The 57,671-nt window shown below is 38.2% G+C and carries 49 protein-coding genes and 1 pseudogene (1 of these 50 only partly in view); 21 read left to right on the forward strand and 29 right to left on the reverse strand.

The window, feature by feature from the left end; genetic code table 11:
• Window positions 1-608: 608 nt before the first annotated feature.
• Window positions 609-1,841 carry a tyrosine--tRNA ligase gene (tyrS, locus tag HMPREF0013_RS23550; RefSeq protein ID WP_002115433.1) on the reverse strand — a complete coding sequence of 411 codons (1,233 nt, stop codon included), beginning with the start codon at window positions 1,839-1,841 and terminating at the stop codon, window positions 609-611.
• Between the two features lie 61 nt (window positions 1,842-1,902).
• Between tyrS and HMPREF0013_RS23555 the strand changes: the two genes are divergently transcribed.
• Window positions 1,903-3,030 carry an anhydro-N-acetylmuramic acid kinase gene (locus HMPREF0013_RS23555; protein ID WP_005804870.1) on the forward strand — a complete coding sequence of 376 codons (1,128 nt, stop codon included), beginning with the start codon at window positions 1,903-1,905 and terminating at the stop codon, window positions 3,028-3,030.
• Between the two features lie 126 nt (window positions 3,031-3,156).
• Window positions 3,157-3,999, forward strand: coding sequence for an alpha/beta fold hydrolase (locus HMPREF0013_RS23560; RefSeq protein ID WP_005804871.1), 843 nt, complete (start codon window positions 3,157-3,159; stop codon window positions 3,997-3,999).
• 60 nt (window positions 4,000-4,059) lie between these two features.
• Here the strand turns inward: HMPREF0013_RS23560 and erpA are convergent, their stop codons facing one another.
• From erpA to HMPREF0013_RS23580, 4 genes are all read right to left on the reverse strand, one after another.
• Window positions 4,060-4,395, reverse strand: a complete 336-nt coding sequence (erpA, locus tag HMPREF0013_RS23565; protein ID WP_002115421.1) for an iron-sulfur cluster insertion protein ErpA — start codon at window positions 4,393-4,395, stop codon at window positions 4,060-4,062.
• A gap of 124 nt (window positions 4,396-4,519) precedes the next feature.
• Window positions 4,520-5,524 (reverse strand): putative solute-binding protein, encoded by a 1,005-nt coding sequence (locus HMPREF0013_RS23570; RefSeq protein WP_005804873.1) that lies wholly within the window; start codon window positions 5,522-5,524, stop codon window positions 4,520-4,522.
• A 351-nt stretch (window positions 5,525-5,875) separates the two neighbouring features.
• Window positions 5,876-6,883, reverse strand: coding sequence for a putative solute-binding protein (locus HMPREF0013_RS25065; RefSeq protein WP_002115480.1), 1,008 nt, complete (start codon window positions 6,881-6,883; stop codon window positions 5,876-5,878).
• 255 nt (window positions 6,884-7,138) lie between these two features.
• Window positions 7,139-8,143, reverse strand: a complete 1,005-nt coding sequence (locus HMPREF0013_RS23580) for a putative solute-binding protein (protein ID WP_005804874.1) — start codon at window positions 8,141-8,143, stop codon at window positions 7,139-7,141.
• A gap of 253 nt (window positions 8,144-8,396) precedes the next feature.
• On the opposite strand from HMPREF0013_RS23580, the gene HMPREF0013_RS23585 reads away from it, so the two are divergent.
• Window positions 8,397-10,325: an ATP-binding cassette domain-containing protein gene (locus HMPREF0013_RS23585; protein ID WP_005804875.1), complete on the forward strand. Its 1,929-nt coding sequence runs from the start codon at window positions 8,397-8,399 to the stop codon at window positions 10,323-10,325.
• 50 nt (window positions 10,326-10,375) lie between these two features.
• Here HMPREF0013_RS23585 and HMPREF0013_RS23590 read toward each other — a convergent pair whose 3' ends face one another.
• The 6 genes from HMPREF0013_RS23590 to dnaA all read right to left on the reverse strand — a co-directional run bounded on the left by HMPREF0013_RS23590 (window position 10,376) and on the right by dnaA (window position 18,140).
• Window positions 10,376-11,302: a hypothetical protein gene (locus tag HMPREF0013_RS23590; RefSeq protein ID WP_025464212.1), complete on the reverse strand. Its 927-nt coding sequence runs from the start codon at window positions 11,300-11,302 to the stop codon at window positions 10,376-10,378.
• 136 nt (window positions 11,303-11,438) lie between these two features.
• Window positions 11,439-11,831, reverse strand: a complete 393-nt coding sequence (cybC, locus tag HMPREF0013_RS23595; protein ID WP_005804877.1) for a cytochrome b562 — start codon at window positions 11,829-11,831, stop codon at window positions 11,439-11,441.
• 35 nt (window positions 11,832-11,866) lie between these two features.
• Window positions 11,867-14,335: a DNA topoisomerase (ATP-hydrolyzing) subunit B gene (gyrB, locus tag HMPREF0013_RS23600; protein ID WP_005804878.1), complete on the reverse strand. Its 2,469-nt coding sequence runs from the start codon at window positions 14,333-14,335 to the stop codon at window positions 11,867-11,869.
• 52 nt (window positions 14,336-14,387) lie between these two features.
• Window positions 14,388-15,470, reverse strand: coding sequence for a DNA replication/repair protein RecF (gene recF, locus HMPREF0013_RS23605; protein WP_002115479.1), 1,083 nt, complete (start codon window positions 15,468-15,470; stop codon window positions 14,388-14,390).
• 14 nt (window positions 15,471-15,484) lie between these two features.
• On the reverse strand, window positions 15,485-16,633 hold the full coding sequence (gene dnaN / locus HMPREF0013_RS25375; RefSeq protein WP_002115478.1) for a DNA polymerase III subunit beta: 1,149 nt from the start codon (window positions 16,631-16,633) through the stop codon (window positions 15,485-15,487).
• Window positions 16,634-16,730: 97 nt separating this feature from the next.
• A complete protein-coding gene (gene dnaA, locus HMPREF0013_RS23615; protein WP_002115442.1) occupies window positions 16,731-18,140 on the reverse strand; it encodes a chromosomal replication initiator protein DnaA in 1,410 nt (469 codons plus the stop codon).
• Window positions 18,141-18,821: 681 nt separating this feature from the next.
• Between dnaA and rpmH the strand changes: the two genes are divergently transcribed.
• From rpmH to HMPREF0013_RS23660, 9 genes are all read left to right on the forward strand, one after another.
• Window positions 18,822-18,956, forward strand: a complete 135-nt coding sequence (gene rpmH / locus HMPREF0013_RS23620) for a 50S ribosomal protein L34 (RefSeq protein WP_000831329.1) — start codon at window positions 18,822-18,824, stop codon at window positions 18,954-18,956.
• A gap of 29 nt (window positions 18,957-18,985) precedes the next feature.
• Window positions 18,986-19,378 (forward strand): ribonuclease P protein component, encoded by a 393-nt coding sequence (gene rnpA, locus HMPREF0013_RS23625; protein WP_005063921.1) that lies wholly within the window; start codon window positions 18,986-18,988, stop codon window positions 19,376-19,378.
• 10 nt (window positions 19,379-19,388) lie between these two features.
• Window positions 19,389-19,709: a membrane protein insertion efficiency factor YidD gene (yidD, locus tag HMPREF0013_RS23630; protein ID WP_003656027.1), complete on the forward strand. Its 321-nt coding sequence runs from the start codon at window positions 19,389-19,391 to the stop codon at window positions 19,707-19,709.
• 5 nt (window positions 19,710-19,714) lie between these two features.
• Entirely contained in the window at window positions 19,715-21,475 is a 1,761-nt protein-coding gene (gene yidC / locus HMPREF0013_RS23635) for a membrane protein insertase YidC (RefSeq protein WP_002115440.1), read from the forward strand.
• A gap of 90 nt (window positions 21,476-21,565) precedes the next feature.
• Complete coding sequence (gene mnmE, locus HMPREF0013_RS23640) at window positions 21,566-22,921, forward strand: tRNA uridine-5-carboxymethylaminomethyl(34) synthesis GTPase MnmE (protein ID WP_025464213.1); 1,356 nt, start codon at window positions 21,566-21,568, stop codon at window positions 22,919-22,921.
• Between the two features lie 205 nt (window positions 22,922-23,126).
• Window positions 23,127-24,365: a tyrosine-type recombinase/integrase gene (locus tag HMPREF0013_RS23645; protein WP_025464214.1), complete on the forward strand. Its 1,239-nt coding sequence runs from the start codon at window positions 23,127-23,129 to the stop codon at window positions 24,363-24,365.
• A 565-nt stretch (window positions 24,366-24,930) separates the two neighbouring features.
• Window positions 24,931-25,164 carry a helix-turn-helix transcriptional regulator gene (locus HMPREF0013_RS23650; protein WP_005804883.1) on the forward strand — a complete coding sequence of 78 codons (234 nt, stop codon included), beginning with the start codon at window positions 24,931-24,933 and terminating at the stop codon, window positions 25,162-25,164.
• A 3-nt stretch (window positions 25,165-25,167) separates the two neighbouring features.
• Window positions 25,168-25,383: a helix-turn-helix domain-containing protein gene (locus tag HMPREF0013_RS23655; RefSeq protein WP_005804884.1), complete on the forward strand. Its 216-nt coding sequence runs from the start codon at window positions 25,168-25,170 to the stop codon at window positions 25,381-25,383.
• 62 nt (window positions 25,384-25,445) lie between these two features.
• Complete coding sequence (locus HMPREF0013_RS23660) at window positions 25,446-27,878, forward strand: DUF927 domain-containing protein (RefSeq protein WP_025464215.1); 2,433 nt, start codon at window positions 25,446-25,448, stop codon at window positions 27,876-27,878.
• 296 nt (window positions 27,879-28,174) lie between these two features.
• Here HMPREF0013_RS23660 and HMPREF0013_RS23665 read toward each other — a convergent pair whose 3' ends face one another.
• The 3 genes from HMPREF0013_RS23665 to HMPREF0013_RS23675 form a co-directional block, all read right to left on the reverse strand.
• Window positions 28,175-30,862, reverse strand: coding sequence for a DEAD/DEAH box helicase (locus HMPREF0013_RS23665; protein WP_005804885.1), 2,688 nt, complete (start codon window positions 30,860-30,862; stop codon window positions 28,175-28,177).
• A 9-nt stretch (window positions 30,863-30,871) separates the two neighbouring features.
• On the reverse strand, window positions 30,872-32,407 hold the full coding sequence (locus HMPREF0013_RS23670) for a site-specific DNA-methyltransferase (RefSeq protein WP_005804886.1): 1,536 nt from the start codon (window positions 32,405-32,407) through the stop codon (window positions 30,872-30,874).
• A 668-nt stretch (window positions 32,408-33,075) separates the two neighbouring features.
• Complete coding sequence (locus HMPREF0013_RS23675) at window positions 33,076-33,339, reverse strand: metal/formaldehyde-sensitive transcriptional repressor (RefSeq protein WP_002115414.1); 264 nt, start codon at window positions 33,337-33,339, stop codon at window positions 33,076-33,078.
• A 57-nt stretch (window positions 33,340-33,396) separates the two neighbouring features.
• Here HMPREF0013_RS23675 and dmeF point away from each other — a divergent pair, with 57 nt between their 5' ends.
• Entirely contained in the window at window positions 33,397-34,395 is a 999-nt protein-coding gene (gene dmeF, locus HMPREF0013_RS23680; RefSeq protein ID WP_005804887.1) for a CDF family Co(II)/Ni(II) efflux transporter DmeF, read from the forward strand.
• 95 nt (window positions 34,396-34,490) lie between these two features.
• Window positions 34,491-35,189 (forward strand): DsbC family protein, encoded by a 699-nt coding sequence (locus tag HMPREF0013_RS23685; RefSeq protein ID WP_005804888.1) that lies wholly within the window; start codon window positions 34,491-34,493, stop codon window positions 35,187-35,189.
• A 52-nt stretch (window positions 35,190-35,241) separates the two neighbouring features.
• On the opposite strand, the gene HMPREF0013_RS23690 is transcribed toward HMPREF0013_RS23685, so the two are convergent.
• The 6 genes from HMPREF0013_RS23690 to HMPREF0013_RS23720 form a co-directional block, all read right to left on the reverse strand.
• A complete protein-coding gene (locus tag HMPREF0013_RS23690; RefSeq protein ID WP_002115476.1) occupies window positions 35,242-35,493 on the reverse strand; it encodes a GlsB/YeaQ/YmgE family stress response membrane protein in 252 nt (83 codons plus the stop codon).
• A 172-nt stretch (window positions 35,494-35,665) separates the two neighbouring features.
• A complete protein-coding gene (gene hpt / locus HMPREF0013_RS23695; RefSeq protein WP_002115408.1) occupies window positions 35,666-36,193 on the reverse strand; it encodes a hypoxanthine phosphoribosyltransferase in 528 nt (175 codons plus the stop codon).
• 214 nt (window positions 36,194-36,407) lie between these two features.
• Window positions 36,408-37,733 carry a guanine deaminase gene (gene guaD, locus HMPREF0013_RS23705; RefSeq protein WP_005804890.1) on the reverse strand — a complete coding sequence of 442 codons (1,326 nt, stop codon included), beginning with the start codon at window positions 37,731-37,733 and terminating at the stop codon, window positions 36,408-36,410.
• Window positions 37,734-37,789: 56 nt separating this feature from the next.
• Window positions 37,790-38,845, reverse strand: a complete 1,056-nt coding sequence (locus tag HMPREF0013_RS23710; RefSeq protein WP_005804891.1) for an aromatic ring-hydroxylating oxygenase subunit alpha — start codon at window positions 38,843-38,845, stop codon at window positions 37,790-37,792.
• A gap of 290 nt (window positions 38,846-39,135) precedes the next feature.
• Complete coding sequence (locus HMPREF0013_RS23715) at window positions 39,136-40,296, reverse strand: glutathionylspermidine synthase family protein (RefSeq protein ID WP_005804892.1); 1,161 nt, start codon at window positions 40,294-40,296, stop codon at window positions 39,136-39,138.
• 21 nt (window positions 40,297-40,317) lie between these two features.
• Window positions 40,318-40,683: a hypothetical protein gene (locus tag HMPREF0013_RS23720; protein ID WP_025464216.1), complete on the reverse strand. Its 366-nt coding sequence runs from the start codon at window positions 40,681-40,683 to the stop codon at window positions 40,318-40,320.
• Window positions 40,684-40,861: 178 nt separating this feature from the next.
• Between HMPREF0013_RS23720 and HMPREF0013_RS23725 the strand changes: the two genes are divergently transcribed.
• Window positions 40,862-41,443: a nucleotidyltransferase family protein gene (locus HMPREF0013_RS23725; RefSeq protein ID WP_002124528.1), complete on the forward strand. Its 582-nt coding sequence runs from the start codon at window positions 40,862-40,864 to the stop codon at window positions 41,441-41,443.
• 51 nt (window positions 41,444-41,494) lie between these two features.
• Here the strand turns inward: HMPREF0013_RS23725 and HMPREF0013_RS23730 are convergent, their stop codons facing one another.
• Both HMPREF0013_RS23730 and HMPREF0013_RS23735 read right to left on the reverse strand, forming a co-directional pair.
• Window positions 41,495-42,448, reverse strand: a complete 954-nt coding sequence (locus HMPREF0013_RS23730; protein WP_025464217.1) for a TerC family protein — start codon at window positions 42,446-42,448, stop codon at window positions 41,495-41,497.
• Between the two features lie 319 nt (window positions 42,449-42,767).
• A complete protein-coding gene (locus HMPREF0013_RS23735; RefSeq protein ID WP_005804895.1) occupies window positions 42,768-43,364 on the reverse strand; it encodes an undecaprenyl-diphosphatase in 597 nt (198 codons plus the stop codon).
• Window positions 43,365-43,500: 136 nt separating this feature from the next.
• Between HMPREF0013_RS23735 and HMPREF0013_RS23740 the strand changes: the two genes are divergently transcribed.
• A complete protein-coding gene (locus HMPREF0013_RS23740; RefSeq protein WP_005804896.1) occupies window positions 43,501-44,751 on the forward strand; it encodes a low temperature requirement protein A in 1,251 nt (416 codons plus the stop codon).
• 67 nt (window positions 44,752-44,818) lie between these two features.
• On the opposite strand, the gene mpl is transcribed toward HMPREF0013_RS23740, so the two are convergent.
• Window positions 44,819-46,192, reverse strand: a complete 1,374-nt coding sequence (gene mpl, locus HMPREF0013_RS23745; protein WP_005804897.1) for a UDP-N-acetylmuramate:L-alanyl-gamma-D-glutamyl-meso-diaminopimelate ligase — start codon at window positions 46,190-46,192, stop codon at window positions 44,819-44,821.
• 240 nt (window positions 46,193-46,432) lie between these two features.
• Here mpl and HMPREF0013_RS23750 point away from each other — a divergent pair, with 240 nt between their 5' ends.
• The 4 genes from HMPREF0013_RS23750 (at window position 46,433) to HMPREF0013_RS23765 (ending at window position 50,698) form a co-directional block, all read left to right on the forward strand.
• Window positions 46,433-46,795, forward strand: coding sequence for a DMT family protein (locus HMPREF0013_RS23750; protein ID WP_075384089.1), 363 nt, complete (start codon window positions 46,433-46,435; stop codon window positions 46,793-46,795).
• A gap of 283 nt (window positions 46,796-47,078) precedes the next feature.
• Window positions 47,079-47,594, forward strand: coding sequence for a 5-(carboxyamino)imidazole ribonucleotide mutase (gene purE / locus HMPREF0013_RS23755; RefSeq protein ID WP_002115451.1), 516 nt, complete (start codon window positions 47,079-47,081; stop codon window positions 47,592-47,594).
• A 9-nt stretch (window positions 47,595-47,603) separates the two neighbouring features.
• Complete coding sequence (locus HMPREF0013_RS23760) at window positions 47,604-48,725, forward strand: 5-(carboxyamino)imidazole ribonucleotide synthase (protein WP_004795549.1); 1,122 nt, start codon at window positions 47,604-47,606, stop codon at window positions 48,723-48,725.
• A gap of 680 nt (window positions 48,726-49,405) precedes the next feature.
• Entirely contained in the window at window positions 49,406-50,698 is a 1,293-nt protein-coding gene (locus tag HMPREF0013_RS23765; RefSeq protein WP_005804898.1) for a lytic murein transglycosylase, read from the forward strand.
• Window positions 50,699-50,763: 65 nt separating this feature from the next.
• On the opposite strand, the gene HMPREF0013_RS23770 is transcribed toward HMPREF0013_RS23765, so the two are convergent.
• The 6 genes and pseudogenes from HMPREF0013_RS23770 to HMPREF0013_RS23795 all read right to left on the reverse strand — a co-directional run bounded on the left by HMPREF0013_RS23770 (window position 50,764) and on the right by HMPREF0013_RS23795 (window position 57,251).
• Window positions 50,764-51,138 carry a hypothetical protein gene (locus HMPREF0013_RS23770; RefSeq protein WP_014207668.1) on the reverse strand — a complete coding sequence of 125 codons (375 nt, stop codon included), beginning with the start codon at window positions 51,136-51,138 and terminating at the stop codon, window positions 50,764-50,766.
• Between the two features lie 101 nt (window positions 51,139-51,239).
• Window positions 51,240-52,208, reverse strand: a pseudogene (locus HMPREF0013_RS23775) (M57 family metalloprotease).
• A 137-nt stretch (window positions 52,209-52,345) separates the two neighbouring features.
• Window positions 52,346-53,251 carry a matrixin family metalloprotease gene (locus tag HMPREF0013_RS23780; RefSeq protein WP_005804901.1) on the reverse strand — a complete coding sequence of 302 codons (906 nt, stop codon included), beginning with the start codon at window positions 53,249-53,251 and terminating at the stop codon, window positions 52,346-52,348.
• Between the two features lie 330 nt (window positions 53,252-53,581).
• Window positions 53,582-55,522 carry a molecular chaperone DnaK gene (gene dnaK, locus HMPREF0013_RS23785; RefSeq protein WP_002115449.1) on the reverse strand — a complete coding sequence of 647 codons (1,941 nt, stop codon included), beginning with the start codon at window positions 55,520-55,522 and terminating at the stop codon, window positions 53,582-53,584.
• A 118-nt stretch (window positions 55,523-55,640) separates the two neighbouring features.
• Window positions 55,641-56,195: a nucleotide exchange factor GrpE gene (grpE, locus tag HMPREF0013_RS23790; protein ID WP_002115470.1), complete on the reverse strand. Its 555-nt coding sequence runs from the start codon at window positions 56,193-56,195 to the stop codon at window positions 55,641-55,643.
• Between the two features lie 162 nt (window positions 56,196-56,357).
• On the reverse strand, window positions 56,358-57,251 hold the full coding sequence (locus tag HMPREF0013_RS23795; protein WP_005804902.1) for a LysR family transcriptional regulator: 894 nt from the start codon (window positions 57,249-57,251) through the stop codon (window positions 56,358-56,360).
• 106 nt (window positions 57,252-57,357) lie between these two features.
• Here HMPREF0013_RS23795 and HMPREF0013_RS23800 point away from each other — a divergent pair, with 106 nt between their 5' ends.
• A protein-coding gene (locus HMPREF0013_RS23800) for an MBL fold metallo-hydrolase (protein WP_005804904.1) crosses the window boundary here: on the forward strand, window positions 57,358-57,671 show its 5' portion. Its footprint extends 553 nt past the window's final position; only the first 314 of its 867 coding nucleotides appear in the window; its start codon is at window positions 57,358-57,360; its stop codon lies beyond the right edge, outside the window.

Below are 57,671 nucleotides of genomic sequence, written 5' to 3' on the forward strand. Positions count from 1 at the left end.
TCTTCAATTCTCTTAATGATCTTCTTCCTGGTTCGTCACCAGCAAGCTAGGTCGGCTATATTACTCTTAATCTCTTAAAAGTCAACAGGTAATTTCGATATTTTTAAAACTTATCTCTCAAACCAACTTACCATCAAATTCATCACTTAAAGCAATCAACTTAATCACAAGTAACTGTTTTTCAACAAGTTTCTATCTGCATCACCGCCGATGGATGTGCATTATAGACCATCTCATTCCCTTTGCAAGGGGTATTTCAGCCTTTTTCACTTGAGTGCCGTTTTTTTCTACTATTTTGCGAAAAAAGTGATATATATGGCTTTTTTTTAGGCATTTTCACTGCCTTTTATTAATTTTATATTTAAGAATTTGGGACATTTTTAATTTCCTATGTCTTTAATAGAGTTTATAGACATATATAGTCCCTTAAGTCCAAAGAAATAATAGAGTAAACACTCTATTCCCAGCAATATTTCTTCTTGCTTTTAACTTACTTCATTTATTATTAATTATGTTTAGATGGTTCCACGTGGAACGTTGAATTGTTTTTGTGATCCAGAAATAAAAAAAGCAGGATTACTCCTGCTTTTTTAATCTATAACTTTTTATTAGTCAGTGAAAATTACACGTGCAATTGCTTTTTTACCTGATTGAATAATAAAGCTTCCGTTTTCTTTTACAGAGAAGCTTGCATCAACAGCATTCCAGTCAACTTTTACCGCACCACGAGCTACCGCATCTTTTGCCGCAGCTGCATTCGGATTTAGGCCTGCTACACGTAAAATCGTAGCAATAAAGATTTCTCCTCCAAACTCACCAAGTGAAATAGTCACTTCTGGTGTGTCTTCAGGTACTTCACCTTCTGTAATACGGTTACCAGCACTCTTATGGGCATTAGCAGCAGCTTCTGCATCATGGAAGCGTTCAACTAACTCAAGTGCAAGGATGCGTTTTACTTCTTGTGGATTACGACCAGCAGCAATTTCATCTAATAGAGCTTTGATCTCATCAAGAGATTTGAAGCTTAATAAATCGAAATAGCGTTCAATTAAAGAGTCTGGCATTGATAAAACTTTTTGGTACATTGCCCCTGGTGTATCAAATACACCAATATAGTTACCTAAAGATTTAGACATTTTATTTACGCCATCTAGACCTTCTAGAATCGGCACGGTGATACACACTTGAGATTCTTGGCCATAACGGCTTTGTAAAGTACGACCCATAAGTAAGTTAAAGGTCTGATCTGTACCGCCTAACTCAACGTCAGCTTCAAGCGCAATTGAGTCATAACCTTGAACTAAAGGATATAAAAACTCATGAATTGCAATCGGCTGATGATTGCTATAACGCTTAGTAAAGTCATCACGCTCTAACATACGTGATACGGTTTGCTGACTTGCTAATTGAATAAGGTCAGCAGCAGACTTTTGATTAAACCATTCTGAGTTAAAACGTACTTTTGTTTTATTCGGATCTAATATCTTGAAAACTTGTTCTTGATAAGTTTTAGCATTGGCTTCTACTTGTTCACGTGACAACGGCGGACGAGTTGCGCTTTTACCAGTTGGGTCACCAATCATCGCTGTATAGTCACCAATTAAGAAGGTAACCTCATGGCCCAAGTCTTGGAAAGTTTTTAGTTTATTAATAAGAACCGTATGTCCTAAATGTAAATCTGGTGCTGTAGGGTCAAAACCAGCTTTAATTTTAAGAGGACGATTCTCTTTAAGCTTTTTCAGTAAATCTTCTTCTGAAATAATTTCGTGCGTGCCTCGTTGGATGAGGGCAAGCTGTTCTTCGGCGGGCAAGAAATTTGACATCACAAAACCTAAACACATCAGTTATTCAATTTGTGCGATATACTAACATTTTTTCAGCGTCTTGCAGGGGAAGTTGCATATGAGCGCAATCTATATCGGCGTAATGACTGGCACTAGTATGGATGGTGTAGATATTGTTGCGGCTTCATTTGAGCCACTACAGCTTCATGCCACTCTTACAGTTCCATTCGAACCCGAGTTACGTGATGAGCTTATGGCATTAACTTTACCTGATGACAATGAAATTGACCGCATGGGTAAAGCTGATGTTGCTCTGGCCCAAATGATTGGTCATGGGATTAATACTCTCATTGAAAAGCATCAATTAGACCGTAGCCAAATTAAAGCAATTGGGTCACACGGGCAAACCATTCGTCATCGTCCAGAACATGGCTTTACGCTACAAATTGGCGATCCCAACATTATTACTGAAATTACTCAGATTCCGGTTGTTTCAGATTTTCGTCGTAGAGATATGGCAGCAGGTGGTCAAGGAGCGCCATTGGTTCCGGCTTTCCATCAAGCATTATTTCAACATCCAAGTATTCATCGTGTAATTTTGAATTTGGGTGGTATTGCTAATGTGAGTATGCTGCCTGCCAATAACAGTGACGGCGTATTTGGTTTTGATACAGGTCCTGCAAATATTTTGATGGATGCGTGGTGCCATCGCCATACAGGTCATCCATATGATGAAAATGGTGATTGGGCTGCTTATGGTCATCCTATCCGCTCTTTACTCGACCGTCTCCATGCCCACGAGTATTTTTCTAAAGAACCGCCTAAGAGCACAGGACGTGAAGACTTTAATATTGACTGGTTAGATGATCAGTTAATCGATTGGCGAAATGATTTAACTTATGATGAGTTAGAAGATACCCCTGAAAACATTCAAGCAACCCTATTAAAACTTACTGTGCGTGCCATTCAAAAAGCAATTTATCGTTCTGAGATGGAAACAGGTGAAGTATATGTTTGTGGTGGTGGAGCTTATAACTCTTATTTATTAGAACAATTACGTTGGCGTTTACGTAAACATAATTGGTCTGTTCAACCTACCGATGTGTTAGGACTTTCCCCTACTTGGGTTGAGGCCACAGCATTTGCATGGTTAGCAATGCGTTTTGTAAATGGTTTAAGTGGTAATTTACCAGCAGTCACAGGCGCTTCGGATTTCAGAATCCTAGGCACGATCACGGCGGTATAAAACTATTTGTTGACTGATTGGCCAGATTCGACCTCATAGCACATTTACTGACCCGAAATGCTGTTATTTAAATGAGCATAAAAACTCATGATAAATGCCGATAAAAATAATTTAAGGCATGTTTGTATGGATCTAACTAAACGTATTCATCAATACACACGTGGGGCTTGGACATTCGATGTGATTGATTCAGGCCCTATAGATGGTCCTCTCGTTGTTTTATTGCATGGTTTTCCAGAAACTGCTCATAGTTGGGAGCAGACTTCGGAATTATTGCATGAGTATCAATTTAGAACACTTGCGATTCATCAACGTGGTTATAGTTTAAATGCTAGACCTCAAAGCCGATTTCAATATTCCTTGAGTGAACTTGTAGAAGACGTAGCAAGTTTAATTAAACAGCTTGACCAGCCAGTTTATTTAATGGGGCACGACTGGGGCTCGGCAATTGCGTCAGGCGTTGCTATGAAGTATCCACAATATATTCAACATCTCACTTTAGTTTCTGTACCTCATCAAGCTGCATTTTTAAAAGCTTGTTTAAGCAGTAGACAACTTTTTAAATCTTATTATTTTGCAATTTTTCAGTTACCGATTCTGCCCGAACTTTTATTTAAAAAGATACCTAAATTGGGTCGTAAGTTTCTAAAGTCATCAGGCATGACTGAACAGCAAATTGCGATATTTGAGGCTGAGTTTATAAAGGAAAATAGATTAACCACGGCGTTGAATTGGTATCGTGGCTTTTTTTGGGACAAACCTCAAAATCCGTTTAAAGCCATAGATGTCCCCACTCTTTTTATTTGGGGTAAACATGATATTGCCGTTACAGAAAAAAGCGCCGAGCTAAACTCACATTATTTTAAAAATAGTTATGAAGCAGTTTTTATGAATGCGTCGCACTGGATTCCATATCAGAATGCACCTGAACTGGTACAATACTTTTTAGAATCTGTCCGTAAAAAATAATGATTTGATCAATAAAAAAACCTCTCAAAATAGAGAGGTTTTTTAAATTTTAAAATTCTTTTAAATCGAGAATGAAGAACCACAACCACATGTTGTTGTTGCATTCGGGTTTTGTACGATAAAACGCGAACCTTCAAGACCTTCTACATAGTCAACTACTGAACCAATAAGGTATTGGTAACTAAGTGAGTCAACCAGCATTTTTACATCGCCATTTACGAATTCTGCATCATCTTCATTTACGCTTTCAGCAAAATTAAAGCCATACGAAAACCCTGAACACCCGCCTCCTGTTACATACACACGTAACATGAGATCGTCATTCCCTTCACTATCACGGAGTTGGCGTACCTTATTGGCAGCATTATCTGTCAAAACTAGAGCTTGGGCATTCATGATGATTGTTCCTCGGATTTTGCTGTGCCTTTCAAAATAAAAAAGACCCTATATTGAGTATAGCATAATCAATATAGGGTCTGTCTTCGAAGTTTAAAGCGAATCTTGAGTATTTTTATCAAGATTATTTGTAATTCTCATCCTGTAAGCCACATTCGAAGTTTTTAGCATCTTGCTTACAACGGAATTGCCATAGTAATTTCATCATGCGTTTATCGTAGACACCGCGTTGTGTAAGGTTAATTCGAGACTCACGCATAAGCTTTTGGTAACCCGGTTTATCTGCTGCTGGGACATCCATCCAGTATTTTTGTGGAATATCAGCTTTCATCTTACCCAAGATGGTAAAAGCACGTGGTAGCTGACCTGAAACCCATTCCCTAGATTTCTGGCCAAAACCAGCTGGGAACTTATCAGGTCGGATAATAATATTTCCTGTGACCTGTAAGATTGGATAATTCACGATCGCACCTTTTGTTCCTAAACCTTTTTGTAGTTCTAAAGGCTTAAATGCTGCTGCTGGCGCACCAATAATATCAACTTGATGGTTATTAAATTTCGCACCAAAATTTGTTACGTCAGCACTCACAGCCTGTGCCCCGACCTGCTGAACCATAATTTTTTGTGCTTCATCATAGTCAAGCACAGCAATTTTCTTACCTGCAGCTTTCGCTACCGTATTGATGCTACGGTCATTTACCAAAAGGTAAGCATCACCAACCGGAATAACACCGACAACCTCATAGCGACCATTAACCATATATTTACTAAAAGTCGGACTCGCTAAACCTTGCATCACTTTTACAGCAAGCTTGAGATCAGGAATGGCCCCAATTGCATCTAATGATCCAGTAAATGAGTTAAATTGGCGACCACGCATCCCTGACACGCTAATACCATCACATTTACCCGCTTTAAAATCTTCAGCAATCACGGCTTCATTCTGGTTTACTTTAAGCTCGATATCAGCTCCCCAGTTTTTTGCGGCAAGTTGATAATCCTTCATCAGCGCATAAACGTCGCCATTTTTTCCAACGAAGTCAAAAACACATACTGTTTGTTTAGCCTCGGCTGCAAAAGAAACTGTGGTAAGTCCCATCGCAAGTAATAGCGTTTTGGAAAATTGCATATTCTTTTTCCTTTCCTTGTGGAGTTTTTGTTTTTCGATACCAAGAAATTTCACACCATCAGGTATGAATCGGATAGGCTTCATATAAAAATCATGATGGAATATTTGTATAGACCGTATTTGCTTTTATGATTTTATTTCCCTGAAAAATAGATAGCGAATGACCTATCTATTAGCAATTATTTTAATCACTCAAGTCCTTGATCTATTTTTATACCTTCATGTTTCCTTATGAAGTTTTTATCTAAATTTAGCTTAACGTCTTTCTAACTAACCACAATGGCAGAACTGACAGCGTATATAAAACAAAAAGCCTAGAACTCAGTCTAGGCTTTTTGAAAGAAATTAGGATTATTCACCAGGCATTGAACATTCAAAGTTAGCTTTGTCTACAGAACAACGCGCTTTTTTGAGTACAGACATCATTCCAGCATCGTAAACACCGCGTTTAGTTAAGTCCATACGGCCATCACGCAACATTTTTTGATACTTAAGTTTGTCTTCTGCACTTAAGTTCATTTTGTATTTGCCAGGAATTTGCGCTTCTAAACGGTTGATCATTGCAAAGCTCTTAGGTAACTGTTTAACAAACCAGTCACGAGATTTTTGACCAAAACCAGCTGGGAATTTATCAGAACGTAATACTAGATCTGCTGTAACGTGTAATACAGGGAAGTTCCACATTACACCGTTTGCGCCTAAACCTTTATTTAACTCTAATGGTTTGTAAGCATAAGCAGGTGCACCTACCATATCTACCTGACCATTGTTAAATTTAGCAGCAAAGTTTGAGATATCAGAAAGAACTGCTTGAGCTCCTACACGTTGCACCATAATTTTTTGTGCATCGTCATAGCCAAGTACAGCGAATTTTTTACCCGCAGCTTTTTCAACAGAGTTGATGTTTTTGTCGCGTACGAAAATGAATGCTGAACCTAGCGGAGAAATACCAGCAACTTCGTATTTTTTACCACCCATATTCGTGGTCATTTTTGCTGCATTACGCGCATCTAATACATAAGTAATTGCACGTTGAGCGATTTGGTTGTTTGGAACACCACCGAGTGAGTCGATAGATCCTGCGAATTTGTTATATTGGCGTGCACGCATTGCTGTCATTGCCACAGCATCACATTTACCCGCTTTAAAATCATTATCAGCAACAGCCTCGTCCTGACGAGGAACTAAGTTAATTTCAGTACCCCAGCCTTTTGCAGCAAGAGCCCATTCTTCCATCATTTTATATGAGTCGCCTGCTTTTCCTAAGAGGTCGAATACACATACGGTACTCGCTGCTTGCGCTGAAGCAGAAAAACCAACAACAGAAGCGGCAGCCATAGCAAGTACGATTTTTTTCATTTTCTTCATCCTTCCACGGAACAGATTTTTTGTTTGAAGTTTCCTTTCAAACACAGATATTAATCATGTTTTTTAGAAAAAAATAGAGCTTTTACTCAAATATTTTTATCTCATTGAACCATTGTTTGTTGGTTTTAAATTATTTATTAAAAGGAAAAATCGCTAATTTTCCGTAAGTTATTTTTTATATTCATAATTTTCATACCCATATTCAGCTTTGAAATATATGTAGCGTTTTTGTGTTTAAAAAATAAACTACTCCCCATTAAGCGTACATTCAAAATTTGTCCGTTCAACTGTACAGCGGGCACGCTTTAGCACACTCATCATTGTTGCATCGTATACACCTTGTTTTGTTAAGCTGAGGCGACCTTCACGTAAAATTTTTTGATATTTAGTTTTGTCTTCTGCTGAAAAATTAATTTTAATTTTTGAGGGTACACCCATTTCTAGCCGCTTTATCATGGCAAAATTCTGAGGTAATTTTTGTATAAACCAAGCACGTGACTTTATACCGAAATCTGTGGGGAACTTATCACTTCGGGCAATTAAATCACCCGTAACGTTAACTACGGGGAAAGTAAACATTGCCCCTTTCACGCCGACCCCTTTACCAATCTCTAAAGGTTTATAAGCATAGGCTGGTGCCGCAATTGCATCGACTTGGCCACTATTAAACTTTTTCACAAAATCGGTAATTTCTGAAGGAATGGGCTGAGCGCCAACGCTTTCCACCATAATTTTTTGTGCTGCGTCATATTGCAAAATAGCAAACTTAGTCCCACGTACTTTTTCAATTGAGTTGAGGTTTTTATCTCTTACAAATAAATAAGCCAATCCAATCTGAACAATACCAACGACCTCGTAATTGGTTCCAGTTTGTGTAGTCACCATGCGATGTTTATTACGCTTATCTAAAACATAACTAATAGCTTTTTGGGCGATTGCATTACTGGTTACCCCTCCAATCGCATCAATTGAACCTGCAAATTTATTATAATTTCGCGCCCGCATGGAGGTCATATAAGCGGCGTCACATTTTCCTTCACGCAGTCTACGGTCAACTAAGCCTTCATCTTGAAATGGAATTAAAGTGATATCTGCTTGCCATTCTTTCGCTGCAAGCGCCCACTCTTCCATCATTTTATAGGATTCACCTGACTTTCCTAATAAATCAAACACACAGACACTTTGCCCAGCATGTACTGTCCCCACAGCACAGCAAAATACTGCACCAATTATCCCCAATCTTTTTTTCATTTGACTTTCCTTAGTCTAGTTTTATTAGTAGCTCATTAATCAACCAAATTTCAAACTGTTTTTATTTTAGCCATATTTTTTTAAAAGTATTCTATCTTGTTCAATATTTTGAAAATTTCGGATGAATAGCGAAATTTAGAATGTCTGGATATATCTAATTATTAATACCTGCTCACTAAAATCCGGAAAGTTTTGTTTTCATCGGCAGTTCTCTTTAAAATACAGCATCCCTAACTCACCTCGATACAATAAGATGATTCAATTTGACCAAGTTTCTTTACGCCGCGGTGGACGTGTTCTATTTCAAAAAGCGTCTATGCAATTACACCCAGGTTGGAAGATTGGTCTAACTGGTGTAAATGGCGCAGGTAAATCGACCTTATTTGCTGCATTACTTGGAAGTTTAGGTGCAGATGAAGGTTCACTTACTCGTCCGACAGGCTGGACCGTGGCGCATATGGCGCAAGAAGTAAAAGCCCTAGATATGCCTGCAATTGATTTTGTTCTTTCAGGTGATGAAGAGTTTTGGGATATACAAAATAAGCTTGCTCAACCAGATCAACTGACTGATTTTGAATTGGCTAAATTGCATGGCCGTTTTGATGAAATCCATGGTTATTCAGCGCCCTCTAAAGCTGCGCAGCTCATGGCAGGCCTTGGTTTTCTAGAAAATCAATTACGTTTGAACGTTGAAAGCTTCTCGGGTGGATGGCGTATGCGCTTAAATTTGGCGCGTACCCTCATGAGTCGTTCTGATCTACTCTTACTGGATGAGCCAACAAACCACTTAGATTTGGATGCAATTCTGTGGTTAGAAGATTGGCTTAAAGCCTATGAAGGTACACTCATTCTAATTTCGCATGACCGCGACTTTTTAGATGCGATTACAGATCATATTCTTCACATTGAAAATCAAGAACTCACGCTTTACACCGGAAACTACTCTACATTTGAAACCACACGTAGTGAACGTCTTGCCCAGCAACAACAAGCTTTTGAAAAGCAGCAAGAAACACGTGCTCACTTACAAAAGTTTATTGACCGTTTTAAGGCAAAAGCAACTAAAGCTCGTCAAGCACAAAGTCGTATTAAACAACTTGAGCGCATGCAGCAACTTGCACCAGCCCATGTAGATACGCCGTTTACTTTTAGTTTCCGTGAACCAACTAAAATGAGTTCACCTTTGCTGACTTTAGACAACGCCAGCATTGGTTATGGTGATAAGCAAATAGCCGAAAAAATCAGATTACAAATTACGCCAAACTCACGTATTGGTTTACTGGGTATGAACGGCGCAGGCAAGTCAACATTGATTAAGAGCTTGGTAGGTGATTTACCACTCTTGGCAGGTGAACGTAAAGCTTCCGAGCTGCTTAATATTGGTTACTTTGCGCAGCACCAGATGGATGCTTTAGATGGTCACGCTAGCCCAATGCTACAGCTTGCCCGTATAGCAGATAAACAAATCAGTGAAGCCACTCTACGTTCGTTCTTAGGGAGTTTTGGCTTTAGTGGTGAACGCATGGATACACCATGTGAAAGCTTTTCTGGTGGAGAACGCGCTCGTTTAGCCCTAGCACTCATTGTATGGCAGCGTCCAAATGTTTTAATTCTCGATGAACCAACAAACCATTTAGATCTTGATATGCGTCATGCACTGAGCATGGCATTACAAGATTTTGAAGGTGCCGTTGTTCTGGTTTCCCACGAACGTCAACTTATTGCAAGTGTATGTGATGAGCTTCTTTTAGTACACGGCGGTAAATGTACTGAGTTCGAGGGTGATTTACAGGACTATGCTAAATGGCTACGTGAAGCACGTCAGCAACAAATCAATGCTCAGACTGCTGTGGCACAGAATAATTCGTCCTCTGCCGCTCCAGCGCCTGCTAAAGTTGATAAAGAAGCACAGCGTAAAGAAGCCGCTCGCCGTCGTGAACAGACTCGACCTATTCGTAAAAATATTGAAAAGGTTGAATCACAAATTGAAAAGCTACAACCACAGCTCGCCAAAATTGAAGAATCCTTAGCAGACACATCTTTATATGAGGCTGCACGTAAGGATGATCTACTCAAACTTATGAATGAGCAGACAGAGCTGAAAGCTAAACTTGAGCAACACGAAGAGCAGCTTTTGGAACTCATGATGGAATTAGAAGAAATGGAAGCTTCTTTTGATTAATCCATTTTCTAAAATAAAAAAGCCGATTTCTTAATCGGCTTTTTTATTGATTAGTAAGGCGTATAAAAAGCCCCCAATTCATTTAAATTGGTATTGATCGGTAAAGGCCAAACACTGCTTGATAAGCTGTCAGCAATATATAAATCGTATCCGCCTCGACTCCCTGTTTGTCCTGCAAGAGATACCACCATGTAACGCTGATCTAAAGGAGCTGGATCGGAAGTATCATAATTGGTGTTGTTAAATGGCAAACGTGTAGTTTGTTTATTAGCCATATCATAAATATAGATCTGGTCATGAGGATTTGTTGGGCTATACCAGCGCACATATAAGAACCGACTTCCTTGCCACCATACTGGATAATATGAAGCGATATTGGTCAGTTGTGTATCATAAGCACCCGACTGATCAATACTAAAAATTCTAGAATTATTTCCAGCACCTTTTGCATACAAAATTTGAGTGGTATTCACCATCGGATAAGGCATCGATTCTTCTATATCCCAACCATTTTGAGTCACAGAAGTCATCGTACGATCCGTCATTCTAATGATTTTTAGATCGCCATTTTGTTTAAAAATAATACGCTGGTTATCTATAAATTTAGGGTCTTCATCGCGCTTATTATTGCCTTGAGTTAAGTTAATAGGTAACTCAGTGCTTCCGACCTTCCATACATATATATCCCATGCATCGCCATAATGCTGCCCAGAATTCACTCCCATGAACGTTAACCATTTTCCATCTGGAGAGAAATGGCCATTCATCATATGGTCAATTTTCCAATTTGCGCCGAGTAATGTGGTCTGCTGTGTTGTGAAATTATAAAGATAAAGCTTACTGTCCCATGCCTCATAATCACTATAACGATGAAATACTAATTTTCCATAAAAGGTTGGGGCTATCGCAGCATGCAGTTGAAATAAACAATTAAAAAATATGATTCCAATGCATAAGAGTTTTTGTGTGTTTTTCATAATTATATTTCCTATTGTTATTAGTAAGTACCGCATAAAGAATATAACTTCGAATAGTTTACGTGTTAAACAAAATGCTTTTTTCGGATACAAAAAAAGGGCTAATGATGATTAGCCCTTTACCATAAAAAATCAATTATCTAAATTTTTTATGATTTTCATTTCGTATTTTGACTAAATTAATTGCTTCAGTTTTGGCTTGATCTAATTGTCCTTGCTCAACTAAAACAGTTACTTTATCAATTTCGGCAACAAGCTGATCTAAACCAGTTTGGTACTCTTTTACCTTTACATTTTCTGATGGCAAACCTTCGAGTTTATGCGGCAAATATTGCTTAGAAGAAACTGCTGCTTCACGCATTACAACAAGCTGTTTTTTCGCGTTATCAGCATCTTTCGCTTCAGCAAATGCTTTAGTACTCTTCGCTAAAGTTTTCATATTCGTTTCTAGGTCTGCCGCCCAAACAGCAGAACTTCCTAAAAACACACATGAAATTAATAGGCTAGCTAATAATTTCTGACTCATCATTCTCTCCCTAGACTGATTTAGAATCATGTTATGAATTAAGCATCAATATCCGCATTTAAAGCATTCTCTTCGATGAATGCACGACGTGGTTCAACATCATCACCCATTAAGCAAGAGAACATACGATCTGCTTCAATCGCATCATCAATTGTCACCTGCAACATATTACGGTTTTCAGGGTCCATTGTTGTTTCCCACAGCTGTTCAGCATTCATCTCTCCAAGACCTTTATAGCGTTGGATCATCATACCGCGGCGTGAATCTTGCAAAATATGTTGCCAAACTTGATGAAAGTTAGCCACTTGAATACGGCGATCACCTTTTTGTAAAAAAGCACCGTCTTCAAGTAAAGTGAACCAACTCTTCGAGTTTTTGAGTAAACGTGCATATTCAGCTGAATTCAATAAAGCTGCATCAAGCAAATACGCATGCGGCAGATTATGAACATAGACAGTAATACGCGGCCAATAATGCGCAGATTTTTCACCTTGAGCATTTTCACGCTCAAATGCCTCTAAAGAGATTTCTGGACGTAAACTTGGCTGTAATCTGGTAATGATATCGCGTACCTGATCTGCCCATTGTTGTACATAAGCTTCATCATGGTTTTGATCACTCTTGAATACTTCTACTTCAAGTAAAGCATCCAATAAGCTAGCTGGATAACGTAAAGTTAAGCGCTGTAAGCTCTTTTGTGAAACTTGATAGTCTTGAATCACTTTCGCCAGTGCTTCACCAGTAATTGCAGGTGCTTCAGCATTGGTATGTAGAGATAGCTCATCAATTGCATTTGAGATGAGATAAGTTTCCAATGCATCATTATCTTTGATGTATTGTTCTTGCTTACCTTTCTTCAATTTATACAAAGGTGGCTGAGCAATATAAATATGCCCACGCTCAACCAATTCTGGCATTTGACGGAAGAAGAACGTTAACAACAAGGTACGGATGTGCGAACCATCGACGTCGGCATCGGTCATGATAATGATTTTATGATAGCGGAGCTTATCAGGGTTATATTCTTCACGACCAATACCACAGCCAAGTGCAGTGATTAAAGTACCGACTTCCTGACTAGAAATCATTTTGTCAAAGCGTGCACGTTCAACGTTCAGGATTTTACCTTTCAACGGTAAAATAGCCTGCATTTTACGATTACGACCTTGCTTAGCACTACCACCAGCAGAGTCACCCTCGACTAGATATAATTCAGAAAGTGCTGGGTCTTTTTCCTGACAATCTGCCAATTTACCTGGTAAACCTGCAATATCAAGTGCACTCTTACGACGTGTCATTTCACGCGCCTTACGTGCAGCATCACGTGCACGCGCAGCATCAATAATTTTACCAGCAATTGATTTTGCAGCTTGCGGGTTTTCAAGTAAGTAAGCAGAGAACTCTTTGTTCATTGCTTGCTCAACCGCTGGTTTTACTTCACTCGATACTAGTTTTTCTTTAGTTTGAGAAGAGAATTTCGGATCAGGTACTTTTACCGAAATAATCGCGGTTAAACCTTCTCGTGCATCATCGCCTGTCACATTGACTTTTTCTTTCTTGAGAATATTTTCATTTTCAAGATATTGGTTAAGACCACGGGTTAAAGCTGCACGGAAACCTGCTAAATGAGTACCGCCATCCTTTTGAGGAATATTGTTGGTAAAACAACGCACGTTTTCTTGATAACTTTCATTCCACTGTAATGCAACTTCTACACCAATACCGTTTTCTGTATCAGCAGTGAAATGGAAAATCTCGTTTAGATGAGTTTTACCTTCGTTAATGTATTTTACAAACTCAGATAAACCACCTTCGTAGTCATATACGTGCTCAAGGTTAATACGTTCATCACGTAAAACAATACGCACGCCCGCGTTTAAAAATGAAAGCTCTCTTAAACGACGCGCTAAAATTTCAACGTTAAAAATAGTTTGACTAAAAGTTAGTTCACTTGGCCAAAAACGTACAGTTGTACCACTGCTATCCGTTTCACCAATCACACGTAATGGATATTGCGGATCACCGTGGTGATACTCTTGTTCGTGCACTTGGCCAGCGCGATTAATAATTAAATGCAATTTACTTGAAAGCGCATTTACAACTGAAACGCCTACGCCGTGCAAACCACCTGAAACTTTATAGCTGTTGTCGTCAAACTTACCGCCTGCGTGCAGGATCGTAAGAATTACTTCCGCTGCAGACACCCCTTCTTCAGGGTGGATATCTGTTGGAATACCACGGCCATTATCAGAAACACTTACCGATTCATCTTCGTGAATCGTGACAATAATTTCGTCACAATGCCCAGCTAAAGCTTCATCGATTGCGTTATCGACAACCTCGAATACCATATGGTGTAAACCGGTACCGTCGTCTGTATCCCCAATATACATACCCGGACGTTTACGAACTGCATCTAATCCACGTAATACTTTAATACTAGAGGAATCATAAGCCTTTTCATTGGTTTGTTCTGTTTGAGAGGCTGATTGAGACTCTGAACTCATGGTTTCTCCCTAGCAAATATAGGTTTATTCAAAGATGGGTAACATCAAAAAATTATGGTGAAGCAAGACTAACTTGACCGGATTCAACATTGAATAATTGATATGAAATAGACAGATCATGTAAGTGTTTTTTTACCGATGCATGATCTAAAGTTGTCATAAAAACCTGGCTACCAAGTTGGCTTAATCGTTCAATTAAACGTTGTTGTGCGGTTAAGTCTAATTCTGCTGTCAGATCATCTAATAATACCACAGTTTCCTTATTACTCGCATGTAACATTGCAATTTGTGACAGTTTTAAGGCAATAATCAAGAGTTTTTTCTGACCTCTTGATAAAACTACATCAGCATGTCCAAACGGGGTTTTTAAGCGCAAATCTGCACGATGTGGGCCATACTCGGTATAGCGTCGTTCGATGTCTTTCTGGTGTTGATTCAGCAAGTCTTGCATGAGTCCCTGCTCTGTATGAAAACCGGGACTATATTCCAGTTCAATCTCTAGATCAGGTAGCAATTGACTTAAATCATTTTGAAAAAAGACATTCCATTGTTCCACAATACTTAAACGCTGAGAGTGTAAAATTTCACCATAATCACTCAACATTTTATTCCACGGCTCTAAATCCGCTAGAGAAATATTCCGTCTGGTTTTAAGTAAAGTATTACGCTGCTTTAATGCACGAGAATAATATTGCCAAGCAAAATAAAACTCAGGTTCCACGTGGAACATCAGCCAATCTAAAAGCTGGCGCCGAGGTTTCGCCCCATGGTCAATAATATCTGTACTTTGTGGATCAATATGCTGCAAAGGAAGCAGTTTAGCGAGTTGTCCTTGTGTAGCCACTGTATCGCCATTGACCTTCATCAACTGCTCACCAGAGGCCAACTTTTGCATGCCAATTTTTTCAGTTGCAGATTGCGCGAAAACAATCGCATCTTCAGCAGAGTATTGAATATAATTTTTAGGTATATGGGTACGGAACGACCGCCCTGTTGCAAGCAAATGGATTGCTTCCAGTATTGAAGTTTTTCCTGAACCGTTAGCGCCATAAAATACATTAAACGGTTGCAACCCTTGGAGTGCAACCGTTTTTAAATTACGCACACGTTCAATATTTAAACGCGTAAGATGCATATTAGATAGCCAGATTATACACGCATCGGCATAACGACATAGGTTTGATCAGGATGTGCCGGATCTTGAACCAATACAGATTGATTTGCCTCAGTCATGCTCATATTTACATCATCACCATCAAGCACACCTAAAACATCCAGCAAATATTGTGCATTAAATGACATTTCAAGCGGTATGTTTTGATACTGAATCGCTAAATCTTCAATCGCTTCGTCTTGTTCAGGGTTATTTGCACGTAGCTGTAAAGAATCTTGATTAAAATTCAAGAAAACACCACGTAATTTCTCATTACTCAAAATTGCGACACGTTGTAATGATTGTTTGAACACATCATGGCTAATTAATACATGTTTATCGCCACCACGTGGAATTACACGACGATAATCAGGGAATTTTCCATCAATCAACTTTGTAGTAAAGCGAACAGTGATATCGCCCTGCTCTTTGTCACGGCTTGGCGTATTAATTGTGACATTTAACAATTCACGACCAATCAGCAACGTTAATTGTTCATCTTCAATGCTAAGTAAACGCTGTAATTCACCAACAGCTTTACGAGGCACAATTGCTTGGACCAATTGAGATGATGTAGAAGAAGCAGTAATTTCACAAAGTGCTAAACGGTGACCATCTGTTGTTACTGCACGTAATTGATTTTCATCAATTTCTAATAAAGTGCCCGTTAAATAGAAACGTACATCTTGTACAGCCATAGCAAAAGCCGTTTTTTCAAATAAACGCTTTAACTCACGTTGAGTGACTTGTACTTGTGTACCTTGACTATTTTCAGTGGTCAATAATGGATAATCTTCTGCCGGTAAAGTACCTAATACAAAACGGCTATTACCAGATTTTAAAATACATCTTTGATCTTCTGTAATTTGTAAGTCAATCAATGCAGCTGTAGGCAATGATTTACAAATTTCCATCAACTTACGAGCAGGAACGGTTGTTTCACCTGCTTCAATGCATGCCCCTTCTGTTAAAACAGTACTGGCAACCAGCTCGACTTCTAAATCAGAACCGGTAATGGTGAGTGCCTGAGCATTAGTCTGAATTTTGACGTTTGAAAGAATATTCAATGTATGACGACGTTCTACCGCACCGACAACATGCGATAAAACATTGAGTAAGCTTTCTTTAGCGATTTTCAAACGCACGATTCATTCCTCTAGCAACTTGGAGCAAATATTTCATTTTTTAGCTGTGTACTATGCTGCACTTACGTAGACTTTGCAACAACGTCTTATCATTTCATTAACTCTGGAGTAGACGTAATAGATTTTTATAATCTTCGTCAAAAATCGGATCTTCTTCACGTAGACTTACTACTTTTTCGCAAGCATGCATGACTGTACTGTGGTCACGTCCACCAAAAGCCATTCCAATTTCGGGAAAACTATCACCAGTCAACTCACGAGCAAGTCCCATTGCTAACTGACGTGGTCGCGCATAGATTCGAGTCCGCTTTGGTCCTACCAATTCTTTTAAAGGAATACGGAAATATTCACTAACCACACGTTGGATATTTTCTACACTAATTGTACGTGCACGGATTGCCAACACATCTTTTAAAGACTCGCGGACAACATCAAGATCAATTGGTGCACCTTTAAAACGAGAAATTGCGACGACTTTATTGAGTGCACCTTCAAGTTCACGTACGTTGGCAACTACTTGTTGTGCAATGAATAATGCACAATTTCGAGGTAAATCAACGCCGCTATTTTCAGCTTTTTTCAATAGAATTTCGATACGAGTTTCAATATCTGGCGGTTCAACGCCTACAGAAAGTCCCCAAGAAAAGCGAGAAACCAAACGCGGATCTAACTCGGTCAATTCTTTTGGATAACGATCTGAAGTTAAAATAATCTGTTTAGATTCATCAAGTAATGCATTGAATGTATAGAAGAATTCAACCAAACTTGCTTCTTTACCTGCCAAAAGATGAATATCATCGACCAACAATAAATCTAAAGAACGGCAATTTTTCTTAAATTCTTCAACTTTGCCTTTTTGCAAAGAACTTACAAAATCCTGAACGAAGCTCTCAGAGGTCATATACATCACCCGTGCATTAGGCTTGGCTTGCAATAAAGCATTACCAACTGCCTGCATCAAGTGAGTCTTACCCAATCCTGTCGGACCATATAAGAATAAAGGGTTATGCTGTGAAGCACCTAATTGTGTTAATACCTTTCTACATGTTTCAGCAGCCATCTGGTTCGAACGGCCTTCAACAAATAAAGAAAAAGTAAATTGGGGGTTTAATAGTTTCTTTTTCGGTGTTTTTGGGTTCACTACACTATTAGTAGTAGGTGAACTGGAAATAGAATCTGGTTCTTTTTTTACTTTAATACTTTGTTGGGGCGCAGTTTGCAAAGCAGCAGTTGTAGTTGCTGGCTGCTCACCTGATGACAAAATACTACCAGGACGAGAATCAACTAAAATCTCAACCTGACGTACTCGCCCTTCTGATAACTGTTCGGCCAATATAGAAATTAATTCTAGATGGTTCTCTTGAATGTAACGCGTCCAATAAGGATTAGGTGCATAAAGACGCAGTGTCCCTTCTACTTCTTCAGCAACTAATGGGCGAATCCACATCGCAAAGACGTTATCAGAGAGCTCTTGTCGCAAGCGAGTTAAGCAGTCTGTCCAAAGCATGTGTATCCCCTATTTCTGCGTTTTTAAATTCAAATAATCTAAAGATTAACCCTTCCTGATGAGAAGGGGTCGCCATTCTAACCAAGTTATCCACATCTGTCATGACGATTTCAGTTGATTTTGTCTAAAAAGAAATCTCTTGTGAATAAATTTAAATTCAAAATGGCTTGTGTATAACTTTTTGCACAACCTGTGGATAAATTAACACATAAACTTATCCACAATCCATAAATATAGTAAAAACAGAGTTATCAACAACTCAAATATATGTTTTTTAAATTTAAAAGTGCGAAATCCACAGAAAAAGTTATCCCTAATAAGAATAAATTTAAATTTCTAAATTTGAATTTATTTAATAGGGTGGTGGTCTTTTGTGGATAACTGCAAAATATGAATTTAAATTCAAATACAGCAAATCCAAACCAAGATGGTATCTTGTTTTGTTGATAAATATGTATATAAGGTGTGTATATATTAAAAGTTCTAATAAAAATAGACAATTACTTTGTGTATAACTTTTAAAGCTATATATTGCACTGAATTATGACCGTGATAAAAAGAAGAGAAGAGATTAAAAATTTGGGTTAAATACAAAACTTTCTTGGTTTTTCATTGACAGCGTAAACATTGCACAATAAAATCGCGGACCTTTATAGAAAGATCATTTTTGGGAGTTTCAATATGAAACGTACTTTCCAACCATCTGAATTAAAGCGTAAACGCGTTCATGGTTTCCGTGCTCGTATGGCAACTAAAGCTGGTCGTCAAGTATTAGCTCGTCGTCGTGCAAAAGGTCGTCATAGCTTAACTGTTTAATACTGTTACGCTGACCAGACTTGGGTGTGATGACACTTTACAGTTTTAGCACAGACGTGCGAATACGCTGTGCTGCAGATTATAAAAGTGTATTTGATGGTGCGCTTTTTAAAGTGCATCAACCCCATTTTTTATTTCTTGCAAAATTAACCGAACAGCCTAAAAGCCGTTTGGGTATTGTTGTTGCTAAGAAAAAAGTGCGCCGAGCGCATGAAAGAAATCGAATAAAACGTCTTGCTCGTGAGAGCTTTCGTCTACATCAGCCGAATTTTGGATCAGACATAGATGTTGTGGTGATGCCGAAAGTTGGTATAGAAACGATTACGAATGCTGAGCTATATCAACAATTAGACTTTGCTTGGCAAAAATTACAACGCTTAGCAAAAAAACATTCTAAAGTTGGCACAACCTCGCAGAATTAAGAGATAGCCAATGGTCCGTTTTCTACGTTGGTTGATTCGACTGTATCAAATTGCGATTAGTCCGCTTCTTGGACCCCGTTGTCGTTATATCCCGACTTGTTCCCAATATGCGATAGAAGCATTGCAAACTCATGGTGCGATAAAAGGCGTTTGGTTATCTTCTAAACGGATTTGTCGTTGTCATCCGTGGGGAGGATCTGGATATGATCCGGTACCGCCAAAAGCAATTCGTTTTATTTCGTTTCATCAAATAGATTCTCAAACGCATCATGTTGCTGTACCCTTTCGTGATCGTTTACTGAAGCAAAATCTCTCTAACCATCTGGGGTAATAGATATGCAACAATGGGCCAGGTTTGCAATTCTCGGGGCCATGTTTGTCACCGCATATTTGCTCATTTTGGCTTGGCAAAAAGATTATGGAAATGCTGCAACTGCTCCGCAACAACAAGCGGCAGCTGTAAGTTCGCATGAAGTATCTGCTGATTTGCCAAATGCTAAAAATGCAACAGTGGCTTCCGATGTGCCACAAGCAAATATTGCGCAGTCACAAACCACAGATGCAACTGCACCTGTGAATCAACAGCTTATTTCAGTACAAACTGACCTTTACCATATTTGGATCAATCCAAAAGGTGGTGATATTGTTCGTATTGAATTACTCTCACACGACAAAAGCAAAGACAGCGATCAACCTTTTGTTATGCTTGAAAATGATGCCAAGCGTACATATGTTGCTCAATCTGGCTTAATTGGTTTGAATGGACCAGATAGTAGTCGTGGTGGTCGTCCATTATATGCTGTTGAAAAGACATCATATACTTTGGCTGATGCTAAAGGTGTACAGGACCAAAAGGGTCAATCTGAAAAAGTTTTAAACGTTCCGATGGTATTTAAAACACCTGAAGGCGTTGAAATTATTAAAACTTTTACCTTTACTCAAGGTCAATATCCAATTGTTGTAAAACATCAAGTCATTAACCGTAGCCAACAAAGCTGGCAAGGTCAGATGTTTGGACAATTAAAGCGCGATAATTCTGAAGATCCAGGTAAATCTTCTCAAGGTATTTTCACTCTAGGAACTTTCTTAGGTGGAGCTTGGGGAACGCCTGATGCACATTACAACAAGCTTAAATTTGCTAATTTCTCAGAAGAAAAAGTAAATACTGAAGCGAAAGGTGGATGGGTTGCGATTGTTCAGCATTATTTTGTAAGTGCTTGGATTCCTGGAAACCTTAAGCTGACTCAAGCGAATGGTCAGCCTTATGTAGCTAAGCTTGAATCTCGTCAATCTGCTGATCACATGAATATCATTGGTTTTACCTCACCAGTGATTAATGTTCCGGCAGGCACTTCAATGGAAGTGGATGCAAAACTTTATTCAGGTCCGAAAGTACAATCTGAATTAAAAGATTTAGCTGTTGGTTTAAATCAGACTGTTGATTATGGTTGGTTATGGCCGATTGCTAAACTCTTGTTCTTAGGTCTTCAATTCTTCCATAGCATTGTGGGCAACTGGGGATGGTCAATCATCTTGCTTACCATTATGGTGAAGATGATCTTGTGGCCTTTATCTTCAAAAAGTTATCGTTCTATGGCGAAAATGCGTGTGATTGCACCAGAAATGCAACGCATGAAAGAAGAGTTCGGTGAAGACCGTATGCGCTTCTCGCAAGAAATGATGGCTTTATACAAGCGTGAACAAGTAAATCCACTTTCAGGTTGTTTACCATTGTTGCTACAAATGCCAATTTTCCTTGCTTTGTACTGGGTACTCATGGAAAGTGTGGAATTACGTCACGCACCATGGTTAGGTTGGATTCAGGACTTGTCAGCAATGGATCCTTGGTTCATCTTGCCGTTAATCATGGGTGCTACCATGTTTGCACAGCAAATGTTGAACCCGCAACCCGCTGATCCAATGCAGGCAAAAGTGTTCCGCATTATGCCGATTATGTTCACGGTATTTATGTTGTTCTTCCCTGCCGGTCTTGTACTGTACTGGATTGTGAACAACAGTATTACTATTTTACAGCAGTCGTTTATTAATAAGAGCGTTGAGAAAAGTCGTATCAATAAGACTGAATCAGCTTCTTAATCGTTGAACTTTTGCTGAATAAATCCGCTTAAGATGGTAATCTTAGGCGGATTTTTCTTTGGCTGGATTTTAGGTTTTTAGGTGAATAATATGCAAAGTCAAACCACGATTGCCGCAATTGCAACGCCACCTGGGCGTGGTGGTGTGGGCGTGATTCGCCTATCTGGACCTAAGGCTTATGAAATTGCTCAAAACCTGACACAAAAAAACTTGCCTGAAGCGCGTATGGCGGGTTTCCGTAAATTTTATGATGCTGATGCCAGCATTATGGATGAAGGGATTGTTCTATGCTTTCCCAATCCTCACTCGTTTACAGGTGAAGATGTTGTAGAGCTACAAGGCCACGGCGGTCCAGTCATCCAAAATGCCTTGCTTGGGCGTCTATTTGAGCTAGGCGCAATTGCTGCAAAAGCCGGCGAATTTTCCATGCGTGCTTTTGAAAATGGCAAGATGGACTTGGTACAAGCGGAAGCGATTGCCGACTTGATCGATGCGACTTCGCAAGCTGCGGCACGCTCTGCGGTTCGCTCTTTACAAGGCGCTTTTTCAACAAAAATTAATACTGTTTTAGAAAAACTGATTCATTTACGCCTGCATGTTGAAGCAGCAATTGATTTTCCTGAAGAAGAAATCGATTTCTTGGCAGATGGTAAAATTTTAGCTTTACTTGAAGATGTTCAGCAGTCGGTACATGCTGTTCAAACCTCTGCACGACAAGGTCAATTATTACGTGAAGGTCTACAAGTCGTTATTGCAGGTAAACCAAATGCGGGTAAGTCGAGCTTATTGAATGCACTTGCTGGTGTTGAGCGTGCAATTGTGACCGATATTGCTGGTACAACTCGTGATGTTTTACATGAAAAAATTAGCTTAAATGGTCTACCAATCACCTTAACAGATACTGCGGGTCTTCGTGAAACAGGTGACATAGTTGAAAAAGAAGGGATTCGTCGTGCAATCAAAGAAATTGAACAAGCTGATTTGTTATTGCTGGTTTATGATCTAAACCAAGGTGATGACCCATTAAAACTCGCTCAAGAGTATTTTGCGGAACATATTGAACCGCGTCGTTTAATGTTAATTGGTAATAAATGCGATTTAACTGGACAATTAGCTGAAATAAGTGATTTCCAAGGTTTCCGTCATATAACCGTTTCTGCAAAACAAGAGATGGGCGTACAAGGCCTCGTAGACGCGATTACAGCGCATGCAGGCTTCCACCCTGAGGAAGACACCTTTATTGCAAGAACACGTCATTTAGACGCAATGAAGCGCACACAGCTCTATCTTTCAGAAGCACGTGAGCAACTTGTTGTGTTTAACGCAGGTGAACTAGTTGCTGAGTCATTACGTCTTGCCCAAAATGCTTTAGGTGAAATTACCGGTGACTTTAGTGCCGATGACTTATTAGGCAAGATTTTTGGTTCATTCTGTATTGGAAAGTAATCTAAAATTAAATCAATATTCCAATAAGTTCCAATAAGTTTTAATATAAATTAAATAGCATTAAGTTTTAATTACTTAGTGCTTTTTTTATGCCTTTTTATTATTCCAATATGTTCTATGTATTCATCTAGTGCTATGATTTTTTTAGTCACTTTATAGCTACGTGACAATAAAACCTTATTTTTATACTTGAGTGACTAGAATAATGCCAAAGACAAATGGCTTGTTTTTCTCAACAGATCGAGAGATACAAAACCTTAAACCGCAAGAAAAGCGATATTCAGTTAAAGACAAGCTGAATAACGGCTTATTCATTGAGGTAAAGGAATCAGGCGTAAAGTCTTGGCACTATCGCTATTCACTGGATGGCAAACAAGACCGATTAGTATTAGGTCGCTATCCTGATGTATCACTAAAAGATGCACGGCAGTTACGTGATGAATCTGCCTCATTGGTGGCTAAAGGAATTTCACCAAAACAAAGTAAAAAGAAAGTCACCAGTGTTTTATTTAGTGACTACGGTGAACGCTATTTAAATGAAGTCATTAAGAAAGAGCGTAAAGACCCTTACAACATGATTTTATGTTTGAACAATGATATTTACCCGATGATAGGTCATATCGCTTTAGATCAGATCGGTATTGATGATGTACGCCGTGTGATATGGCGTAAAAAAGATCAAGGCTATGATGCCGCTGCAAATCAAGTCAGAGGCTTATTAAAGCGCATGTTTGATTATGCAATGACACTTGGACTTGTCCCATACAATCCTGTGTTAGCTATTCCGACACGCCACATCTTTAAAGCCGTACCGAGAAATAGATATTTAAGTACCAGTGAAATCCGTACCTACTACACTACCCTTTTGAACTCACGTATTTACCGCCCACGTAAATTAGGTTTATTGCTGTCATTGCTTACGTTAGTGCGTAAATCAGAACTATTGAGGGCTAAGTGGGAGCATATCGACTTTGAACAACGGATATGGTTGATTCCTGAAACTAAGGCGGATAGTGCGACAGGTCATAGCCGTGAAATGGTCGTTTATATGTCTGACCAAGTCATAGAGATATTTAACGAATTAAAGACCATTGCAGGCAATGAGCCTTATGTATTTGTTGGTCGTAAGAGTGGCACACATATTAGCCATAACGCTTTTAACACGGCGCAAAAGTCTGCATTGGCATTAACGGATATACCCGATTTCACAGTACATGATTTACGCCGTACAGCGAGTACACATCTCAATGAACAAGGTTTTAATAGTGATGCAATCGAGGCTTGTTTAAACCACACCATGCGAGGTGTTAGAGGTGTTTATAACAAAGCAAAGTACGAGAAAGAACGTGTAGAAATGATGCGTAAATGGAGTGATTTTATATTTTCTTTAATCTATGAGATGAATGTCATTTTCTTCAATAATGTAAAAAAACGAAGTGTTTAAGATATGAGTTTAGAAATTTATCTGTATTTTTTGTAGGCAGTCGAAATATTTTATTGAATAGAGTTTTTCTGATTTAAATATATGATTTTTAATGTTATTAATATTTTTATTTGTGGGGTTTCATAAATTTTAGAGAATGCTTTCGCATTTGTGACACATCACTCTAATAGTGAATTGATGTATCTTGTCGCGAATTCATTAAGTTCTAAGGGCTTACTGAATAAAATATGAAAAAAAACTGCCAAAGGTATTAGAGTACCTAAAGCAGCTTTTTTAAGGATTGGGTATTTGGAACGGCAATTCCAAAATCCCAAGTTAATTAATCGCCCGTACAAGGGTACAAATCTAAAGAATAGAGATGTAAGCGAATTAAGTAACTGAGTGAATCAAACGATATTGAATATCGTCTCGTTATATTAGCTGAATTATAATTTGGCGTAAAGAATACCGAAGAATTGGTAGGTGATTACCTGTACCTGCTATTTGATGACTATTATTTTTTGATCACTTTGTAAATTTTCTTACTTTTTATCTTTAGATTTTCTCAAATTTGGAGAATTTCTATATGAATTTATCTCAAGAACAACAAATTACAAACTTGCGTTTAATTCGCCGTAAAGAAGTACAAGCTAAAACAGGCTTTGGTGCCTCTTCTATCTATGCCGAAATGGCTAAGGGAAATTTCCCTAAACCAGTATTTATTTCAGAGCGCCGTGTGGCTTGGATTGAATCTGAGATTGATGCATGGATTGCTGAACGTATAGCAAGCCGTACCTCTATTGCAACAATGGAGGGTTAATCCATGAAAGTTAATCAAAAAAATCAAATTCTTAAATTCTTAAAGCAAGGTCATACTTTAACCCAAGCCGAAGCAATCAATTTCTTTGGATGTTATCGTTTAAGTGCGATTATTAATTGCTTACGTAATGCTGGCTATGAAATTGTGACGCATAAGGAGAAAAATAAATTAAGCCAAGGGACTCATGCACGTTATGAGTTAGTACAGGTGCAATCATGAAGAATTGTTTATTTGATTTAATGATTGGTCTTAAATTTTGTTTTGAAACTCTAGGGGGCTAAATGAACTCATTTCATCATTCCCAGAGCCTTGAACAGGTTACGGACATTTTAGCAACTTGCACATCACTTACTCCATCAGATGATGCCTATATCAATCATCCTCTTATTCAGCGTTTTGGCAGTCCGTTACAGCCGATGTATGTTGATCAAAGTCACATAGATATAAACAGCGTGAGCTATGACAATCCTTTGATTTTACCAGTCTATGATGGGCAATTAGAGCTTGTGCAATGCGCTGTTTTGCAAGATGGGCAACGTGCGCAAGTTTTCCCGAATGGATTAGCGCAAGGCTTTGCATTGTATGGTCGTTTTGACCATGCAGAGCCAATCATCATCACCTACAGCCTAGAGGCATTCTTTAAGATTGCCCAAACAGGCTACGCCGTTGCACTGGTGCTATTGCCTACCCTATGCAATACCAAACAAGTTGAGTTAAAAGCCTTTGATTTTGAGCAAATCCAATTTGTGATTAATCAGCTTTTAAAGTCAGGTTTTGACAGGTTGTATATACCAGTACGCCCTGAACAGATACAGCTTGAGGCATTCCAAAACCTTGAGAAAAATAGCCCTGTTCGATTGCTCAACCAATTTCAAAAGGCAGGTGAAAGCGAGTTTTTAACTGAGCTTTTACAGGATGATGATGCAGAAGAAGTAAAAGCATTTCTTGATTATGCCATTGAGCAATTGCCTGAACTTGATCCATTGCCCAAAGGACATTTAGCCAAACCGTTTAAATATGGTGATGGTGTATTTCACCTTTTAGAAAGTGGCTTGTATTACATTGAGCAAACCAAAGAGGATGAACATAAACGCTTTATCTCAAGTCCGATCAAAGTATTGGCTCAAACGAGAGATACCACCAATAACGCATGGGGACGTTTGCTCGAATGGCAAGATTCAGATGGGGTAACACACACCCAAGCCCTGTCTATGGAGCTATTTCAATCGGATGGCGTGGAACTCCGTAAAGCCCTTGCCTATCAAGGTGTCGTTATTGCACCCGATGGCAGAGCAAGAAATTTACTGCAAAGCTATTTAATGAGTTTTCCGACCGCCCAAAGGGCATTATGTGTTGACCGTGTTGGATGGCATGATGATGTCTTTGTCTTGCCTCACCAACAGATCGGACAGCATGAGAATGACGATTTGATTGTTTATCAGACCACACAAGGGATTGATAGCAACTATCAAAGCAAAGGCACATTAGCGCAATGGCAACAAGGTATCTCTATTCCCCTTGCCACTCATTCAAAATTAGTGGTTGCCTTGAGTTCAGCTTTTGCAGGGCAATTGCTTGCACCACTTGAGCAACAGACAGGTGCAGGCGTTCACTTTAAAGGGCAATCCTCTAAGGGCAAAACCACAGCGTTATATGTCGGCTGTAGTGTATGGGGCAAACCAAGTAACTATTGCAAAACATGGAAATCGACAGGCAATGCTTTAGAGCATACGGCATATATTCACAATGATGGATTTTTGGCACTGGATGAAATTGGAGAGGTCGCCAATCCTAAAGAGCTGGGCAACATTGCTTATATGCTTGCCAATGGCAAAGGTAAAGCACGATTAACTAAGCAAATCACCGCTAAACCCTCATACACATGGAAAGTCATATTCTTGTCTACAGGGGAAAAGAGCCTCAAGGAAATCATGCAGGAAAACGGACAAAAGACCAAACTTGGTCAAGAAATCCGTTTGATTGATATTGATATAGACCAGTCCGAATATGGCTTATTTGATCAGATCGACTTTGCCGAAGATGGTGCAAAGCAATCAAGATTACTTGTAGAGCGTTCTAATCAATTCTATGGCGTTGCAGGCATGGCATGGTTGGATTACCTCACCAGTGACAAGAAAACAGCCATAGCCACGGCTAAACAGCTATTGGAGCGATATAACCTAGAGTTAATTGCAGAGCATAAACAAGGTCATATTGTACGTGTGGCAAATGCTTTTGCCTTGATTGCTACGGCAGGCGAACTGGCGACCCAAGCAGGCATTACAGGATGGCAGACAGGCACAGCCTTTAACGCCGTGAAAACTGTTTTTAATGAATGGGTGAAAGACTTTGAGTATGTCGGTGATTATCAGAACCGAGAATATATTTTAGCGGTTAAAGCATTTTTAGAGGCTTATGAATCTAGCCGATTTGAAGCGATTACACCTGATACCGACAATATGGAAAAAATCATCAATCGAGTGGGCTACTGGAAGATAGAAAGCGGTGAAAAGATATTTATTGTGTTACCTGAGCAATTTAAAAATGAAGTGTGTAAAGGTCACGATAGTAAAAAAGTAGCCAATGCTTTACTTATCGAAAAGCTACTTATGCACGACACAGGCAAGACCAGTAAAACTGTTAGGGTTCCTGTTAGAAAAAATGCACTCAAGGCTTATGTCGTAAAAGAAGCCATTTTTAGTTGGGAAGCCTAAAAAAGCGAGGTAACAAAGGTAACACAGGTAACAACCGCATGAATAAAGGCTTTGAGGGTGTTACCTATAGCTAAATCGTACAGGTAACACGAGGTAACAGAGGTAACAAGTTCTATATTTTTCCCGATTTGTTACCCATGTTACCTACCGTTACCTATCAAAAAATAAAGAGGTAACAGGCTGAAACGCTGTCATATCAAGGCTGTTACCCATGTTACCTACGTTACCCATCAAAAATAGACATTCTGAGAGAATTTAAGAGATTTAAACCAATGCCAAACGTCATCAAAGCCGCGCTAGACTGCTAAAATTTGATTAATTTGCCCTTCTAAACTACGTCCAAATTCATCTTGCTTTTTAGCCATTAAGAATAGTCGTTTGCCATTACTCTCATTAGCCCATTGTTTACCAATAGCATTCTTCACACGTGCATCATCAGCAGTATCTAAATGTCCACCTTTGTATTCCAAAACAAAAATAGAACCATCAACCAATTCAGCAACAAAGTCAGGGTAAAAATAGTCTTTTTCAGTCGGTAACCAAAATGAGTATTGAGGTTGTTTGGGAATATTCCGTACCCAATATTTAACTTTAGGATGTAAGTCTAATAATTGAGCACACTGAAACTCTTCAGAAATACTACCTGCATCCGTTTTTTCCCTTAAATCATCAATTTGAGCATAAAAATGCTTTTTAAACTTGAAACTTCCACGATATGGTTTTTTAACAGGGTACATGCCACGTTTAAACTCAAAACTATTTTCGAGTTTAAGTTCATTTGCTACCTGTAACTGGCTAAATAGATCACCCTGAAACGCTTTTTTACGAGCAAGCTCGAATAGTCGATCCAATTCATTTGATACGGCAAGCGACAATTGGAACTGAGCACGATGCAATTGAGTTAGAGTGAAATTTCGTACATTCAACAAATAGCTGATTAGTTTTGTGAGATAAGCCCGTAATTGAAGTTGTGTTAAACCCTGACGTCTTACTTTGCGATCAAGCCAGTTTAGTAAATCATTTTCAGTGATAAGTGTTGGCATGTCAGAAAATTGAATTTGTTGACTACCTAATTGCCCATACTTTAATTCTTGATCTTCAATATTTAGATCAATTTCAAAACTGTGTACAGTTTCTCTGATATTAAAACATTCAAGTTGCACTGGAAAATCCAGTAAATTCCATTCTACAGAGTCTTCAATCGTCTCTTTATCAGCAACTTGCCATTCACCATCTACAAATAAACCTAATTGCGGAATCAAGGCAAATGTCGCATTCCAGTTTTCAGGTGCTTGGTGCGCTTGTCGTTCGGCACGAGCATCATCAAAGGCTTCTTTGACTTGTGTTTTCTGCTTCGGAGTTGCTTGATTAATAACAGCCTGTTCTATTTGGTCAAACTCTTCGTCAGTTGTACCTTTATTGATAACTAAAGATGTACCTTGGCTGTTATCTAATTTCTGAACTGAAGATTGTAAATCTGTCGGAATAGTGTCCGCCTTTACTTCAAATGGTACTGAAATAATGACTTCAGGTGTAGGCTTAGCTCCACCACTACCTGTTTGACCTAGGTCTAATTCAGGTTGAGGATTAACGACAATGGCTGTGTCTGCTTCCCATTTATTAAAACCCATATTCTGCACCATGCGGTCTTTGAGTAGCATGGTTGCTTGAGCTATAGAACTGGAAATAACATGGGCATATGCTTTGTTCAACTCATCGTTTTGACGTAATTTTGCGTAAGGCATACGCAAGACACGCCCTAATAGCTGCTCGACATCAGTCGCTGAGTTAATGTTTTGCAAACTAGCTAATACATAAGCGAAAGAACAATCCCAACCTTCTTTCAATGCTTCTACAGTAATGACAATTTTTACCTTACTTGTAGGACTAAAAAGATTCTCATCTTCAAGTTCTTTGGTTTGCCCTGTAGAGATTGCAATCCAGTCTTCAGTTATATTTTCATATTCGCTTAATAAGTGCTGTTTTACAGCTTCTACGTTAGCTTCACCTTTTTTATCTTGAGCTTGGATCAATAAGATTGGGCGGATATATTCTTTTTCGCCTTGAGCCAGCACCTCTAATTTTTGGCGTTGAATGAGTGCATCTCTAATACAATCCTGCCAACCATGTGGATGTTCAGTAAGTACAACTGGAAGCTTAATCATTTCTGCGACTTTTAATTCAGCAGCGGATACTGAATAAAGAACATTATTATCTTTAGGTGTAGCTGTTAGCTCCACCAAACAGCTTGGATTCAATCTCTTTAATGTAGGAAAGAATGTCTTACCGCCACGGTTTTTATGTGCCTCATCGACAATAATGATCGGTCTATGTAAATTAAAGAAATTCACCAGTGAGTGTTTAACACGACCAATATCTTTTTCAGTCAAGAAAGGCTGATATTGCAATGTATCTGCCGTAACACGATCCATATCTTTGGTCTGAAAATCTGTTAAACCAGTGAAATGTTCACTCAAGGATTCATCAAAAGCGTAGGCATTGCGTTGAAATGTCTTTTCTTTATCAATATTAAAAATTTGAATCGTAGTTACTATCACAATACATGATTGATTAACATCATGTTTATTCAGTGTTTGTAAGCTTTCAATATCACAAATTTTTAATTTATCACCATAGTAGCTTTGCAAAGCTTGTCTATAGGGATGTGTTACATCTGCCAAAGCTGCAAGTGTCTGCTGACGAATCATATCCGTTGGAACTAGCCATAAAACTATAGGCGTATCCGTACTTGTATAATTTCGAGCAGCAATAGGAATACTATGGGATGCAAGTAAAGTTTTACCACCACCTGTAGGAACTCGTAGGCATACACTTGGAATGCCTTCCAAACGGTCGTTATATTGAATATTTTCGCCCACACACTGCTTAAAAGCTATTTCTGCTCCAAATGATGCAGCCAAGGTAAAAAATTGCTCTAAAGCTTGTAAAGACTGATTTTGATAATTTTTTAATTGAAGTGACATGGGTAATCCTTACTTAGCTTTATTGCCATAAAGTGAATATGGAATTTGTTTAAATTCAATATTCATTGCTTCTAATCGAGCAGGACTTAAACGGGAGGCTTCGCCAATCACTATTCGTTTACCATCATGGGCATGACATTCATTCAAATGATTCAATACGGAAGACGTAAGTACATTACCGCCATTTGGTCGTCTATCACCCAAAATGCCGTTATATAGTAAATAGTAGGCTGTCCCGTCGTGAACACCTAAGAATGGGTTTTCAAATGCTTCTGTTTGATTTAATGCGAATTTAGTTTCTAACCACCATACATAACTGGCAAGGTCTTTAAACTTCACATCAGAATTTAAGAAACCATTATCATCGAAAACAGGGCTACCTAAAGTATAGAAGCTAAAACCACCACCACCTTGCCAATCTACTGCTTTAGAAATACCACCTTGTTCACCCTCAATAACTTTTTCAAGCCGTGGAATTACATGGGTCTTTGCATGTTCACCCATTTCAATACCGATATAACGCCTGCTCATTTTGTGAGCAACAGCAGCCGTTGTGCCTGAGCCTAAAAATGAGTCTAAGACCATATCATTTGAATTAGTGGCAATTTTTAAAATTTGAGTAATAAGTCTTTCAGGTTTAGGAGTGCTAAAAGCTTCACTACCAAAAAAGACTTTTTGTTCCTTACGTGATTCATCGTTATGACCGACTTCATCAAAAGTCCACCATGATGTTGGAAGAATACCATCTTGAACTTCGGATAAATAACGCTTTAATTGAGGGGCACCGTCACCTTTTTTCCCCCAGTAAATTCTATTTTCGTTAATTAGCTTGACCATATTATCTGAACTAGTTAACCAACATCTTCCTGCGCTAGGTAAATACTCTTTGCCTGTGTTAGGGTTAGTAATAGGATATAAATAGGCTTGGGAAAGAGTTTTCACAGTTAAATTATCTGTACGCCATCTCCCTCTACCATCATTATCATCATATTTATAAAGTTGATTTTGCTTCTCAGTACGCGGAAGTAAATTTCTCAGAAATTTATCTGATTTTCTATAAACTAAAATATGATCATGTGAATCAGGAATACCCTTTGAATCATTCGCAACAGTATATTTTTTTTGCCAAACAATATTTCGAACAAAGTTTTTACGACTAAAGACCTCATCACATAGTACTTTTAAATAATGTGATTCGTTATCATCCAAAGTTATCCAAATAGAACCATCTTCAGCTAAAAGCTCTTTGAGTAATTGCAGGCGTGGATACATCATTGAAAGCCACTGAGCATGTTCTAACTTATCGTCATAGTGCTCAAAAGCTGATTGTGTATTGTATGGTGGATCAATAAAAATACATTTCACCTGACCACCATAAAGTGGTAGCAATGCCTTCAATGCCTGTAAATTATCACCTTGAATAATCAGGTTTTCTTTTGCTTGCTTCTCATCGCCATAAGTTTTTTCGAATTTTAAAAGATGGTATGGAACTTGGGTCGCTGTTTCTTCAGCTTGGTTTCGATTAACCCAATCAAGTAAAGGCATGACATCACTGAATGTAAGATAAAAGTGGCTTTATTGTATCAATCTTTTTTAATGAAAAAACGCAATAAACCGTTATACCCGTACAGGCATTATTCCCTAATAAAAAGTGTGAGCGTGTGAGACTACTCACCTAAGAACTCTTACGCGCGTAAAGGGTCAAAAGTGTTTTTTGGACATGGTGTAATTAATTGAAATTAATGCTATTTTTTAGTTTGTCGCGTTCCACTTGGCGTTCCATTTCGTTCCGCTTTGAGAAACTGGAACGACAAAATATGCAGATACAGGAGAAGTGCGGTAGGTATAGTGTTTTAACTATTAAAACTCTAATTGATAAGGTTTGATTGAATGATGGTTCTATTCAATCAATCAGGTTGTAATGAATTTCCACATGACCCACATTGGTGGTAGATGAAAAATATTGGGTCATATGTCAAATGCCACCCATGAGCATTTTAAATGTGGTTCGGTACGGTGGAGAAAATAGGGTTTAGGCACACGCTAAAAACTGCCTAGCATTGATTAAATTAGTCGCCATATAGTCACAGTGTGTTTATTTAAATATTAAAATATTGTTTTATATGTATATATTTAAATAAATTACATTCTGTATTGGAAAATAATTACAAAATTCTGAATGATGCACATGGCTGTGTCATTCAGTCACCTCGTTAACCGTATCTTTTTAGAACCTTTAAAAACTCATCTAGCTCATTTTGATCAACTTGTGCGTCTTTGAGCACGTGGTGATGTAAATGCTGTTCCATTAATTCACTCATCAAACCGTTTATTGCCCCTTTAATTGCAGCAACTTGTTGTAGTATTTCTATGCATGAAATATCTGGCTGTTCAACAGCATGCTCAATGCTGTTGATTTGTCCTTTTAGTCGTTTTACACGATTAAGTATTTTTTTATCCTGACCAATGTGACTCATCTGTGTTCTCTTGTATAATTCAATATACTGGTAGGGAGTATATTGGGTTTAAATATTATGCAGGATCATAGTGTATCACGTCATCATCAACATCAGTTTGATGAAGGAAATCCACTTGCACAAAAACGTATTTTGATTGCAACGATTTTAACGGCATCAATGATGGTGTTAGAAATATTCGGTGGATGGTTTTTCAATTCAATGGCACTTCTGGCTGATGGTTGGCATATGAGTTCCCATATGTTGGCTCTTGGTTTAGCCTATTTTGCCTATCGTGCGGCTCGTCATTATTCCAAAGATCGTCGGTTTAGTTTCGGAACGTGGAAAATCGAGATTTTAGCGGGTTATAGCAGTGCAATTTTGTTGATGGTTGTCGCCATTTTTATGGCGTTTCAGTCGATACAACGTTTATTTAATCCAGTTGAAATTTTTTATAATGAAGCGATTCCGATTGCAATTTTAGGTTTGGTCATTAACTTGATTTGCGCATGGTTACTTCACGATGATGGGCACCATCACCATCACCATCACCATCACCATCACCATCACCATCACCATCACCATCACCATCACGAGCATGACCATGGGCATCATCACCACGATTTAAACCAAAAAGCTGCATTTTTACATGTAGTTGCAGATGCAGTAACTTCTGTTTTTGCAATTATTGCGCTTTTCGCAGGTAAGTATTTCGGATGGGATTTTTTAGATGCACTTTTAGGAATTTTAGGTGCTATTTTGGTTGCAAAATGGTCTCTGGGATTAATGAAAGAGACAGGAAAAACCCTTTTAGACGCAGAAATGGATCATCCTGTGGTTGAAGAGATCCGTGAAGTCATTGCTGAGTTTCCTAAATATATTGAAATTACGGATATTCATGTCTGGAAAGTCGCGAAAGGTAAGTTTTCTTGTATTCTGGCACTCGAAACTGATGATATTTCTTTAACCGCAGATCAGATTCGTCATGCTTTGTCCATTCATGATGAAATCGTGCATATATCTGTAGAAATTAATACTCTAAAACCTATTTATGTTCCACGTGAAACATTGGCATAAATGAGTGGAAGTTTAGTTATAACTCGGTAATCAGTTCTGTTTTAAAAAGCTGAACTGATTAAAATGATCTCCTCTCCTACCTATGAGTCAGTTTTATGCTTAAAAAATTAGGAATATTGGCGTTATTTAGCCTAACTACAAGTGTGAGTTTCGCTAATGTAGATACTGTTAGGGAAAATATTAAAAAACAATATCCTAATTTGAAAATTAGCAATATTCAGAAAACTGAAATGCCCGGGCTATATAGCGCTAATCTTGATCAGCAAATCATTTATGTTGGTGAAGATGGGCAACATATGTTTGTAGGCTCTATGATTCGGCTAAAAGACCAAAAGAACTTAACCAAAGATCTAGTTTTAGGACAGAACTCAATTGATTGGAAACAACTGCCTTTAAAAGATGCGATTAAAACAGTCAAAGGTAATGGCCAGCATGTTTTAGCAGTATTTTCTGATCCAAATTGTCCTTATTGTAAGCAGCTTGAACCTGAACTCGATAAGCTTAAAGATGTGACTATTTATACGTTCATCTATCCTTTAAAACCTCAGTCTATTGTGGTTTCTAGACAAGTTTGGTGTGCACCAAATCAATCTTACTCATGGAAAAAACTGATTCAGCAAGGTGTTAAACCAACAGTTACGAGCTGTGCGAACCCAATTGACCGTAATTTGGAATTAGGAAAAAAACTCGGCTTTAACGGCACTCCTACTTTAATTTTTGCAAATGGTTTCAAACTGGTTGGCGCACGCTCTGCTGAAGAAATTCAGGCCGTATGGAAAGAGTTAGGTCTTTAAAATAAATTAAAAAAAGCACCATAAGGTGCTTTTTTTATAAATGAATTAAAGTTTAGCTTTTTCGTGCAATCAAGTTGTAGATAAAAAGAATAACGATGGCACCAATCACGGATGCGATAAAGCCTGCAGCTGAGTTTTCGCCGTAAAGTCCAAGTAAACGACCACCATAAGTAGCTAGAAGTGAACCTGCAATACCAATCAAGGTCGTTACGATGAAACCTGCTTTATCATCCCCAGGATGCAAAGCACGAGCGATTAAGCCAGCAAAGAAACCAACTACAATAGCAACAATAAGTGACCACATATTTGTTCTCCAGTTGTTTTTTTGATGAAGTTAATGATTTTGCTTCATATTCTATCGTGCGGTAGAGCTGTCTATTTTGTCTGTAGCAGATTGCGACTTTTTGTGTCTTTTTTGTTCAAAGCTAAGGCTTTATATAAAAAAATAGCACCTTGCGGTGCTATTTCTCTGAAATTTATAAACCAATTTCACCAATAAATGGCAAGTGGCGATATTTTTGATCGTAGTCTAAGCCGTAACCCACAATGAATCTGTCTTCAACTTCAAAACCTAAAAATTTCACTTCAAGATCAATTTCACGGCGAGATGGTTTACTCACTAATGTGCAGAGTTGAATCGAATTTGGCTCGCGAGTTTGCAACATTTCAACGACTTTGCTTAAGGTATTGCCTGAGTCGATAATGTCTTCAACCACCAATACATCTTTACCGCGAATTTCACCGTCAAGATCTTTTAAGATTTTAACATCTCGACTTGAAGTCGTACCGCCGCCGTAGCTAGACACTGTCATGAAGTCGAGTTCATGCGGTTTGGTAATTGTACGGCACAAGTCTGCCATGAAAATAACAGAACCACGAAGTAGTCCAATAAGAACTAATTCTTTATCACTATTTGCATAGTGAGCGTTAATTTGCTCGCCGAGCTCTTTGACTTTTGCTTGAATTTCTTCGGTTGAAATCATGATGCTCATTGCAACAGTCATGGCAGATTCCTACAAGATATAAAAGAAAAAATAAAAAAGGTGTTGACCTGCAACACCTCGAAAATCTGAGTTAATGGTAAAATTTTAAAGCAAAATGACGTTTCATGCACCCTTTGATGGCTGTGAAATTTTATCATTTTGCGGATTATGTCGATCACGCTTTAACACAACAGCACATATTCCAAATAATAACAAAAACTTAACAATGCCTTTTTTATTTGGCTGTTTCTTTTTGATAAGCACGTTTTCCATAAATATAAGTCGCCTCAATATTACGGTCATCACCTAAAGTGAATAAAGCAAACAGCGAATCTTCAACAGTTTTGGATTTAGACTGGCGAAGTTGCTGTAATGCAGTTGGCTTAAGATTTAGTACCACAAAGTCTGCTTCTTTACCGACATTGAAGTTGCCTAACTGATCTTGCAAATCAAGCGCTTTTGCGCCGCCTAAAGTTGCATGATAGAGCGCTTCATAAGCTGAAAGTTTATCACCTTGTAACTGCTGAACCTTATAAGCCTCGTTAACGGTTTGCAGTAAACTAAATGATGTACCAGCACCGATATCTGTACCCAATCCCACTTTCACTTGTTTTTCCCATGTTTTTTTCAATGGGAATAAACCACTGCCTAAGAACAGGTTTGATGTTGGACAAAATGCGATAGCCGATTGTGTATCATGCATACATTGCCATTCTTGATCTTCTAAGTGAACGCAATGAGCAAATACAGAACGTTTACCAGTCAGGCCATAATGTTGATAAACATCTAAATAGCCAGCTTGTTCTGGAAATAAAGATTTCACCCAAGCGATTTCATCTTTGTTTTCACTTAAATGGGTATGTACATATACATCTGGAAACTCTTGTTTTAGCCGCCCTGCTCTTTCTAACTGTTCAGGTGTAGACGTTGGTGCAAAACGTGGGGTAATCGCATAGAGCGCACGGCCTTTACCATGCCATTTCTCAATCAGTGCTTTGGTGTCGCTGTAAGCCGTTTCTGGCGTGTCACAAAGCGCTTCAGGGGCATTGCGGTCCATAAGTACCTTACCAGCAATTAAACGCATCTGAACGCGTTCTGCGGCTTCAAATAAGGCATCAACAGACTCGGGATGAACTGTACAGAACACTAGTGCTGTGGTTGTACCATGTTTTAAGAGTTCTTGAACAAAGAATTGGGCAATTTCACTTGCATATGCTTTGTCCTGAAACTGGATTTCAGTTGGGAAAGTATAAGTATTGAGCCAGCTTAAAAGTTGTTCGCCGTATGCTCCAACCATTTCAGTTTGCGGGAAATGAATATGGGTATCAATAAAGCCGGGTACAATCAATTGTTCTGGATAATGTTGAATCTCAACCCCAGCAGGTAGATGCGCCTGAGCGTCTTCCCATGCACCAAACCATTTGATTTTTCCATGTTCACTAACCAATACACCATCTTCCAAATAGCGCACTTGATTTGGAATATCTGTTGGCTCAGAGACGGTTTGCTGGATATCTAAAAAACGACCACGCACAACGGTGGTATTTGCGATCAATGACATGGAAAGCCTTTATATTTTCACTTTTTTCGATTGATTGTACCCCAGTTAGCTAATATTTAAACGGTATAACGTTTACTTAGTCCCCATTCAGCCAAAATCCGTCGATAAGTTGTTGATGAACGGTCTGCTTCAAAATGTGCTTCCATCATTAAATCAAGCGGCAGTTCTTCTGGCTTTTGTGATTCGACCATATCTTGGTCTTCGGCAAAAATTTGGGCATTAAACGCATATACCTTTTCTAAATCACCTGTCTGATCAAAGTTACGGGTGAGTGGAACAAATAAACGGGTTTTATTGATTGAAATAGGACAGCACGCATTCAAGATTTTTAAGACCCCACCTTCTGGAAAATCGACTGTAAGGACGGCTGAAAAAGGTGGATAGACATCAAAGGTGCGCTTCCACAAAAAGCCTTCTGGCTCGAGATGTTTTAGTTCATGTGGATAATTACTGACATTACTGATATAGACCGTTTTTAAACCATAGTCGGTACGTTCAGTGTGATATTTAGGGACGATGGGGTTATCGCGATTCGCAAAGGCATTGTGATGTACCCACGCAAAATGAGCGACATCGATAAATCCTTCAAGTTGACGTCCACTAGAACCACCAATATTGACGAAAGGCGGTAAAATTGATTGATGCTCTGCGTGGTCCCAAGTATCTAATATAGGAATATTAGCTTTAGCAATATCACGACCATGAATACTGGTCCAAATGAGACCATATCTTTGTACAACTGGAAATTTGGTCAGAGAAAAACGATCAGAAATTTTAGTCAGTTCGGGCTGAGCTGGTATTTGGGTACATTTCCCTTCAGTGTTATAGCGTAGACCATGATAAGGACAGACAATCTCCTCACCATCCACCCAACCTTTGGTTAATGGCACCCCACGATGTGGGCAAATATCTCGAACCAGATGAATTTCCCCACTTTCTGTTTTATATAACGCCATATTGACGTCTAGTAGCGTGACTCGTTGAGGTGCAGTAGAGACATCTTGAGTACGTGCGACGGGATACCAGTGAGTAGATAAAATTTCCCAATCTTTTGCTTCAAAATTGCTGTTACACGGCATGGCAAGGGGCGTTAAAGTTGGAATCGCATTCATGGCATCACTCCTTAAAAAAATCAGGGCTCTCGCGAGCCCTTAAAATCTAGGCTTTTTTCTTTTTAGGAGATGCAAAGAGCTTGCCAATATTGATTTTTAATTAAAGAAATAAGAATAAAAGTATTAAATTACATAAGATTAAATCATTATATTTTTGAATTTTTGATCTAATTTAGCTTTAAAAACCAAAAATTATTATTCGCTATATACTTAAAATGCACTGATTGACTGCGTGGAAGGTACAATAAAAAAGCACCTAAAAAGTGCTTTTTTATGTCTCTAGGCGTTTATTACTCAACAAAATAATGTGCTGCAAAGTGAGCATCATTACCAATAATGTCATAGCAATCTTCACGAATAGACATGCCTGAACATTGATGTCCAACCATCCATAAACCGAGTGTAGGTAGTTGCCCTGAAAATAATGGGGTATCTACCCATTTCTGTACGATATAACCATATTTGTCATAGTCATCAAAATAAAAGCTACCAGAAGCCGCGCCTTGGTCATGGCCGTCTTGTAAAACTCGAATATTGGCCCCTTCCCTTGCCAAAATCGGCTTTTTCACCCATTTGCCAGACAAAGCTTGTTGCGGGTCATAGGTATGGGTTTCGACCAACAATGGATGGTTTGGGTAACGCTTCCAAAGCTCAACCAAAATCGCTTTATTTGAAAGTAACATTTTCCAGCAGGGTTCAATCCACTGTGTTTGTGGGTGGATATATTGAGAAAATGCTTCTTCCCAAATCCATTCCCATGGGTAGAGCTTAAATATGTTTTGAATGGGCTGATTATGGAGATCAACAAAATCTTGCCCGTTCCAGCCTATATTCTCCATAGAAAGCTCGGAAACTTGTAGATGAGCTTGATAAGCGGTATCCATTAAGTACTCTAAATTACCCCAGTCTTCCCTTCCGGCTTCCTGACAGGCAGCAAAATGTACATGGCTACCACGCGGTAAAATTGTTTTCCAGCGTTTAATCAGGTCTTCATGAATGCTATTGAATTGATCTCGGTTTGCAATGCCTGAGACTTGTTCTATCCACAGCCACTGCGCGACAGAGGCTTCGAGTAAGCCAGTAGGTGTATCGGCGTTATATTCCAGCATTTTGATATTTCGCCCATCGTAAGCGAAATCAAAGCGGCCATACAGCATGGGGGCATTTTGTTTCCATGAATGTTCAATATGGTTTATAGCTGTTTCTGGAATTTGAAAATAAGCAGGATAGTCGCCCCGTTGAATGAGGTCTCCTACTACCGATAAACACATCTGATGCAGTTCATTTGCCGCATCTTCCAGTTGTTCAATCTGTTTAAGGGTAAACTCATAAGCAACTCCTTCAGACCAGTAAATTGAGCCATCAAGAGAAGGTAAATTAAAATAATCAAAACCAATATTTTGATGCTCCACTTGCCAGTCTGGTCGTGGAGTAAATATTTTTCTTTTCATATTAAGTGAATGCCTAAAGACTTAGCCGCCGAAAGAAAAACCGCTACGGCCAAAACCACCACGAATTGGGGATGAAGAAGACGCGCTTTTCGCTGTGCTTGAAATAACTGGTCGGCCTACACTCAAATTGCTGTAAGGATGTAAGGTATTGCCGCGAAAAGAAACTTCCCGATTATTTCGATAATACGCAGGACCTAAATAGCGACTACCAACATAGCTAGAACCATGTCCACTGGAGCTATTTTCTTGTTTACATGTTTCATTATTCCAGTCGCGAGCACAGTCATATTGGTTGTTATATACGTCTTGTACTAAAGGACCATCATTATGGCTACATGCCGTGAGTAATAGAGGGACAACGACAAGATTAATTTTTTTAGAACGCATGAGACTCCACACATTTTAATAAGTATGTTCGGCATAAAATACCGAATAGCTGTTATCTATTATGTTTCTGATTAGGAAAGATAAATTTTAAGTTGGCATATGATATTGATCAGCGCTTTTAAAGTACAGAGCTTCTATGTACTATTACATGGTGGATAACTTTAGTATTTTTTAAAATATGACAAATATTTATAATAATTATCAACAAGATTTTATTGATTTGGTAATGAAATCTCCTTGTTTATTAAAGATATTATTTATTATTTCTCAATTGCATCCAAAAGTTTATTTAAGTGCTGGTGCTGTGAGAAACACTGTTTGGTCATATTTACATGGTAAAACTTATGATTTAAATACAAGTGATATGGATGTGATTTATTATAATGCTAATGAATATGATGATAGTTATCAAAAAGAATTGCAAAGTGATTTAAAAAGCAAATTTCCAAATCAAGATTGGGATGTTGTTAATCAGGCTTTGGTACATACATGGTACCGTAAAGATAATGGTGAAAAAATTCAGCCATTAACTTCGATTGAGGAAGCATTATCATTATGGTCAGAAACAGCAACAGCTGTAGCAATACGTTTCGACAGTTTCGGCAATTTAGAAATAATTGCACCTTTTGGCTTATCAGATTTATTTGAATTGAATCTACGTTGGAATTCAGCTTTAGTTAGTTATCAGACTTTCAAAAATCGTGTAGAAAGCAAAAATTGGTTACAACAATGGCCAAAATTAAAAATAGTCAATTCTTAATTTAAAAAGGGCTTTCTATGAAAGCCCTTTAATATTATTCAAATAAAGATTCTATGAGATTTGTCGCTTATTATGACGTAAAGAGAGATAAGCAGTGATTGCTAACACTATTACGATAAAGCTTAACGAGATCCAGATTGGCATGTGGAATACATCAAGCAACAACATTTTCGCACCAATGAACAATAAAATGATGCCTAAGCCGTATGGTAAGTAATGCAATTTAGTCGCAGCACCAGCAAGTAAAAAGAACATTGCGCGTAAACCTAAAATTGCCATTAAGTTCGCCGTTAAAACAATAAACGGGTCGCTAGTTACCGCGAAAATAGCAGGAATAGAGTCTACTGCGAAAATCACGTCTGAAGCTTCAACCAAAATCAAAACTAGAAATAACGGCGTTGCCCACAATAAACCGTTTTGACGTACAAAGAATTTGTCACCTTCAAGCTGTGGTGTAATACGCATATGGTTACGTAACCATTTTAAGAGCTTGATATCTTCAATATTGGTTTCTTCATCTTGGCCTTTTAAGAACTTAAAGCCTGTATATACCAAGAACGCACCGAAGATATAAAGTACCCAAGAAAATTCTTGAACGAACCATGCACCAATAAAAATAAAGAGGGTACGTAGTACGATTGCACCTAATACGCCGTAGAGCAAAATTTTACGTTGTAGTGCAGCTGGAATAGCAAACGCTGCGAAAATCATTAACCAGACGAAAACGTTGTCAATTGCGAGGGACTTTTCGAGTAAGTAACCCGCAAAGTATTCCATGGTTTTTTGGTTTGCTAAAGTCACCCCAACTGTTTGTTGTAGGTAAAGCCATAAACCACCACCAAATAGGGCTGCGACGCTTACCCACGCTACACTCCAGTAAGCAGCTTGCTTAATTGAGACATCCTGACCTTGCTTTTGTTTAAAGCCTAAAAAGTCAATCAGGAGCATCACAATGACTATGCCAAAGAATGCTATGTACAGCCATAAATTGCCGATCGATTCCATAAATCCTCCATACATCCGGCAATTGGGCATAAAAAAACCTCGACCAGTTGCCAGATGAATTAAACATCTGTATCAACATGATCAAGGTCTTGCCTACACCATGAATTTCACGATGCTCAGATACCGACTTTTTAATAAAAGCGTATTGACGATATCTGACACATAACACTGCTGTTATGTTTGGAGGAGGCTACTCCCCTTGTCAAACTAAATTCTGTTTTGGATAAAACATATCCAAGTCGACATAGAATGGCAGATTTTTTTGTATTACGCAACTGAACTTAATGTCGTGGTTTGAATGCAAAAAAAGATCTATAGGTTATTTAATCAAACCGCGGTCTAAAAGTGGTTTGCATATAATTTGATAAAGGTGAATACAGAATGCAGTCAAACTTGTACCGTAAGCATTCCAGAAGTAATAACCTGCTGTATTGACTAGTAGTGCGACAATAAAAGCCCCTAACATGTCTAAAGGGAAATGCACACCTAAATAAATACGTGACCACGCCACTACAAATGATAAAAATAAAAGGATAATTCCAATTATTTTGCGCTGAGCAAACAAATAAGATAAAGCAATGGTGCTAAAAATCAGCATATGATTACTTGGAAAAGATGCCGTTGGTGCATGTTCAATAAAAGTCGTACCCACACCCATGACAAACGGTCTTGCGTGATGGTAAAACAAAGAAATAACGTAACCGACTAAAAGTGATACGCAGGTTAAAAAGACAGATTTAATGACCCTATTTTTTAAATCTTGATCGCCATAAAACCATAAAAATGTAAGGATGAATAAGAGAATATAGAGGAGATCATTAGCAAAAAAGATAGCAAGACGAATGATAAATTGACTCGCATCCTGAGCCCCATTAATCACATGGAATAAGCTAAGGTTGAGTGTTTCTAAAGACATTCATATTCCAAACAAGAACAAAAAACGTGGGCTATGATAAAGAATTAAGCCTGTTATCTTGATAAAGAATTGTCACAAAAATGAAATATAGTTTGTTTGTGAGTAAAGATTAAACAGCAGGTCTAGATATTTTTTAATGCGTATTCTGGGCGTTAATATTAAAGTGTTAACGTGTTGGCACTTTATTCGAGAACGTTATTTTATGACTACTCAAGAAAAACAGAAAAAATTAAGCTTGAGGCCCCTATCCCCAAGAGATCCTGATCAGCAGCATAGAGCAGCGACTCCACTCGAATTATTGTTCGATTTAATTTTTGTGGTCGCGATTGCAACAGCGGGTCAGCAGTTACATCATGCAATTATTGAAAATCACCTCTGGCATGCATTACCAAGCTACCTGATGGTATTTTTTGCGCTGTGGTGGGCATGGATGAATTTTTCATGGTTTGCTTCGGCTTACGATAACGATGATGCATTGTATCGGTGCCTTACCTTTGTACAGATTGTAGGGTCATTGGTCATGGCAGCGGGTATCCCTGATGTATTTCGTAGTCAGGATTTTGATGTAATCATTATCGGTTATGTGATCATGCGCATGGCCTTAGTGACTCAGTGGCTGAGAGCTGCAAAACATGATCCTGAAAGGCGTGTTACGGCTTATCGCTATGCAATAGGTATAGTCTTAGTACAAATTGGCTGGCTTGTCGCTAACTTTGCTCATGTACTTTCAATACCTCTATTTTTATTTCTGGTTGTAGTGGAATTATTTGTTCCAATCTATGCAGAAAAATATTCACCAACGCCGTGGCATCCTCATCATATTGTAGAACGTTATGCCCTACTCACAATTATTGTGTTGGGTGAGTCGATTGTCGGTAGTTTTAATGCCATACGTGATGCTTTAGCCGCTCAGTCGATGAATATCCCTGCTGTATTCTTGATGATTGGTGGATTGATGCTGATGTTTGCCATGTGGTGGGCTTATTTCGATCGTAGTGAACAACACCATCATGTTAAAGGTGTGCGTCCGTTTGTTTGGGGTTATGGCCATTATTTTGTTTTTGTCAGTATTGCTGCGGTAGGTGCTGCGCTTGCTGCTGCCGTGGATGTTACAACCCATCATGCGCATATTTCTGATTTATATATGGGAATAGTTGTTGCTGTGAGTGTAGTGCTTTATACCACCTGTATTTGGATACTTTATGAGTTCCAATGCTTATCTGGCATCACGAAATGGTTTTACCCGATCACAGCCCTAATTATTTTATGTATTCCGTTTATTTGTAATAACGTGGGATATAGCGTTTTTGCGATGGGCATTGTCTATAGTTTACGTTTAATGGTTTCTAATAAATTTATGGCCAATATAGAGCCAGAAAAGCTTTAAAAGTCACTGACAAAAAAACGGGTTTTAATTTGAAACCCGTTTTTTATTGAATCATCTAGAGCGAAAGTTAAGCAGCTTTTGCCTTTAATGCGCTCATAAGTTTTTGATGTAAGCCACCGAAGCCACCATTAGACATAATCACAACGGCATCGCCCTCACCTGCTTCATTAACAATACGTTTAATAATTTCATCAAGTGAACGGCTCACTTGAGCATGGTTAGAAGCAGCTTCAATCACTGGTTGTAGATCCCAATCTAAGCCTTCTGGCTGATACCAGATCACTTCGTCTGCTAAGCGTGCTGAATGTGCTAAGCCATCTTTATGACTGCCCATACGCATCGTGTTTGAACGTGGTTCAATAATGGCCCATAAACGGCGTTCACCTAAGCGTTTGCGTGCGCCATCTAAAGTTGTGTCAATTGCTGTTGGGTGGTGAGCGAAGTCATCATAAACCTCAATACCATTGACTGTACCGAGTAACTCCATACGACGTTTCACACCGCCAAAGTTAGACAAAGCTTCACAAGCTTGTTCAAGCGTAACACCTACATGTTGAGCAGCTACAATTGTTGCTAAAGCATTCGCTACACTATGCTGCCCTGTCATGCTCCATTTCACTTCACCAACGACATTACCATTTTCGAGTACTTTAAAATGGCTACCATCAATTGAAATGAGTTCGGCAGACAAAGCAGCTTTTTCATTTGCTTCTAGACTGGTACGAATCACGGGTGTCCAGCAGCCCATTTCAAGCACTTCATCAATATGCGTTTCAGTAATTGGCGCAATAATACGGCCTTCACTTGGAATAGTACGCACAAGATGATGGAACTGCTTTTGAATCGCTGCTAGGTCATCAAAAATATCGGCATGGTCAAATTCAAGGTTATTTAAAATCGCCGTTTTGGGGTGATAGTGAACAAACTTAGAACGTTTATCAAAGAAAGCAGAGTCATATTCATCGGCTTCAACGCAGAAGTATTTGCCACCACCTAAACGAGCACTTTCACTAAAACCAAGTGGAACACCACCGATTAAAAAGCCCGGATTTAAACCAGCTTGATCAAGCACCCAAGCCAACATGGTTGTGGTTGTTGTTTTTCCGTGAGTACCTGCGACACCAAGTACATGTTTACCTTGTAAAACATGATCGGCAAGGAACTGTGGACCAGAAATATATGGCAGGCCTTCGTTTAGCATATATTCAACAGCATCAATACCACGTTTCATGGCATTGCCGACAATAACCAAGTCCGGATGAGGCTGTAAATGACTACGGTCATAGCCTTGCATGAGTGTAATGCCTGCATTTTCTAACTGGGTAGACATCGGTGGGTAAACGTTTAAATCGGAACCAGTTACCTTATGTCCTAAATCACGAGCTAAAAGTGCTAAAGAGCCCATAAAAGTGCCACAAATACCCAAGATATGCAGATGCATTGCTCGCCTTCTCCACTGCTTTTGTACACAACATTAAAATGAATTGCTGTGTGTGCATTATTGATAAATTTGCCAGCAACGATAGCAAGGCTAAACTCGAAAAGATAGTCAAAAATCGTTGTTGTTCTATGTGTTTGAGACCCTAATAAAACTACAGCTTTATTTTTTAGATTTAAGCTGAATTACAGTTTTATCTTTTATAATGTTTTGTATCGTTAAAATACTTAAATCATCGTGATGATGAAGGATGTGCCTTTGAGCCCAACGGTTTTAGCTTTTACGCTATTAATTATTTCTAACTGCTTTATGACACTTGCATGGTATGGGCATCTTAAATTTTTGCACCATGCTCCACTTTGGCAAGCGATTCTATTCGGTTGGATTATTGCCTTACTTGAATACAGTTTTATGATCCCAGCCACTCGTATGTTAAGCGCGCAAGGCTGGTTACTCGGTGAAATGAAGATCACTCAGGAAGTGGTTACATTGGTCGTGTTTGTACCTTTTATGATTTTCTTGTTTAAGCAACCCTTTAAACTCGATTACTTATGGGCGATGTTATGCCTATTTGGTTGTGTTTATTTCGTATTTAGAAGCCAGTAATCTATGGTAGCTTGTATTGAATAATTGGTTCTATACAAGCTATTAATTTTTCAAATACCTGATTATATTTCAGATATCTAATTAATTAATATTAATAAAAATTGAGAATGTATCACTGTTAAAGCATGACATTTTTTGATGATATTAAAAATATTCGCAGAGCTAGTCAGTTAAATTTTCGTGAGATGAAAAATCAGTCTATAATAATGGGCTTCCGAACCATTTAAAACTTGGCTCTCGTCGAGATTTATCTTCTTTTACTTTTGTCTCTGGAACATTAGCAATGAATGCGGCCGCAGCACAAGACGCTCAACCTCTCGTTGGAATTATTATGGGTTCTCAATCTGATTGGGCAACTCTCGAAAACACAGCCAATATGCTTAAACAGCTTGGTGTCCCATTTGAAGCGGAAGTGGTATCTGCTCATCGTACTCCAGATCGTTTATTTGAATATGCAGAAACTGCACGTGATCGCGGTATTCAAGTGATTATTGCTGGTGCAGGCGGTGCAGCGCATTTACCTGGAATGTGTGCCGCAAAAACTGATTTACCTGTTTTAGGTGTGCCAGTTAAATCATCAATTTTAAATGGCGTAGACTCTTTGCTTTCAATTGTACAAATGCCAGCAGGTATTGCAGTTGGTACTTTAGCGATTGGTCCAGCTGGTGCAACGAATGCGGCAATTATGGCTGCACAAATCTTAGGTTTAACTCGTCCTGAAATCGCAAAAAATGTAGCTGATTTCCGTGCTGCGCAAACTGATAAAGTTGCAAGCAAAAATATTCCGGGTCAGGTGTAAGAGGCTGAGATGGATAAAACTATCGGTATTTTTGGTGGTGGGCAACTGGGCCGTATGATGGCTCAAGCAGCGTTACCATTAAATATTCAATGTACTTTTTTTGAAGCAAATACAGATTGTCCAGCAGGTGTTTTAGGCCAGGTTTTTTCTAGCCAAGATGAGCAAGGTTTAAAGCAGTTTATTGAAAGTGCTGATGTTTTCAGTCTTGAATTTGAAAATACGCCAGTTGAAGATGTTGATGTTTTGACACAAACCAAAGCATTGCACCCTCCCCGTGTTGCTTTAGCAACTGCGCAAAATCGTTTGTCAGAAAAAGCATTGTTTGATGAGCTTACTATTCCTGTTGCGCCGTATCGTGCTGTAGATAGCTTAGAAAGCTTGAAAAAGGCTGTGGCTGAGCTTGGTTTGCCGATTGTACTTAAAACTGCAACTGGCGGATATGATGGCAAAGGCCAGTTTGTACTTCGTTCAGAAGACCAGATTGATACCGCTTGGGCTGAACTTGGTCCTGCAAAAAGTCTAGTTGCCGAAAGCTTTGTTAAATTCTCTCGTGAAGTTTCAATTATTGCGGTGCGCGGCCAAAATGGTGAGGTAAAAACTTGGCCACTGGCTGAAAATCACCACCATAATGGTATTTTATCGCATTCAATTGTTCCAGCACCGAATAGCGAAGCTTTGCAACCTGTGGCTCAAGACTACATTACTCGTTTGTTGAATCACCTTAACTATGTAGGTGTGTTAACTCTAGAGCTATTTGTGACAGAACAAGGCTTATGTGCAAATGAGATGGCACCGCGAGTGCATAACTCAGGTCATTGGTCCATTGAAGGCGCTGTTTGTTCTCAGTTTGAAAACCACATTCGAGCTGTTGCAGGACTACCATTGGGTTCAACAGATGTTGTTCGCCCAACGGTTATGATCAATATTATTGGTCAACATCCTAAAACTGAGGATGTACTTGCCTTAAATGGTGCTCATCTGCATCTTTATAACAAGTCAGAACGTGCTGGCCGCAAATTAGGCCATATCACTTTAATGCCTGTGGATAGTAATGAATTGACGAATTTATGCCGTCAATTGGCGGAAATTTTGCCAGAACCACTCGCTTTAACAGCAGATATGACCCTCTAAAAGTATTTTTAATTCTCTAAAAAGCGATCTTCAGATCGCTTTTTTTATCTTTTAAATTTAAAAATAATAGAACATGCATATTTTATGTTTGTGGATAACTCTGATTTAAACTTTTGAATTTAAAAAAGCTACTGTAATTTGAATTTAAAACTATAAATAACTGTTTTGGGTGCTTTTGAATTTAAAATTGGTTATCCACAAAAGTATTTTTAAATTTAAATGAGAGAGTTGGATGTACCTTTTTAAATTCAAAAATAGAAGTCTATTGGTATGGGGTTTTGAATTTAAAAATTTTGGTTGATCTTTAAATTTAAAAAAATACGGTTTTTTGGTGATTGGCTATAGCCTGTAATAAATAATAAGGTGATATAGGATTAAGGAATAAAGGTGTTTTGGCTGTATTGTGGATAAAGTTATCCACAATAAAGAAAGGTTTGTAGTTTAAATTTAAAGAAGTGCTTTTGAATTTAAACTTGAGTATCGGTTTTGAATTCAAAACTAATAATTTTGATTTAGAGAATTTTAAATTCAAAAATGAAGTAGAAAATTTGAATTTAAAACATGGGAAATGAATTTAAAGTAGAGATTATGAATTCAAATTTACGTTTTCTCTCTGAAATTTTGGACTCATAATGGTATGGTACTTACAAATTTAAATTTAAAAATTGAACTAGGATAATATGCGACGTTTTTCTTGTATTGTTGGCTCTGTATTTTTAGCGATGACTCAGGCTCAAGCAGAGCTCGTAATTAATGGTTCTACAATATCTAGCAGTGCTACTGTTCCAGTGGTGACGAGTGAAGATTATACGCCTAATAATAATTTCCAAAGCTGTTTGGCAAATTTACGTTCTCAAGCAATTTCTGCTGGAGTATCTGGTACAACTTATGATCGTTATACCCAAAACTTGACCCCAGATTATTCAGTTATTGATAAATTAAACTATCAACCAGAATTTTCGACGCCAATTTGGGATTATCTTTCTGGTCTAGTTGATGAAGAGCGCGTTGAGCTTGGTAAACAAAAACTGGCGCAACATCGAGATGTTTTAAACCGTGCTTCTCAAACTTACGGCGTGCCACCAGAAACAATCGTGGCAGTGTGGGGGGTAGAAAGTAATTTTGGTGATATTTCTGGAAAATATCCTTTATTACAAGCACTCGGGACTTTAAGTTGTGAAGGGCGTCGACAAAGTTATTTCCGCACTGAGTTTTTTGCCACTGTGCGTATTTTACAACGTGGTGACTTAACCGAAGATCAACTGAAAGGTTCATGGGCTGGGGCATTCGGCCATACTCAATTTATGCCATCTACTTATGAACGTTTAGCTGTTGATTTTGATGGAGATGGTCGCCGCGATTTAGTGTCGAGTACAGCTGATGCACTGGCTTCAACTGCCAATTTCTTAAATAAAGCAGGTTGGCAAACAGGAATGCCGTGGGGTTTTGAAGTCAAAGTTCCCCAAGGTATGTCAATTGAGGGAGAAGGGCGACGTTCAAAGAAAGCTTTAAGTAGCTGGAGTGCACGAGGGGTAACCCGAATTGATGGTTCTCCACTTGTTCAAGGGGCTTTATCTAGCAGTACTTCAGCGGGTTTAATGGCACCTGCAGGTGTAAATGGTCCAGTATTTTTAGTATTTAAGAATTTTGATGCTATCTACAGCTATAACGCTGCGGAAAGTTATGGACTTGCGATTGCCCATTTATCTGATCGTTTAAAAGGTGCGGGTCCATTTGTTGCGTCTTGGCCAACAGATGATCCGGGAACTTCACGTGCCGAGCGTCGTGAAATCCAACAGTTTTTGATTAACCGTGGCTATGATATTGGTGCAGTTGACGGCCTTATTGGAGATAAAACCCGCGTAGCTATTCGTCAAGAGCAAACTCGTTTAGGTTTAAATCCAACAGGACGGGCAGGGCAACAAATTTTACGCGCATTCCGTCAAGAACAAGCTCAAAAAATGATGCAATAAGCTGAAAATAATTAAAAAAAGGTCTGCTTATGCAGACCTTTTTTATAGGTACTTGTATAAGAGGATTACTCTAATTTAACTGCTTCCAAAATATCAAAAATAACTGACGTAACATCTTGGCTTAAATCACGATCATTAAAGATTTCATACGCAGTGATCGTGACATCAGTATCACTTGGTAATTGCTTTTGCTCTTCTTCAATTAAATGTTCAATCGGTAACAGAGTCTGTTTTACTTCAAGATGGAGAATATCTTTATATTCGATATTTTCATCCTCAAGCTCGATTTCATGCTCATTGAAAAAGGGAATTAAAATAGAATGGAGGTATGGTTTAATTTCAATAATATCAAACAGTTCAATGTCGCGAGTCTGTTCAATTGTGCTGATATGATCATTTACTTCAATCAGGATATGATAATAACTCATCTTGATCTCCATTCTATTTTCGTTAGCTCTTATGACCACAATAACATGACTTTGATACCAATTTCGATGTATCTATATAGAAATAGATACATCATTTTATATCAAGCTCTTAATTATTGAGGTAAAGCACTTAATAGATCACGGTCAGCATCCGTAAGTCCAGTGATTTTTTTGTCACCATCTTTACGTACTGAGTACATCAATGCATTTGGTTGATCACTATGTTTTAAACCAAGTGCATGTCCTAACTCATGAGCAATCGTTAAGCGTAAATCATCAATAGACTTAAACTCATAAATCACAATTTGTTTGCCGTTATAGATACCTTTTTTAAAGACATCCGCTTGAGCATTTTGCTTAAATTGGTTCAATGAATTATTAAACTCATTATTAATCTGATTAAAATGAGTCACTTTGACATTTAAGTCTTTAGCTTGCTGATTATATGCAGCAATTTCTTTCTTTAAAGCAACAGTTTGTTTTTGCAAATCTTTCTGAGTTTTAGCCCAAGATTTAGCGCTGTATTCAGGTGCTAATTTGCCTTGGTTAAGCTCCATCATTAGTTGGTCAAGATTTTTCAATTTGCCATTCAAAATCTGCTTCTTATTTTCAAGCTCAGACTGAGTTTGACCAAGGGTTTGCTTCAATTGCTTAATTTGTTGCTGTTCATCAATTACACGTTGCTGTTCTTGTTGGAACCGAGCTGCGATTTTTTGACGCTGTTCAGAACGGCTTTGACTATTATCGTAAACTAAACGAATTTCTAACTTTGCATTTGGATCATAAGTAAAATAATCCTGTCCAGTACCTTGTTTCCAAATGTCCGCAGCTTGTTGACTAATTTGAATTAATTGGTCTTGGCTTAAACCAAAACGTGGATCAATATCAGCAATTTTGTAAGTCAAATGTTGACCTGCTTTTTGCTGGATTTGAGTATGAGCTGGAGTTGCAAGATTAGCATTAGCCTGAAAATTAGAAAAAGCAAAGGCTACGCCTAATAACAAAGATGTTAAACGCATAATCGAAGGGGGGAGATTTTAAAAAAAACGTATTATAAGAATATAAAATGAAAAATCAATCAAAAAACGTACAAATCAGAAAAATAAATGAGACTTTAGTCTCATTATTTTTTACCAAATGCCAAATTATTTTTTAGAAAAAATTTAATATATTTGGTTTTATTTAGTTTTTTTAATCATTTAACTTTAACGATTTTTCCTTAATTTGGTCTATAAATTGAACTTAATAAATCTAAATCTGAATCTGTTAGTTTAAAGTTATGAATATCTTGCTCTTTTAAATAGGGATACATTAAAGATTTAGGATCAGTCGTATGTTTTAGCCCTAAAGCATGCCCAAGTTCATGAGCAAGGGTCAAGCGTAAATCATTTAAAGAAGCATAACCGTAAATCTGAATTTGGTTTTGACTGAATAATCCTTTATGGAAGGGTTGAATACTAGTTTTCTGCTCTAGCTTGAATTGTGTTTTTAAAGCGCTTAAATCACTTTGCTCTCGATTTAGCTCTTTAATTTTTAAGTTAAGTGATTGAATTTTAAAATTTAGAATGTTGGATTCATTTTTTAAATTTTCCGATTTTTGCCCTAGTTGTTTTTGCCATTCTTTTAAATTATCGGCACTAGAGTATTGATGTTCTCCTTGATTAAAGCGCGTTACATCTTGTTGATATTGTTCAAACTCAACTTTTAGATTGAGCTTTTTCTTGTTTAAATCACTTGATAGTTGAGCAACTTCCTGTTTGTTTAGAACAATTTCTTCATTTTTAATGCGCCATGCTTCCTGCTTTTGCAAAAGTGCATCCAAATTGTTTTGTTGTTCATCTTTAATGAGTTGATGATCATCATAGATTAAGTTAATTGATAATTGAGCCTGTGAATCATAAATAAAATAGGTATTCCCAGTTTCTTTTTGCCAGATTTCAGCAGCTTGTTGGCTTACCTCAACTAATTGTTCTTTAGTGAGTTGAAACCGCGGATCAATAAAAGCAATTCGGTATTTTAAAGGTTGATGAGATGACTTAATTGGCAGATTGCTTTGAGCAAAAAGTGTTGTTTGTAAGCCCATGCATAAGCATAAGCTCAATCCCCACCATAGAAATTTTTTCATGGCAAAATAAAAAAATATAAATAAATCTTATTGTTAGCTACTTAATTTAATTCGTCAAAATGATAAAAATCTCAATAGTTTAGGTGAGGTTTGTGATATTGGTCGAAAAATTAAAAAAGATGTTCTCAGACTTGGCAATAATCAAATAATTAATGTAGTAAATAACAGTGATTTTTTAGCAAAAAAATATTATTTAAAATTAAATATTTAGTTTTTATGATTGATCTTTCTGACAGAAATATTTGAATAATATCATTAAAAAACTTATTGTTAATTTTTGTAAACAATAAAAAACCGCGCCTAAGCGCGGTTTTTTATCAAAGAAACAAATTATTTTTTGTCATCTTTAACTTCAGTGAACTCAGCATCTACAACGCCATCATCTGCTTTTTGTTGACCCGCATCACCACCTTGGAATGCATTTGGATCAAAGCCTTCAGCACCACCAGCTTGTTGCGCTTGTTCATAAGCACGTTGAGTGATAGGCATCAAGATGTTTTGTAAAGCTTCAGTTTTCGCTTTGATATCTTCTACATCATTTTCTTTTGTTGCTGCTTCAAGTTCAGAAACGGCAGTGCTTACAGCTGTTTTTTCATCTTCAGTAACTTTGTCACCAAGATCTTTAACAGCTTTGTTCGAGCTTGAAATTAATGCATCAGCTTCGTTACGAGCTTTTGCAAGTTCTTCAAACTTACGATCTTCTTCAGCATTCGCTTCAGCATCTTTAATCATTGCTTCGATTTCAGCATCAGACAAACCTGAGTTCGCTTTAATCTGGATCGATTGCTCTTTACCAGTGCTCTTATCTTTAGCAGATACTTTCAAGATACCATCAGCATTGATGTCGAAAGATACTTCAATTTGTGGCACACCACGTGGAGCAGGTGGGATGTCGCCTAATTGGAAGTTACCCAACAATTTGTTTTGTTGAGCCATCTTACGTTCACCTTGGTAAACTGAAATGTCTACGGCAGGCTGGTTGTCAGCAGCAGTAGAGAACACTTGTGATTTCTTCGCAGGAATCGTCGTGTTTTTCTCAATGATTGGTGTTAATACACCACCCATTGTTTCAATACCTAAAGTTAATGGTGTTACGTCTAATAAAAGAACGTCAGTTTTGTCACCAGACAATACAGCACCTTGAATCGCAGCACCGATTGCAACTGCTTCGTCAGGGTTCACGTCTTTACGTGGCTCTTTACCAAAGAACTCTTGTACTTTTTGTTGTACAAGTGGCATACGAGACTGACCACCAACCAAGATCACGTCAGAGATGTCTGAAGTCGAAAGACCAGCATCTTTAAGTGCGATTTTACAAGGCTCAATAGTACGAGCAACTAAATCAGCAACTAAACCTTCAAGTTTCGCACGTGTTACATTGATCACTAAGTGTTTAGGACCAGTTGCATCAGCAGTGATGTATGGAAGGTTGATTTCAGTTGCATTTGATGAAGAAAGCTCGATTTTTGCTTTTTCAGCAGCTTCTTTCAAACGTTGTAACGCAAGTGGATCATTTTTCAAGTTCACACTTTGTTCTTTCTTAAATTCTTCAACTAAGAATTCAATTAATGCGTTATCAAAGTCTTCACCACCAAGGAAAGTATCACCGTTTGTTGATAACACTTCGATTTGTTGGTCGCCATCAAGGTCTGCGATTTCAATGATTGATACGTCAAAAGTACCACCACCTAAGTCGTAAACTGCAACTTTACGGTCGCCTTCTTTTTTGTCCATACCGAACGCAAGTGCAGCAGCAGTTGGTTCGTTAATGATACGTTTAACGTCTAAACCAGCGATTTTACCCGCATCTTTAGTCGCTTGACGTTGAGCATCATTAAAGTAAGCAGGAACAGTAATAACTGCTTCAGTAACTGTTTCACCTAAATAGTCTTCTGCAGTTTTCTTCATCTTTTTCAAGATTTCAGCAGAAACTTGTTGAGGCGCTAATTTTTTATCGTTTACTTCAACCCAAGCATCGCCATTGTCTGCTTTGATGATCTTATAAGGTACAAGACCGATATCTTTTTGTACCGCTTGATCTTCATAACGACGACCGATTAAACGCTTGATAGCGAATAATGTATTTTTCGGGTTAGTTACTGCCTGACGCTTAGCACTTTGACCTACTAAGATCTCGCCATCTTTATAAGCAATGATCGATGGAGTTGTACGTGCGCCTTCAGCGTTTTCGATTACTTTTACTTTATCGCCTTCAAGTACAGCAACGCATGAGTTGGTAGTACCTAAGTCAATACCAATAATTTTTGCCATGTGACGTTTTCCTCAAAAATTCTTTTGCAATGTTTTTGCTTGTTATCCGATATGAGAGTGAATCTATTTTTTTCAAGCGTTTTAGCGAAAAAAAATCTAAAAACTCTCAAAAAATTATTTATTGACCAACCATAACCATAGCAGGGCGCAATAAGCGGCCGTTTAATGTATAGCCCTTTTGTAAAACGCTACCGATTTCATTCGCTTTAGCATTTGGGTCAATACCGACAGCTTGATGTAAATCTGCATTGAAGCCATTTTTTGTATCAGCTTCTACAACACCAAATTTTTCAAGTGTGGTTAACAGCGACTTCAAGGTCAGTTTAATACCTTCAAGTACTGGCGTTTCTTCATCACCAGCCGCTTGAATTGCACGCTCTAAATTATCAACAGAATCTAGTAATTCTTTTGCAAATTTTTCAAGCACAGTCTCTTTATGCTTGTCAGACTCACGTTGAATACGCTCTACACTTTTTTGTGCTTCGTAAACTGCATTCGCAGTACGTGCTTTTTCAAGTTTTAGGCTTTCTTCTAATTTGGTGATTTGCGCTTGTAAAGATTCAACGGTAACGTCGTTTGCTTGCTCTACACCTTCAGCCTGAGTTTGCTCATTAGATTGCTCTGCTTGCTCGTGTTGAATGTCTTGAGCTTGCTCATTTTGCTCATTAGCCATTGATGATCTCCGTTTAAATGGGTTTTTAAACATGTACAGTCCTTTTGGCATCAGCATTTACTGGGTAAAACCTGAACTGCCATGCATATGCTGTAATTCATTAATAGGGATGAAGTATGGGCATTGCCTAAAAATTCAAGCGTACACGGCAATTTAAAACTTTTAATTTTGCGGTTTTAAGTAAAAATCTAAATTTTCGATCATAAAAGCAATAAATTCCTGAGTTATTTTGGGCAAATGTTGTCTTGAAGCATATACCACCGACAAACTTAATTCGGGAGCCGAAAAGTTTTTAAATAAAGGAACTAATCGTTTTTCTTTTAAATCTTTTTTAACTAATAAAGTCGGTAACATTGCCACACCTTGAGCATGTACACACATGTCATAAACAGCATTTACATCATTACTTTTAAAGGTGACGTTTAAAGGATAATTCTGCGGTTGCTGTTCAGTATCAAAAAGTGTCCAAAATTGATGTTGGCTATGGTGAGCTAAACATTCATGTTGAATAAGTTGCCTTGGATGGGAGAGGGGGCTGTGTTGCTTTAAATAATCAGGATGAGCGCAGAAAACGGACTCGATTTGACAAACAGGTCGTGCAATTAATCCATCTGCAACTTTTTGCGTTATACGTAAGGCTAAATCGACCTGTGCATCAATTAAGTCCATTGTATTTTCAGTCAGATATACATCAAATTGAATATGCGGATGTTGCTGTTTAAATTGGCGAATACATTCTCCAACCCCTAATTGAAATAAAAATAAACCGCAGGTAAAACGAATCGTACCATTATGTTGTTCAGGTGCGGCTAACTCTTGTAGAAGTTGCTGTTGTTGTAAAATATTTTCGCAGTAGAGGAGGGCTTTTTCACCTGCTGGTGTGAGAGATATTTTTCGGGTATTTCTTTGAAATAGTCGAGTTGAGAAGGTGTGCTCTAGGTGCTCAAGATAGCGAGAAACCATTGCACGGGAATAATTTAGATGTTCGGCAGCTTTGGTTAAATTGCCATGTTGAGCAATAGAAACAAAGACGTGTATGGCTTTTAATGTGTCCATATGTTTTATCATTATTACAATATATGCAACAGTTTATCTTAATTTAGTGCATTTACCTCACAAGAATTGCAATTTAAAGTATTTCTCATGAAATTGGAGATACATAATGAAATTTTTTAAATTAACTGCTTCAGCCTTAGCAACTGCGACTGCTTTAACGGTAGCTTCCTCAGCTTTTGCGCAAGATTTGAAAATCCAAAGTTTTCTGGCTAAACCCGAACATTTCGGTGTGACTTCTACTTTAATTGAAGGCGATAAAGAAGTTCTGTTGGTAAATGCGCAATTCTCAAAATCTGAAGCATTACGTATTGCTGCGGATATTTTGGATAGTGGTAAAACATTAAAGACAATTTTCGTAAGTTATGGCGATCCGGACTATTACTTTGGCTTAGATGTATTTAAACAATACTTCCCAAATGT

Source organism: Acinetobacter sp. SH024, from assembly GCF_000163635.1.
In the GTDB taxonomy this organism is placed as follows: Bacteria; Pseudomonadota; Gammaproteobacteria; order Pseudomonadales; family Moraxellaceae; genus Acinetobacter; species Acinetobacter pittii.

What these genes read in the sequence shown, in the direction of transcription:
- tyrS (WP_002115433.1), bottom strand. Translation starts at nt 1,841, where the DNA reads ATGTGTTTAGGTTTTGTGATGTCAAATTTCTTGCCCGCCGAAGAACAG.
- HMPREF0013_RS23555 (WP_005804870.1), top strand. Translation starts at nt 1,903, where the DNA reads ATGAGCGCAATCTATATCGGCGTAATGACTGGCACTAGTATGGATGGT.
- HMPREF0013_RS23560 (WP_005804871.1), top strand. Translation starts at nt 3,157, where the DNA reads ATGGATCTAACTAAACGTATTCATCAATACACACGTGGGGCTTGGACA.
- erpA (WP_002115421.1), bottom strand. Translation starts at nt 4,395, where the DNA reads ATGAATGCCCAAGCTCTAGTTTTGACAGATAATGCTGCCAATAAGGTA.
- HMPREF0013_RS23570 (WP_005804873.1), bottom strand. Translation starts at nt 5,524, where the DNA reads ATGCAATTTTCCAAAACGCTATTACTTGCGATGGGACTTACCACAGTT.
- HMPREF0013_RS25065 (WP_002115480.1), bottom strand. Translation starts at nt 6,883, where the DNA reads ATGAAAAAAATCGTACTTGCTATGGCTGCCGCTTCTGTTGTTGGTTTT.
- HMPREF0013_RS23580 (WP_005804874.1), bottom strand. Translation starts at nt 8,143, where the DNA reads ATGAAAAAAAGATTGGGGATAATTGGTGCAGTATTTTGCTGTGCTGTG.
- HMPREF0013_RS23585 (WP_005804875.1), top strand. Translation starts at nt 8,397, where the DNA reads ATGATTCAATTTGACCAAGTTTCTTTACGCCGCGGTGGACGTGTTCTA.
- HMPREF0013_RS23590 (WP_025464212.1), bottom strand. Translation starts at nt 11,302, where the DNA reads ATGAAAAACACACAAAAACTCTTATGCATTGGAATCATATTTTTTAAT.
- cybC (WP_005804877.1), bottom strand. Translation starts at nt 11,831, where the DNA reads ATGATGAGTCAGAAATTATTAGCTAGCCTATTAATTTCATGTGTGTTT.
- gyrB (WP_005804878.1), bottom strand. Translation starts at nt 14,335, where the DNA reads ATGAGTTCAGAGTCTCAATCAGCCTCTCAAACAGAACAAACCAATGAA.
- recF (WP_002115479.1), bottom strand. Translation starts at nt 15,470, where the DNA reads ATGCATCTTACGCGTTTAAATATTGAACGTGTGCGTAATTTAAAAACG.
- dnaA (WP_002115442.1), bottom strand. Translation starts at nt 18,140, where the DNA reads ATGCTTTGGACAGACTGCTTAACTCGCTTGCGACAAGAGCTCTCTGAT.
- rpmH (WP_000831329.1), top strand. Translation starts at nt 18,822, where the DNA reads ATGAAACGTACTTTCCAACCATCTGAATTAAAGCGTAAACGCGTTCAT.
- rnpA (WP_005063921.1), top strand. Translation starts at nt 18,986, where the DNA reads ATGACACTTTACAGTTTTAGCACAGACGTGCGAATACGCTGTGCTGCA.
- yidD (WP_003656027.1), top strand. Translation starts at nt 19,389, where the DNA reads ATGGTCCGTTTTCTACGTTGGTTGATTCGACTGTATCAAATTGCGATT.
- yidC (WP_002115440.1), top strand. Translation starts at nt 19,715, where the DNA reads ATGCAACAATGGGCCAGGTTTGCAATTCTCGGGGCCATGTTTGTCACC.
- mnmE (WP_025464213.1), top strand. Translation starts at nt 21,566, where the DNA reads ATGCAAAGTCAAACCACGATTGCCGCAATTGCAACGCCACCTGGGCGT.
- HMPREF0013_RS23645 (WP_025464214.1), top strand. Translation starts at nt 23,127, where the DNA reads ATGCCAAAGACAAATGGCTTGTTTTTCTCAACAGATCGAGAGATACAA.
- HMPREF0013_RS23650 (WP_005804883.1), top strand. Translation starts at nt 24,931, where the DNA reads ATGAATTTATCTCAAGAACAACAAATTACAAACTTGCGTTTAATTCGC.
- HMPREF0013_RS23655 (WP_005804884.1), top strand. Translation starts at nt 25,168, where the DNA reads ATGAAAGTTAATCAAAAAAATCAAATTCTTAAATTCTTAAAGCAAGGT.
- HMPREF0013_RS23660 (WP_025464215.1), top strand. Translation starts at nt 25,446, where the DNA reads ATGAACTCATTTCATCATTCCCAGAGCCTTGAACAGGTTACGGACATT.
- HMPREF0013_RS23665 (WP_005804885.1), bottom strand. Translation starts at nt 30,862, where the DNA reads ATGTCACTTCAATTAAAAAATTATCAAAATCAGTCTTTACAAGCTTTA.
- HMPREF0013_RS23670 (WP_005804886.1), bottom strand. Translation starts at nt 32,407, where the DNA reads ATGCCTTTACTTGATTGGGTTAATCGAAACCAAGCTGAAGAAACAGCG.
- HMPREF0013_RS23675 (WP_002115414.1), bottom strand. Translation starts at nt 33,339, where the DNA reads ATGAGTCACATTGGTCAGGATAAAAAAATACTTAATCGTGTAAAACGA.
- dmeF (WP_005804887.1), top strand. Translation starts at nt 33,397, where the DNA reads ATGCAGGATCATAGTGTATCACGTCATCATCAACATCAGTTTGATGAA.
- HMPREF0013_RS23685 (WP_005804888.1), top strand. Translation starts at nt 34,491, where the DNA reads ATGCTTAAAAAATTAGGAATATTGGCGTTATTTAGCCTAACTACAAGT.
- HMPREF0013_RS23690 (WP_002115476.1), bottom strand. Translation starts at nt 35,493, where the DNA reads ATGTGGTCACTTATTGTTGCTATTGTAGTTGGTTTCTTTGCTGGCTTA.
- hpt (WP_002115408.1), bottom strand. Translation starts at nt 36,193, where the DNA reads ATGACTGTTGCAATGAGCATCATGATTTCAACCGAAGAAATTCAAGCA.
- guaD (WP_005804890.1), bottom strand. Translation starts at nt 37,733, where the DNA reads ATGTCATTGATCGCAAATACCACCGTTGTGCGTGGTCGTTTTTTAGAT.
- HMPREF0013_RS23710 (WP_005804891.1), bottom strand. Translation starts at nt 38,845, where the DNA reads ATGAATGCGATTCCAACTTTAACGCCCCTTGCCATGCCGTGTAACAGC.
- HMPREF0013_RS23715 (WP_005804892.1), bottom strand. Translation starts at nt 40,296, where the DNA reads ATGAAAAGAAAAATATTTACTCCACGACCAGACTGGCAAGTGGAGCAT.
- HMPREF0013_RS23720 (WP_025464216.1), bottom strand. Translation starts at nt 40,683, where the DNA reads ATGCGTTCTAAAAAAATTAATCTTGTCGTTGTCCCTCTATTACTCACG.
- HMPREF0013_RS23725 (WP_002124528.1), top strand. Translation starts at nt 40,862, where the DNA reads ATGACAAATATTTATAATAATTATCAACAAGATTTTATTGATTTGGTA.
- HMPREF0013_RS23730 (WP_025464217.1), bottom strand. Translation starts at nt 42,448, where the DNA reads ATGGAATCGATCGGCAATTTATGGCTGTACATAGCATTCTTTGGCATA.
- HMPREF0013_RS23735 (WP_005804895.1), bottom strand. Translation starts at nt 43,364, where the DNA reads ATGTCTTTAGAAACACTCAACCTTAGCTTATTCCATGTGATTAATGGG.
- HMPREF0013_RS23740 (WP_005804896.1), top strand. Translation starts at nt 43,501, where the DNA reads ATGCGTATTCTGGGCGTTAATATTAAAGTGTTAACGTGTTGGCACTTT.
- mpl (WP_005804897.1), bottom strand. Translation starts at nt 46,192, where the DNA reads ATGCATCTGCATATCTTGGGTATTTGTGGCACTTTTATGGGCTCTTTA.
- HMPREF0013_RS23750 (WP_075384089.1), top strand. Translation starts at nt 46,433, where the DNA reads ATGAAGGATGTGCCTTTGAGCCCAACGGTTTTAGCTTTTACGCTATTA.
- purE (WP_002115451.1), top strand. Translation starts at nt 47,079, where the DNA reads ATGAATGCGGCCGCAGCACAAGACGCTCAACCTCTCGTTGGAATTATT.
- HMPREF0013_RS23760 (WP_004795549.1), top strand. Translation starts at nt 47,604, where the DNA reads ATGGATAAAACTATCGGTATTTTTGGTGGTGGGCAACTGGGCCGTATG.
- HMPREF0013_RS23765 (WP_005804898.1), top strand. Translation starts at nt 49,406, where the DNA reads ATGCGACGTTTTTCTTGTATTGTTGGCTCTGTATTTTTAGCGATGACT.
- HMPREF0013_RS23770 (WP_014207668.1), bottom strand. Translation starts at nt 51,138, where the DNA reads ATGGAGATCAAGATGAGTTATTATCATATCCTGATTGAAGTAAATGAT.
- HMPREF0013_RS23780 (WP_005804901.1), bottom strand. Translation starts at nt 53,251, where the DNA reads ATGAAAAAATTTCTATGGTGGGGATTGAGCTTATGCTTATGCATGGGC.
- dnaK (WP_002115449.1), bottom strand. Translation starts at nt 55,522, where the DNA reads ATGGCAAAAATTATTGGTATTGACTTAGGTACTACCAACTCATGCGTT.
- grpE (WP_002115470.1), bottom strand. Translation starts at nt 56,195, where the DNA reads ATGGCTAATGAGCAAAATGAGCAAGCTCAAGACATTCAACACGAGCAA.
- HMPREF0013_RS23795 (WP_005804902.1), bottom strand. Translation starts at nt 57,251, where the DNA reads ATGGACACATTAAAAGCCATACACGTCTTTGTTTCTATTGCTCAACAT.